Raw genomic sequence first — 43,478 nt, forward strand, 5'->3', positions numbered from 1 at the left:
AAGCCATCAACGGACTCATCGAACTCCACCGCCGCGTCGCCCGCGGCTTCCGCAACTACGACAACTACCGGCTACGCATGCTGCTCATCGGCGGAGGACTCGACACCCTCATCCCCACCTGAAGTACGAAGAGCCCGTTTGATCCGCTACCCGGGAGGACCCCGACATGTCACACGAGATCGAGACCCACGGCACGCAGACCGCAGCCGTCTTCGCCCGCAAGGACGCCTCGCTCACTTCCTGTTCGGGACCGGCGTGCGGATCAGTGAAGCCCTTCACTGCACGTCGTGGGCAGACGTGGACCTGGACGCGGCAACCGTGCGGGTGCGTGGCACCAAGACGGCACAGGCAGACAGGACCCTCGGACTGAGCGCCGATCTGGTCGAGCGCCTGCGCAAGCGCGCCGAGCTGCACGGCACGACCGGGCTCGTGTTCGGGGTCACCTACTTCACGACCAAGCTCGGACAGCCTCGCGACCGGAACAACGTGAGCAAGGCTCTCCGTCGCGTGTTCGCTGCGACGGGAGTCGAGTGGGCAGGTACGCACACCTTCCGGCGCACGGTTGCCACGTGGATGGATGAGGCAGGGCACTCGCTCGCGAGCATCGCCAATCAGCTCGGTCACGCGGACATCAACGTCACGGCGAAGTACCTCGGTCGCCAGGACACGGCGACCCACGCGGCTGCCGTCATGGTCATTCCGGCCAAGCCGTCGAAGCCTGCGAAGGGGTCGAAGAAGCACCTTCACGCGGTGTGACTTGTGAATACCTTGTGAATGGGCCGAAATGCCAACAGGGCCTGACTTGCGTTTCCGCAGGTCAGGCCCTGTTTTTTGTAGCGGGGGCAGGATTTGAACCTGCGACCTCTGGGTTATGAGCCCAGCGAGCTACCGAGCTGCTCCACCCCGCGTCGGTGAACCCCACGTTACACAGGGCCCACCGACGCGGCCAAATCGGGGTCTACCGCAGCGCGAGCGCCTGCTCGATCAGCTGCTGCGCCCGCTCGACGTTCTCCTGGTACGACGCCAGGTCGCCCTCGGCCAGGGCCTCGTCGGCCGCGGTGAACGCCGCCTCGGCGCGGGTGAGCAGCTGCTGGATCTGCTCGGCGGCCGAACCCTCCAGCGGCGGGTCGGTCTCCTCGGGCTGGTCGGGCTCGCCCGGGTCGACCTCGCCCTCGTCCGGCTCCGGCTCGGGCTCGGGGTCGCCGCCGCCCGCGTTGGTGAGCAGGTCCTGCAGCGAGAGCCGCAGGGTGGAGCCGATGCCGATGTCGTCGCCGTACTTGGTGAGCACGAAGCGCAGGATCGGGAAGCTGGCGTCGGAGAGCTGGCGGGCGGCGTACACGGGCTGGACGTACATCAGCCCGTCGTCGACCGGCAGCGTCAGCAGGTTGCCGTAGACCGGCCGGGCGCCCGAGCGGTCGAACTGGGCCAGCTCGAAGGCGACCTCCTCGTCCGAGGCGAACTGGTTGGCCACCAGGTTCGGGCCCGGGGTCTGCTCGTTGGGCAGCTCCAGCACCCGCATCGTGCCGTAGTCCTCCGACGTGGCGTCGGAGTCGACGGAGACGAAGGAGGCCAGGTTCTCGCGGCGGAACGGCGTGTAGACCGAGGTCAGCGAGAAGGTCTCCTCCTCGCCGGGCACCGTCGGGCCGTCCACGAAGAGGCGGTACGGCGGCTGGAAGGTGCGCTGCGCGTACGGGTCCTCGGGGACCTCCCAGCGGTTGTTCGACTGGTACCAGTCACTGGGGTCGGTCACGTGGTAGCGCGCCAGCTGGAAGCGCTGCACCTTGAACAGGTCCTCGGGGTAGCGCAGGTGCTCGCGCAGCTCGTCGGGGATCTCCTCGATCGGCTGCACCACGCCCGGGAAGGCCGACATCCACGCCTTCAGCAGGGGGTCCTCGGTGTCCCACTCGTAGATCACGACCTCGCCGGTGTAGGCGTCCACGGTCGCCTTCACGGCGTTGCGCATGTAGTTGATCTGATCGGTGGGGATCGTCTGCAGACCCGTCGTGGCGTCGGCCAGCGCGTCGTCGATCATGTCGGAGTAGGAGTCCTTCTCCGCGCCCGGGAACCGGTCCGTGGTGGTGTAGCCGTCGAGGATCCACTGGATCCGGCCGTCCACGATCGCCGGGTAGGGGTCGGAGTCCACGGTCAGCCACGGGGCGACCTTCTGCAGCCGCTCGGTGGGGTCGCGGTCGAAGAGCACCCGGGAGTTCTCGTTGACCCGGTCCGAGAGCAGGAAGTTGGTCTCGCCGAACTTGATGGCGAACATCAGCTTGTTCCAGGTCGAGCCCACCGGGGCGTCGCCCTCACCCTCGAACGTCGTCGAGGCGCCGACCTCCGATCCCTGCAGCGGCAGGTTCAGCTCGTAGTCCTCGGCGTCCGGGCTCGGCTTGCCGACGATGGAGTACTCCGGGCTGTTCTCGCCGTAGTAGACCCGGTCCTCGTAGCCGCCGGTGGCCTCCTGCAGGTCGTTCTCGTTGGCCTGCGTGCCCTGCGCCCACTCCAGGCCCGCGGCGGTGTCGCCGGCCGACTCGGTGTCGAGCTGGCTGCGGTCGTCGCGCCCGCGCTGGTTGGCGTACGCCGCGATGATGCCGTTGCCGTGGGTGAAGACGGTGTGCAGGTTGGTCCAGTTCTGGTCCGAGATGCCGTCCTGGTTGAGCTCACGGACCCCGAGGACGAGCGCCCGGTCGGTGCCGTCGATCTCGTAGCGGCCCACGTCGAGCACCGGCGCGACGGAGTAGTAGCCGCGCACCTGCTGGGTCTGCTCGAACGCGGCCCGCACGACCTGGGGGTCGACCAGCGGCGTGGACTTGGTCTGCCCGTCGAGCGAGGCCAGCGTGGCCCCGATCGACGCCTCCGGCGTGTAGGGCTCGATCTGGACGTCGGTGAGGTCGTAGGCCGCCCGGGTCGCCTCGATGTTGCGTCCGATGTACTCGCTCTCGCGGTCCAGCTCGGAGGGCCGGACCTGGAACTGCTGGACGATGCCAGGCCAGATCAGCCCGAGCAGGATCGCCGAGAGCGCGAGCAGCGCGACGCCCATCGAGGGCAGCATCCAGGTGCGGCGCCACACGTTGAGGAAGAACAAGATCGCGCAGATGACCGAGATGCCGATGAGGATGTTGCGCGCCGGCAGCACCGCGTTGTCGTCGGTGTAGGTGATGCCGGTGATGAGGCTCCCGGTCTCGCTGGGCAGGTCGAAGCGGTCCAGCCAGTAGTCCACGCCCTTGGCCAGCACGAACAGGCCGACCAGCAGCGAGAGCTGGGCCTGCGCGGCACCGCTCATCCGCTCCCCGGCCGAGGCCTGCAGGGAGATGCCCCCGTAGAGGTAGTGGGTCAGCGCCGCGGCGATCACCGAGAGCACGAGGACGGCCATCGCCAGGTCGACGACGAAGTGGTACCAGGGCAGGTCGAAGACGAAGAAGCCGATGTCGCGGCCGAAGTAGAGGTCCTCGCTGCCGAACTCGCCGCCGTTGCGCCACAGCAGGAAGGTCCGCCACTGGCCGGCGCCGGAGGTGCCGGTGAAGACCAGCAGCACCGCGCCGATGCCGAGCACCACCCAGCGGCGGATCGGGGTGATGGCGTCGCGGTAGCGGCCCATGCCGTTGGGGTCGCCCATGCCGACGAAGATCGGGCGCAGCCGGAAGGCCAGCACGATGTTGAGGCACACCACCAGCGCCATCACCAGGCCGGTCGCGACGAAGAGCCCGACCCGGGTCCACAGCAGGGTGGAGAACACCTCGCCGTAGCCGCCGGAGACGTACCACAGCCGGTCGGTGTAGAAGCCGGAGAAGGTCGTGAGGCCGAAGAAGGCGACGACCAGCACCACGCCGGTGATGACCAGCGCCCGCGAGCGCGGGTTGCGGGTCGGGGGCGGGGGGAGGTCGGGGGTCTCCGCAGTGCTGCTCACGGTCGATCGTGCTCCTCGTCGGTCGGGTCGGTCTCGGCCAGCGTCGCCGCCAGCAGCTCGAGCAGGGCGGGCACCAGGTCGGTCCCGCCCACCACCTTGGTGTCGTCGTCGTGGCTGCGGAAGCGCATCGCGCAGTACGTCGCGCCGGCGCGCGTCGCACCGGCCACCAAGCGCAGCTCCTGGCGGTGCGGGTGGGAGGCGGCGTACGACGCGGCCTCCGCGGGATCCTCGGGGATCTCGGCGTCGGCCTCGGGCGGCAGCACCGTGCGCTCGACCACGGCCGCGCAGCCGGTGACGTCCGCCGGCCACGTGATGGTCTCCAGCGAGCGCTCCAGCGCCGTCCGCGGGTCGAGGCCGTCCTGCTCGACTGCCGTCAGCGAACCCTGTTCAGCGGCGTCGTCGAGGCCCATCGCGGCGGCCAGCGCGGGCTCGCGCTGCACCAGCTGCGCGGTGTCGACCAGCGCGAAGAGCTTCGCCGGCTGGTCCCAGCCCAGGGTGCTGGCGTGCTGCTCGATCTCCAGCACCGCCGAGGCCAGGGCCGGGTCGACGTCGAGGTCCCCCACGCGCGGGGTCTCGGGGTCCAGGGGCTCGCTCACGCGTCCTCCTCGCAGGTCGGCAGCTCGGCGTCGGGGTCCTCGGCCCAGGCCTGGACCGAGGACAGGGCGTCCTCGAAGGTCTCGACCCGCACGAGGCGCGGGGACCCGTCGTCGACCTGCGCGGCGTCGGCGCAGTTGTCGGCCGGCACGAGGAACAGCTCGGCACCGTCGCGCTCGGCACCGGCGATCTTCTGCTGGATGCCGCCGATCGGGCCGACGGCACCGTCGAGGTCGATGGTGCCCGTGCCGGCCACCACTCCCCCGCCGGTCAGCGAGCCCTCGGTGAGGGTGTCGTAGATGCCGAGGGCGAAGATCATGCCCGCCGAGGGGCCGCCGATGTCGGGGTCGATGTTCACCGACACCGGGAACGGGTAGCGGAACCCCTGACCGGGCGTGAAGCCCACCCGGACCACACCGTCCTCCTCCTCGCGCGGCGTGACCGAGACCGTGCGACGCTCCCCGTCGCGCTCGAGCAGGAACGTGACCTGCTCGCCCGGCTCGGTGCCCTGGATGGTGCGCACCAGCTCCTCGGCGTCGGTGATCTCCTCGCCGTTGACCCGCAGCAGCACGTCGCGCACCTCCAGGGCGCCGTCGGCGGGCGAGTCCGGCACCACGAAGGCGACCTGGAGCGTCGGCTCGACCTCGTAGTCCAGGGCCCGCAGCGCGTTGGCGATCGCGACGTCCTGGCTGGTGACCATCGACACCGCGCCCTGGCGCTCGTCCTCCTCGGGGGTGACGTCCTCGGGGTGCACGTAGTCGTAGGGGTAGACCGCGCGGTCGCCCGACCACCACGCCGACATCAGCTCCGGCAGGCTCAGCTGCTCCCCGACCGGGCTCACGCTCACCGTCGTCAGGCGCAGCTGGCCGTTGTCGCGGTAGGTCTTCGTCCCGCGGACCGCGATCGTCTCCGATCCGTTGGGCTGGTCGAGGACGTCGACGGTCGGGCCGGGGGCGTAGGTCGCGTACGGCAGCTCGGTGAAGGCGGCCGCCACGAGCATCGCCAGCACCAGGGGCACCGCGAGGAGCGCGGCCAGGGTGCGCTGGGACATGAGGTCACCCTCTCATCCGGCGCCAACCGGGCGCGCCCGGTCCTGCCGAGTCCTCAGCAGACCCTCAGACGGGCCCGGCGGGGCCCCCGACCAGGTCGTCAGTCGCCACGGCCGCGCGAGCGCCGCACCGCGATGCCGGTGCTGCGGTCGCGCTCGGGCCGCGCGGCGGCGTACCGCACCGGCGGGCCGGAGGAGAGGCCCTTCTCCAGGCGGCGCAGCAGGACCTCCCGGTCGGGCTCGGGCCGCTCGCGACCGACCCAGCCGACCCAGCACATCGCCACCACCGTCACCAGGGCGGCCGGCAGCAGCCAGAGCAGGATCTCCACGACTCGCAGGCTAGGCGAGAGCGGGTACGTCGTCGCGGAGGCGTGCCGCGGCCACCCGGGACCCGTCGGTCGGGCTCAGGGGGTCCCGACCCACTCCTCCTCGCCGTCGGCGAAGCGCTGGTGCTTCCAGATCGGCACCTCGGCCTTGAGGGTGTCGATCAGGTCGCGGCTGGCGTCGAAGGCCTGGCCGCGGTGGGCGGCCGAGGTCGCGACGACGACCGCGACGTCCCCGATCGCCAGCGCGCCGACGCGGTGGACCGCGGCCACGGCGCGCACCTCGTGCCGGGCCGCCACCTGCTCGCAGACGTCCTGCAGCCGCGCGAGCGCGGTCGGGTGGGCGGAGTAGTCGAGCGACAACACGCCGCGGCCGCCGTCGTGGTCGCGCACGCGCCCGACGAAGAGCGTCTCCCCGCCGGCGTGCTCGTCGGCGATCGCGGCCAGCACCTCCGCCGCGTCCAGCGGCGTGTCGCGCACGTCCACCAGGCGCACGCGGGACGACGGGTCCGGGGTCGCGCCCACGGGCTGGTCCTGGGGCTGGGAATCGGTCACCGGCACACCGTAGCGAGTTGCCGCCCGGCGTACCGTGGACCCATGAGCAGTGGCGACGACGGCACGGGCGAGCACGAGGGCCGCGGCGAGGACGAGCAGCCCAACCCCTTCAAGGGCACGCCGTTCGAGCAGCTCTTCGGCGGCATGGCCGGCGGCGGGCTCGGCGGTGGCCTGGGCGGCGCCTTCGGCAAGGACTTCCAGCAGCAGTTCCAGGCCTTCGGCCAGCAGCTGGGCGGCGCGGGCGGGCAGATGCCCGACCTCGGCCAGCTCTTCGGCCAGATCCAGGCGATGCTCCAGCCCTACGACGGCCCCCTGAACTGGGAGCTGGCCCTCGACACCGCGCGACGGGTCGTCGCCCAGCAGCCCGACCCCAGCCCCACCCAGAAGCAGAAGGACGCCGTCGCCGACGCCGTCCGGCTGGCCGACCACTGGCTCGACGACGCCACGGACCTGCCCTCCGGCATCACCAGCACCACCGCCTGGTCCCGGGCCGAGTGGGTCGTGGAGACCGCCGCGGTCTGGCGCCACCTCGTCGAGCCGATCGCTGCACGCTCGGTCGACGCGCTGTCCGACGCGCTGCCCGAGGAGGCCCGTGCCATGTCCGGGCCGCTGCTCGGCATGCTCGGCAAGGTCATCGGCGGCATGCTCGCCTCGCAGGTCGGCTCGGGCCTGGGCACCCTGGCCCAGGAGGTGCTGAGCGTCTCCGACGTCGGCGTCCCGCTGGCCCCGGCCGGCCGGGCCGCGCTGGTGCCGGCCAACGTCGCGGCGTTCGCCGAGGGCCTCGACGTCAGCGACGACGACGTGCTGCTCTACCTCGCGCTGCGCGAGGCCGCCCACCAGCGGCTCTTCGCCGGCGTCCCGTGGCTGCGCGACCACGTGGTCGAGGCGGTGACCGACTACGCCAGCGGCATCCAGATCGACACCGACGCCATCCAGGAGCGGGTCGAGGAGCAGCTGCGCGGCATCGACCCGACCGACCCCGCCGCCATGCAGCGCCTGGTCGAGGGCGGGATGTTCGACATCCCCAAGTCGCCGGTGCAGCAGGCCGCCCTCCAGCGGCTCGAGGTGGTCCTCGCGCTCGTCGAGGGCTGGGTCGACGAGGTCGTCGGCCAGGCCACCGCGCAGCGGATGCCGTCGGCCACCAAGCTCCAGGAGGCCGTACGCCGCCGCCGCGCCGCCGGTGGTCCCGCCGAGGACACCTTCGCCGCGCTGGTCGGGCTCGAGCTGCGGCCGCGCCGCCTGCGCGACGCCTCCACCCTGTGGGGCTCGCTGCGCACCCGGCAGGGCGTCGAGGGCCGCGACGGCGTCTGGATGCACCCGCACCTGCTGCCCACCGCCGCCGACCTCGACGACCCGCTCGGCTTCCGCGCGGACGCCACGGCTCCGGACTCGCTGTCCGAGGAGGACTTCGACGCCGAGCTGCGCAAGCTCCTCGACGGCCCCGACGCGAGCGAGGGCGGGAGCGACGGAGCCGGCGACGGCTCCCCGACCGCGTGAGCCCGCACGCGGCCGCCCTGCACGCCGACGCACTGCGCACCCTCGACTGCTGGACGGCACCGGACGCCGCCCAGGAGGCCCTGCGCACCCGGTTCGTGATGCACCTGCGCGCCCACGAGGACGGGGTGGAGCGGTCCTGCTTCCCCGACCACCTCACCGCCGGGGTCCTGGTCGTCGACCGCACCGGTGAGCACGTGCTGCTCAACCTGCACCGCAAGGCACGACGGTGGTTCCACTTCGGTGGCCACCTCGAGCCCGGTGACGCCACCCTCCTGGCCGCGGCGCGGCGCGAGGGCCTGGAGGAGTCGGGGCTGGCCGAGCTGAGCGTGGACCCGGAGCCCGCGCAGCTCAGCGAGCACACGGTCGAGTTCTGCGACCCCCGCGGCCCGGTCCAGCACCTCGACGTCCGCTACGTCGCCCGGGCGCCGCTCGCGGCACGGCCGGAGACCAGCGAGGAGTCGCTGGACGTGCGGTGGTTCCACCTCTCGGCGCTGCCGGAGCTCGAGGACGAGATGCACGCGCTCATCGCGCTGGCGCGCTCGAGGGCGGCCACCGCCTGACCCCGAGGCGTCAGTCGACGTGTCCCTCGGGCAGGTCCTCCAGCTTGGCCGCCGCCGACCAGCCCATGAGGTAGCCCTTGGCCCGCTCGGCCTGGGGGTAGCGGTCCACCCAGGCCCAGAAGCTGTCGTTGTGGTGGGTCTCGATGAGGTGCGCCAGCTCGTGCACGAGCACGTAGTCGATGACCCAGGTCGGCATGCCCTGCAGCCGGGTGGAGAGCCGGATGGTGCGGTCACCCGGTGTGCACGAGCCCCAGCGGCTCGACTGGTTGTCGACCCAGCGCACCGACTCGGGCACGGCGATCCCGCCGAGGTAGCGGTCCGACAGCGACAGCGCGCGCTCCATCAGCGCGTCGTCGCTCGGCCGGCGCCGTGCCTCGGCCCGCTCGATCCGCGCCACCATCGTGTCGACCCACTCGGCCTCCTCGGCCTGGGTCAGGGTGGCCGGCACGAGCACGACGATCCGGTCGCCCTCGCGGTAGGCCGAGACCGTGCGACGGCGGCGCTTGGACCTGCGCACCTCGACCGCCGTCATGGCCCGACAGTAGCCCGGCGGCCGGCTCGAGCCGGGGACCTCGCCGCACACCCGCGCCGACCAGGCCTCAGACCGCGGCCCACTCCAGGAGCCGGTCCTTCGGCCAGGTCGTGACGATCCGGTCGGGCTCGATGCCCGCGGCCGCGGCACGCTCGGCGCCGTACGCCAGGAAGTCCAGCTGGCCCGGGGCGTGTGCGTCGGTGTCGATGGCGAACAGGCAGCCGAGGTCGCGGGCCAGCTCCAGCAGACGGGTGGGCGGGTCGCGGCGCTCGGGGCGGGAGTTGATCTCGACGGCGGTGCCGGTCTCCGCGCACGCCTCGAAGACCGCGCGGGCGTCGAACTCCGACTCGGGGCGCTTGCCGCGCCCGCCGGTGACCAGGCGGCCGGTGCAGTGACCGAGGACGTTGACGAAAGGGTTCTGCACCGCCGCGACCATCCGCCGGGTCATGGCCGGGGCGTCCATCCGCAGCTTGGAGTGGACGCTGGCCACCCGCACGTCCAGCCGCGCGAGCAGCTCGTCGGTCTGGTCCAGCGACCCGTCGTCCAGGATGTCGACCTCGATCCCCTTGAGCAGGGTGAAGCCCTCCCCCGCCCCGGTGGCGTCGAGGTGGTCGTTGACGGCGTCGACGACGTCGAGCTGGCGGGCCAGCCGCTCGGCGGAGAGCCCGCGCGCGACCTTGAGGCGCGGCGAGTGGTCGGTGAGCAGCTGGTACTCGCGGCCCAGCTCCATCGCGGTGAAGGCCATCTCCTCGATCGGTGACCCGCCGTCGGACCAGTCGGAGTGGGAGTGCAGGTCCCCGCGCAGCTGCGCGAGCAGCTCGCCTCCGCCCTCGGCCAGCGGTCCGCCGTGCTCGTCCTCGAGGCGCGCCAGCCGGTCGGGCAGGACGCCGCGCACCGCGTCGGCGACGACCGCGGCCGAGCTCGCGCCGATCCCGGGGATCGAGGACAGCGTCCCGGCCTCGACGTGGGCCGCGACGTCGTCGGGGTCCAGGGGCAGCAGCGCGGCCGCGGCACCGCGGAAGGCCTTGACCTTGTAGGTGTCCTCCCGGCCGCGCTCGAGCAGGAACGCGACCCGGCGCAGGGCGGCGATCGGACCGTCGGCGTACTCCTGCGGTCTGGTCATGGCCCCCATCCTCTTCCCTCCACACCCCGTGGAGGAACGTCCGCCCAGGTCAGGTGCCGCGACGGGCACCGCGGCCGGTTGCTCCTCCACAGGTCCCGCCCACAGGCTCGCGGTGCTCCTCCACCGGCTCCGGGCGTGTCTCCACAGCGTCGTCCACACCTTCCTCCACAGGGTGGGGAGCCGAATCGCCGCGACGCGTTGACCACGCTCGCCGCCGCCCCCTAGCGTCCCGCGCAGACGGGCCCCCGGGTCCGGCTCCGGAGGTCCGCAAGGGGAAGGCAGGCCTACGGTGCCGGCCGGGGGCCCGCACCAGCTCTCGGGCGACGACGAGCCCGCTCAGACGCCGCGGAAGCGCGGCGCGCGCTTCTCCTGCGCCGCCGCGATGCCCTCCTGCAGGTCCGCGGTCGCGAGCGTGACGGGCTGCGCGAGCGCCTCCCACTGCAGCGCCGCCTCGAAGTCGGCGTGCCCGCCGTCGAGCAGCGCCAGCTTGGTCAGCCGGCTCGCGATGGGCGCGGTCGCCGCGATCCCTCGGGCGGTCTCGAGGACCTCCTCGAGGAAGGTCTCGGCCGGGAGCACCCGGGAGACCAGGCCGAGCCGGACCGCCTCCTCGTCGCGCACCAGGCGCCCGGTGAGCAGCAGGTCCCGAGCCGCAGCCACCCCGACCGCCTCGGGGAGCAGGTGGGTGCCGGCCATGCCGGGGTGCAGCCCCAGCCGCACGAACGGGACGCCCATGCGCGCGCCCTCCGCGGCGTACCGGATGTCGCAGGCCAGCGCCAGGCACAGCCCGGCCCCGATCGCCGGGCCGTTGATCGCCGCGATCGTCGGCACCTCGAGTCGTCGGATGGTCAGCCAGGCGCGGTAGAAGGGCAGCATCCGCGAGCGGAGCCGGTCGACCCCGGCCTCGGGTTCGCTGGCGATCCAGGCGGTGTCGCCGCCGGAGGAGAAGGCGCTGCCCTCTCCAGTCACGACCACCACGCGCACGGTCGGGTCGTCGGCGAGCGCCTCGACCGCAGCCACCCACGAGGAGGTCATCTCCTCCGACATGGCGTTGCGCATGCCGGGGTTGTCCAGGACCAGGACCGCGACCCCCTCGGAGGGCCGCTCGAGGCGCAGGTGGGACAGGGCGGGGACCGGTGCCGGCCCGGGCGTCGAGGTGCTCATGGCACCCCATCCAACCAGCGCCCGGCTCCCCCGCGCCGACACGCTCGGCGCACCGCAGGGGGGCGCCTGTCGCACGCCTGGCTGAGCGTGCCGTAGGGTCGTCTCGGCCGGCGGCAGACCGCCTGGCCCCGGCGGGCTTCCCCTCACTCTCCCCGCCGCGACGACCGAAGTGAGAATAGGCAAGGAGGCCGTCATGGCGGAGACCTGGAGCGGCGAGTTCTACTGCGTGAAGTGCAAGGAGAAGCGCGAGGCAGAGGGCGAGGTCAAGGTGAACGACAAGGGCACCCGCATGGCCAAGGCCGTGTGCCCCGTCTGCTCGACCAACCTCAACCGGATCCTCGGCAAGGCCTGAGCCTCACCGGAGAACCACCCAGGACCGGCACGCGCCTCACGGCGGGTGCCGGTCCTGCGCTTTCCCGCTCCGCGAACGGGCCTGTGGAGGAGCGCCGGCCCCGACGGCGCGGACCGGGTAGACCACGGTCATGACCTCAGCCCCCGCACCGGCTGGCCCGCTCCCCGAGCAGCCGCGACTGCTGCCCGGCACCGCCGTGGCCCGGCGCGACGCCCAGCACGTCCAGGTCGGACTCGACGCACGGGCCGCCGTCCTGCCCGACACCCCCGAGGTACGCCGGGTGCTCGGCGCCCTGCAGGAGGGCTCACCGCTCGCGGCCGACGTGCGCGACGCCCCCGGGGCAGCCCTGGCGCTGGACCGGCTGCACACCGCCGGACTGCTCGTCGACGGTCCCACCCTGCGCACCAGCCTGGCGTCGTACGCCGCCGGGCCGGTCGAGCGCGCTGCCCTCGCCGCCACCTGGTGCGCGGACCCGGCCGGCGCCGCGGCGCGCTGGGCCGTACGCCGCCAGGCGGTCGTGGCCGTGGACGGCCCCTCACCGGACCGGGTCACCGTGGAACGGCTGCTGGCCACCGCCGGCGTCCCGACCTGCACCGGCCCGCCCGACGTGGTGCTGGTGCTGCGGGAGGGGCAGCCGGACCGCTGCGAGCTCGACGCCCTCACGCAGCAGGACCGCCCGCACCTGCTGGTGCACGGCGAGCTCGACCACGTCGTGCTCGGGCCGTTCGTCGCGCCGGGCCGCACCGCGTGCCTGCGCTGCCTCGATGCGCACCTCGCCGACGTCGACCCGCGCCGGCCGCTGGTGCTCGAGCAGCAGGCGGACGTGACCGCGCCCGCCCCGCTGGACCCCGTGCTGTGGCAGCTGGCGCTGGCCTGGGCGGTCCGCGACGTGCTGCGCTGGGTCGACGGGGAGCGGCCGAGCACCTGGTCGGCGACGGTGCGGCTGGGCCCGGACCCCTCACCACAGCGGCGGGAGTGGCTGCGGCACCCGCGCTGCGGCTGCGGCTGGGCCGAGCTGGCCGCTCACCAGTGCTCGGGAGCCAGCTTGCCCTCCATCGAGCGCAGGTGCTCGCGCGAGCAGGTCTCGCAGTAGCGACGCCGTCGCCCGTCGTCGACCGCGGTGCTCCAGCGCAGGGTGGCGGCCTCGTCGTCCTCGCGCCGACCGCAGAAGTCGCAGGTGACCATGCTGGAGCCTAGAACGCCGAGAAGCCGGGGCCCCGACGGACTCTCCGTCGTTGCCCCGGCTCCCGGGTGGCACCCGCGATCAGGTGCCGGTGGTGTCGTGCCTGCAGCCCGTCCCCGTCAGAGGGCGCGGGCGAGGGCGAGCCTCGCCTGCTGAGCGGCGACCTCGGCCTTGCGGCCGAAGCGCTTGGCACGGGCCAGCTGGTGGCCCCGTCGCAGCTCGTGCGCCTCTCCCAGGCGCGCGGACATTTGCGCGCGGGCCAGGTTCTCGTTCATGAGTTCCATGGTGGTGCTCCGGATCGTGTCGTTGTGCATGTCAGGTGGTCTCTTCTTCGTGGTGCGGTGCTGCGCTCAGAGCGCTCGGGCGAGGGCGAGTCGAGCCTGCACGGCGGCGTGCTCGGCGCGTCGGCTGAAGCGGTGGGCTCGAGCGAGCTCGTGGCCCTGGCGCCGGCGCTGCGCCTCTCCCAGGCGGGCGCTGATCTGCGCGCGAGCCAGGGTCTCGGTCTGCGGGAACATCTCGTGGTCTCTCTCTCGGATGGTGCGGTGGGTGGTGCTCGGCGGGTGGTGCGGTGCTGCTGGTGCGGCTCAGGCGGCCACGGGGTTCTTCCGCGGACGGCCACGGGGTCGCTTGCGCGGGATGACGACTCCCTGCAGGAAGAGCTCTCCTCCCCAGACCCCCCACGGCTCGCGGCGCTCCAGGGCGCCGGCGAGGCAGAGGCTGCGGACGGGGCACTCCACGCAGAGCGCCTTGGCACGCTCGACGTCGGCCGGGGTCTCGGCGAACCACAGCTCGGGGTTGTTGACCCGGCAGGGCATGGTCTCGTCGTCGACCTTGGCGAGCTCGTCGTGCAGCTCGAGGACACTGACAGTCATCGGTTCGATCACCTCCTCTCGTGGGACTGGTCGCAGCTCGACTGGTCCGGGAAACACGAAGGCCGCGGATCCCGGTGTCGGGTTCCGCGGCCTGGAGGTGCCGGTGACTGTTGGTCTCAACAGGTCGGTGGCCTCCAGGCGTTGTCACCCGGGGTGTAGATGGCGAAGACGCCGGCCTTGGCGCCGCGATCACGCACGACGGCCGGCACGGCAGCACCCTCGAGGAGGGAGCCCTGGACCTGGGTCCAGCGGTGGCCGCATGCGGGCATGCCGAAGCGCGACGGGGTCTGAGCCGTCGTCTGGCGCGTGATGTTCTCCATGGGGTCCACCTCCTCAGGTGCGTAGGGCGCCGGCTGTGTCAGGGCCGTGGTGCGCGGGTGTTCAGGACGTGATCAGGAAGGTAGTGCCTGGGCGATGTAAGGAGCAAACCATTTTTTGACTATTTCTTGATTTTCTCCTGGCAACCTCCGGCCACGGGCCACGAGGGGGCAGCTCGCACCCGGTCGCGGGCGTGCTCAGGCGAGCAGGCCGAGCACGTCCTCGCCGTACTTCTCCAGCTTCGAGCGGCCGATCCCGCTGATCTTGAGCAGCTCCCGCTCGGTGGTGGGCCGCACCTCGGCGATGAGCTGCAACGTGGCGTCGTTGAAGACCACGAAGGCCGGCACCTTCTCCTCGTCGGCGCGGCCCTTGCGCCACTCGCGGAGGCGCTCGAAGAGCTCTTCGTCGTAGGAGGCGGGGCAGTCCTCGCAGCGCGCCCGCTTCTTCTCCGCCGGCGTGGTCAGAGGACGCCCGCACTCGCGGCAGGTCATCGCACCGCGGCGCCGCGCGCTCGGCTCCGCCGGACGGGCCGAGTCCGGGAGCACCGGGTCGAGGAAGCGCGAGGGCTTGCGGTTGCCGCGGCCGCCAGGGTTGCGCGCCGCGGACCACGACAGCCGTAGCGTGCGTCGCGCACGGGTGATGCCGACGTAGAGCAGCCGACGCTCCTCCTCGACCGCTGCGGGGGTGTCGGCGTAGGTGATCGGCAGGGTGCCGTCCTGCAGGCCGACGCAGAACACGACGTCCCACTCCAGACCCTTGGCGGCGTGGAAGGTGGCCAGCGTGACGCCTTCGGCGACCGGGGCGTGCTGCTCGGCGGCCCGGCGGTCGAGCTCGTCGACGAAGGCGTTGAGCGGGTCCTCCTGCGCGGTGCCCTCGCCGGCGGCGTACTCCTCGGCCTGGTCGACCAGCGCCTGCCAGGACTCCCACCGGTCCCGGGTCTGGCCACGGGCGCGCGGCGGCTCCGGCGTCCAGCCCATGCCGGCCAGGGTCGAGCGCACGGTCTCGACCAGGTCCTCCCCCGGCGCGCTGCGGGCCGCCCCACGGATGCGGGTCACCGCCTCGCGCACCTCGGGCCGCTCGAAGAAGCGGCCGGCGCCCCGGATGACGTAGGGCAGGGAGCGCGCCGAGAGCGCCTCCTCGAAGGCCTCGGACTGGGCGTTGATCCGGAAGAGCACCGCCATCTCCGACAGCGGCACGCCCTCGTCGCGCAGCGCCAGGACCCGCGCGGCCGTGGCCTCGGCCTCGGCCACCTCGTCGGGCTGGGGGGCGAACTCCACCGCCGCGCCCGCCGGCTGCTCCGAGCGCAAGGCCACGCCCTGGCTCGGGGTGCCGGCCAGCAGCGTCGTCGCGGTGCGGACGATCTCCGGGGTCGAGCGGTAGTTGCGCACCAGCTCCACCGAGGTGGTGCCGGGGAACTTGCGCGGGAAGTCACGGAGGTAGTCGGCGTTGGCGCCGGCGAAGGAGTAGATCGTCTGGGCGGGGTCGCCCACCACGCAGATCTCGTCGCGGCCACCGAGCCAGAGGTCCAGCAGCGCGGACTGCAGCGGTGAAACGTCCTGGAACTCGTCGACGACGAACCACTTGTACTGCCGACGGACCTGGGCGGCGACCCGCTCGTCCTCGGCCAGCAGACCGGCGGTGAGCAGCAGGACGTCCTCCATGTCCATCCGGCCCTCGGCGCGCTTGACGTCCTCGTAGGCGCCGAAGACCCGGCCCACCGTGTCGGCATCGAGCCCGGTCACCTCGCGGCCGCGGGCCGTGGCGATCCGGGCGTAGTCGTCGGGGCCGACGTTGGAGACCTTGGCCCACTCGACCTCGGAGGCGAGGTCGCGCAGCTGGGCCTGGTCGGCGCGCAGCCGCTGGCGCCGGCAGGCACCGGCGAGCAGCCCGATCTTGGACTCGGTGAGCACCGGCAGGTCGACCCCGTGCACGTGCGGCCAGAAGTACCGCAGCTGGCGCAGCGCGGCGGAGTGGAAGGTGCGCGCCTGCACCCCGCCGGCCCCGAGCGTGCGCAGCCGGGAGCGCATCTCCCCGGCGGCTCGGGTCGTGAAGGTCACCGCCAGGACCTCGGTCGGCGCGTAGGTGCCGGTCGCGACGCCGTGGGCGATGCGGTGGGTGATCGCCCGGGTCTTGCCGGTGCCGGCACCGGCCAGCACCCGCACCGGACCGCGCAGCGCCTCGGCCACCGCCCGCTGCTCGGGGTCCAGCGCGTCCAGCAGCGCCTCGGCACGGGTGGGGGCGGGGGGCATCGGCGGGAACAACTCCGGGTCGTGTGAGGTTGCGGGTGGGAACGGCCACCAGCCTAGATCGAGGAGGGGACAGCCCCGATGAGCGCGTCCACAGCCAGCGTGACGATGTACAGCACCCCGTGGTGCGGCTACTGCCACCGCCTGAAGAGCCAGATGGACCGCGAGGGCATCGCCTACTCCGTCGTCGACATCGAGCAGGACCCCGACGCGGCGCTGATCGTCGAGCAAGTCAACGGCGGCAACCAGACGGTGCCGACGCTGGTGTACTCCGACGGCACCGCGCAGACCAATCCCTCGCTCGCGCAGGTCAAGGAGAAGCTGGCCGCGCTGGCCTGAACGCAGCCGCGCCAGCGGGCGCGATCACCACTGACCCGGCAGGGCTCCGCCGTACCAGTGCTCAACCAGCGAGCGGCTGATCGAGACCCCGCCGGGCAGCACCAGCGTGCCTGCCTCCGCCTGCTCGCGCATCTCGGCGCGGGTGAACCACCGGGCGTCCTCGAGCTCGTCGTGGTCGACCTCGATCTCGGTGCTGGTCGCGCGCCCGACGAAGCCGAGCATCAGGCTGGCCGGCAGCGGCCACGGCTGGTTGCCGAAGTACTCCACGTCCCCGACGCGGACCCCGGTCTCCTCGAGCACCTCGCGCCGCACCGCGTCCTCGAGGGTCTCCCCCGGCTCGCAGAACCCGGCCAGGGTGGAGAAGCGGCCCTCGGGCCAGATCGCCTGGCGGCCCAGCAGGCAGCGCTCGTCTTCGCTGCCCGGCTCCCCGGAGGCCACGACCATGATCACGGCGGGGTCGGTGCGCGGGAACTGCGGCTTCCCGCACTGCGTGCACACCAGCTCGTGCCCGGATCGGCGTGGCTCCAGCGCCCCGGCACAGCGTGGGCAGAAGCGGGTCGCGAAGAGCCACTCGGCCAGGCCGAGAGCGTGAAAGACCAGCGGGGCATAGGCCAGCGCGTCGTCGGCCAGCGCCGGCAGCAGGCCCCGCAACGGCACCCACCCCTGCCCTTGCTTCGACACCGCGGCGTCGGTGACCACGGCGAACCAGGCCCGGTCCTGCCACTCCCCCAGCAGCACGCGCAGGCCGTCGGGAGCCTGGGCCGGGGAGATCCAGTCGACCCGGCCGTCGACGGGACGGATCCGGGTCCCGGAGACGACCAGCACCCGGGTCGCGGGGTCGGCCCACCGTGCCTCGAGCCAGGCGTCGTCGGCGCGGCGCAGGGCCGCCCGGTCGTGCGCGTCGGCCGCCATCCTCAGGTGCGCGTACGACGGTGCAGTGCCGCTCACGGGTGGCTGACCTCCGCCTGCCAGGCCGCCTCGTCCTGGCGGGTGGCGGCCAGGATCGCGGCCGCGACGCTGTCGGGGCTGAACGTCCCCTCCTTCGCCAGGGCACCGCGCACGGTGACCGAGACCGCGCGCATGCCCTCCGCCTGGAGGGTGCGGTCGAGGGAGAGCACGAGGTTGCGCAGACCGGCCTTCTGCACGCCGAGCGAGGCGGCGACGTGGTTCGGCTCGTCGGCGGCCATCGATCCCGTGGCACTCACCCGCGCTCCCGGGCCCATCCACGGGTGGGCCGCCTGGACGGCCGTCAGCAGCACACCGACCCCCAGCCGCACGTCGACCAACAGGTCCTCGACCGTCAGGTGCAGCGGGTCGGCCTCGCGGTAGGCACTGGGGTTGACGTGCAGCACGTCGACCCGGCCCAGCCGCTCGGCGACGTCGGCCACGGCCTGCCGACCTGCAACGGGGTCGGAGACGTCGGCGACCCGGCGCTCGACCTGGACGCCGACGAGCGTGGCGGCGAGGTCGGCCAGCACCGCCTCGTCGTTGCCGACCAGGCCCACCGACCAGCCCTCCGCGGCGTACAGCCGGGCCAGCGAGCCGCTGACCCCCGGTCCTGCCCCGACGACCACCACAGCGCTCATGGCCCGAGACTAGACCGCGCCTACGAGGGCCCCAGGAGCGCCTCGAGGGCCGCGCGCCCGGGCAGGTCGGCGGGCTCCTCGACGCTCCCGGTGCGCACGTAGTAGAACGCCGCGCGGACCTGGTCGGGGTCGAGGTCGTGCAGCTCGGCCCAGGCCAGGCGGTAGAGCGCGAGCTGCAGCGGGTCGGCGTCGGCCCGGCGGTTGGTCTTCCAGTCGACCAGGAGGTAGCCGCCGTCCGGCTCGCGGTAGACCGCGTCGATCCGCCCCCGCACCACCTGCCCGGCCAGCACCAGCGAGAAGGGCGCCTCGACCCGGTGCGGCACCCGCGCACCGAACGGGCCGGTCTCGAAGGCCGTCACCAGCTCCTGCAGGTCCGACTCGTCGTCAATACCGGCGTCGCCGCGACCGGGGAGCTCGTCGGGGTCGAAGAGGTCCTGCTGGCCGAAGCGCGCCTCGACCCAGGCGTGGAACCGGGTGCCGAACCGCGCGGCGGACGACGGCGGGCGGGGCATCGGGCGCGCCAGCTCCCGGGCGAACGCCTCGGGGTCGTCGCGCAGCCGGGACATCGCGGTCGCCGACAGGCTCGCCGGCAGCCGCACCCGGGTGAGAGCGGCCCGGTCGCGCCGCGCCTCGGCCAGCAGCCGGTCGAGCTCGACGTCCCACTCGGCCACCCGCGCGGCCTCGATCATGTCCAGCCCCTCGTCCTGCGCGGCAGGCTCGGCGGCGCGCACCCGGCGGGCGGCCTCGCGGCGCAGCAGCGCCTCCCGGCCGGCCGTGGTGACCGGCCAGGGCCGGGAGGAGTCGACGGCGGAGTAGGGGTTGGGGTCGCCCTTCTGGGGCTTCTCCCGCCAGGTGCCCGGCGGGGTCCCCCACTCCTCGAGCTGCTCCTTGAGCACCCGCTGGTAGGCCGAGGGGCCGAAGGGCGTGGCGCGCTCGGACCAGCAGTACGACGTGACGCAGAGCCGGTGGGCGGCGCGGGTGACCGCGACGTACCCCAGGCGCAGCTCCTCCTCGGCGTCGTGGTCGCGGGTCGCCTGGCGGTAGGCGTCGAGCGCGGCCTTGTCGTGGCCGAGCAGCTGCGGCTGGTCGGCGGCGTCGCCACGCAGGGGCGCGGGGAGCACGGCCGGTGAGGAGGTCCACAGGGTGCGCGAGCGGTTGCTGGGGAAGCGGCCCTCGCAGGTGCCGACCAGGAAGACGGTGTCCCACTCCAGACCCTTGGAGCGGTGGACCGTGAGCAGCTTGACGGAGTCGGCGAGCGTCGGCGTGGCCAGGTCCAGCCCGTTGCCCTGGTCGTCCTCGGCGGTGAGGTAGGCCAGCAGGGCCGGCAGGGTCACCGCGCCGTCGACGGCCTGGAAGTCCGCGACCGCCCGCACGAAGAGGTCGAGGTTGTCGCGGCGGGCCTCGGCCGCGGGGCTGACCGCGGAGGCGAGCTCGACGTCGGCACCGGTGACGTCGAGGATCCGGCGCACCACGTCGAGCAGGGGTTCGCCCACCACCGAGCGCAGCAGCCGCAGCTCGGCGGCCAGCAGGGCGAACCGCTCGCGCGCCTCCTCGGAGTAGGGCCGGTCGCCGGGGTCGGCCAGCGCGTCGTCGAGCGAGGGCACCTCGGCGGGATCGACCCCGTCGGCGATGGCGACCAGCTCCTCCAGCGCCGAGGCGTGCCGGGTGCGGGCCGAGAAGCCCGCCAGCTCACGGGCGCGCTCGGCCAGCAGCCGCAGGTCGCGCGGGCCGACCGCCCACCGCGGCCCGGAGAGCAGGGTGAGCAGGGCGTCGTTGGCCGTGACGTCGTGCAGCAGGGTCAGGCAGGCCACGACCTCGGCGACCTCGGGCAGCCGCAGCAGCCCCGACAGGCCGACGATCTCGACCGGGACCCCGGCGGCGGTGAGGGCGTCGAAAACCTCCGCGGCGTGCTGGTTGTCGCGGGTCAGCACCCCGACGTCGGCCCAGCGACCGCCTCGATCGTGGACGGCCACGACCTCCTGCGCCAGCCAGGCCAGCTCGTCGGCGTGCGTCTCGTGCACCGCGACCTCGACGGTCCCGTCGTCGGCGTCGGGCTTGGGCTCCAGCGGCTCGACCTGCTGGTAGGCCTCGAGCAGCGGGCCGGCGAGCCGGTTGGCGACCTCGAGGATGCGCCGGTCCGAGCGCCGGTTGACGGTCAGGGGGTACGTCGGGACCGGCCCGCCGTCGGCGGACGGGAAGGTCTCGCCGAAGCCGAGGATGTTGGAGACCGAGGCGCCGCGCCAGCCGTAGATCGCCTGGTTGGGGTCGCCGACGGCGGTCACCGCGTGCCCGCGGCCGTGCTCGGGGTCGGGCCCGGAGAAGAGGTGGCCGAGCATCACCGCCTGCGCGACGGAGGTGTCCTGGTACTCGTCGAGGAGGACGACCTTGAAGCGGGCCCGCTCCGCGGCTCCCACGCCCGGCTGCTGCCGGGCCAGCCGCGCGGCCAGCTCGATCTGGTCGGAGAAGTCCATGAGGCCGAGGTCGGCCTTGAGCCGGCGGTAGCCGCCGACCAGGCCGAGCAGCTCCGCGCGGCGGTCGAGGGCGTGGATCGCCTTCTCGGCCGCCTCGCGCCAGGTCTTGCGGCCCTTGCCGGCCGCCTCCTCCTCGATCGCGCGCAGGAACCCGCGGCGAGCCTCCTCGTCGGTGCGCCGCACGTCGTCGGGGCCGACCAGGTGCTCGCTCATCGCGCTGTCGAGGGCCAGCAGGTTCTGGATGACGGTGGGCGGGTGGTCCGACAGCGCGCGGACGTCGCCGGTCCAGCCGTCGACCACCCGGGCGCCCAGCTGGTAGCGCGCGGCGTCGGTGATGACGCGGGTGTCGGGCTCGTGGCCGATGAGCAGCCCGTGCTCGGAGAGCAGCTGGGCGGCGTAGGCGTGGTAGGTCAGCACGGTCGGCTCGAGGGTGTCGTCGGGCGCCTCGTCGCCCAGCGGGACCTCGGTGTCGGCGTCGAGGACGCCTGCGGCGCGCAGCGCCTCGCGCACCCGCTGGCGCAGCTCGCTGGCGGCCTTGGTGGTGAACGTCAGGCCGAGCACCTCGTCGGGACGCACCTGGCCGGTGAGCACCAGGTGCACCACGCGGGCGGCCATCAGGGTGGTCTTGCCCGAGCCGGCGCCGGCCACGACGACCGCCGGGGCCAGCGGCGCCGAGATCGCCCGCCACTGCTGGGGGCTCGGCGCGTAGTGGGTGCCCATCGCGCGCTGGAGGTCCTCGGGCGTGCGGATCTGCAGCGGCCCGTCGGCGAGCAGGCTCACGGCGCCCCCACCACCGGTCCGGCGGACTTGATCGGGCACAGCGGCACGAAGGGGCAGTCGCGGCAGTGCGCGCCGGCCACGGCCGGGAAGCTCTCCTGGCGCAGCATCACCGCGGCGTGCTGGAGCCGGCGCAGCAGCTCCTCGCGGGCCGTCCCACCGTCGGGCTGGACGTCCTGCAGCTGCACGGTCGCGGTCTCGGAGCCGTCCTCGAGGCCGAGCTGCACCAGCTCGGCACCGCCCGCCACGCCCGGCGCACCGGTGTGGGGGGCGAGCACCTCGTCGACGGCGCCGCGGTCCACGGCGTACTGGTAGAGGCCGAGCTGGAGGTGCTGCTGCACGGCCGGGCCCGTGGGCGCCGAGCGCCCGGTCTTGAGGTCGACCACCACGACCCGGCCGTCGTGGTCGAGCTCGACCCGGTCGGCGTACCCGATCAGCCGGACCCGCTCGCCGTCGGGCAGGTCGACCTCGGTGGTGAAGCGGGACTCCGTGCCGACCAGGGCGCGGGGGTTGGCGTGGTGCCAGCGCAGGAAGCGGGTGAGCGCGACCCGGATGCGCTCGTGCTCGCGGGCCCGGGACCACGGCGTGCGGAACTCCAGCCGACCCCACACCGCGTCGACCTGCTCCATCAGTAGCGCCAGGCCCTCCTCGTCGGGCGCCGCGGCGAGCTCGCCGGTGGAGACCCTCTCGGCGAGGGCGTGCACCATCTGGCCGAGGTTGGCCGACTGGTGGGAGCGCACCACGCCGCCCGCCTCGTCGGCCAGGAACCAGCGGGTCGGGCAGAGGCCGAGCGCCTCCAGGACCGACGCCGAGACCGGGACGGGTTGCTCGGGGTCGCGCACCGGCTGCGGCGACAACGAGGCCGCGCGGGTGCCCCACCAGGTGCCGGGGTCGGCCTGTGGGACCAGCGGCCGCACGCGGTCGCCGCTGCCCACGTGCTCCCCCGCCAGCCGGCGCAGCCGCCGGGCCGCCGCCTCGCGCAGCGGCTCGCTGGTGCCGGGGTCGGCCAGGGTGCGGCGCAGCTCGGCCACCAACCCGTCCATCGACAGCGGCCGGCGGGGGCGGCCGACGACCGGCTCCACGCTCACCCCGAGCTCCTCGAGGAAGCGGGAGGGCTGCTCGCCCTCGTCGTCGGGCGAGGCCACCGCGGTCACGACCAGCCGCTCGCGGGCTCGGGTGCAGGCGACGTAGAAGAGCCGGCGCTCCTCCAGCAGCAGCTCGCGTCGGCTCACCGGCGGCACCAGCTCGCCCGCACCGATCCGGTCGGCCTGCAGCAGCGTCGAGCGTCGGCGCAGGTCGGGCCAGGCGTCCTGCTGGACGTGGGCGACGACGACCAGCCGCCACTCCAGGCCCTTCGAGCGGTGGGCGGTGAGCAGCCGCACCGCCGAGCCGCGCGAGCCGCGCTCGGCCAGGGTGTCGGCCGGGATCTCCTGCGCGACCAGCGTCTCCAGGAAGGTGCGCACCCCGAGGTGGTCACGCTGCTCCTCGGCCCGGGCGGCCACCTCGAACAGCGCGCAGACCGCGTCGAGGTCGCGGTGGGCCCGGCGCGCGGCGCCACCGCCGCTCTCGACGGCCCGGCGCAGCCGCTCCGGCCACGGGGTGCCGGACCACAGCCGCCACAGCAGGTGCTCCGCGGACTCGCCCTCCTCCAGCGCGGCCCGGGTGCTCGCGAGCAGGTCGGTCACCGCGCGCACCCGGTCGACCTCGGGGGCCTCGGGGCCGTGGGGCAGTCCGGCGAGGACGTTGGGGTCGAGGACGCACGCGCGCAGCAGCTCGCGGGAGGGTCGGGGGGTGCGCTCCTCGCGGTGGGCGCGCTCCTTCTCGCGGGTGCGCAGGCGTCGCGCCAGGCGGCGTACGTCGCCGGCGTCCAGGCCGCCGAGCGGGCCGGTCAGCAGCGCCTCGGCCCGGGCCGGCCCGACGTGGTCGGGGTGCGCGGGGTCCTCCTCGTGCAGGTGGACCACCGCGCGGAGCGCGTCGAGCAGCGGGAGCACGGCGGGGTCGCGGACCAGCGGGAGCTCGTCGCTGGCGACCTCGACCGGCACACCGGCCGCGGCCAGCGCCCGCCGCAACGGAGGGATGGTGCTGCGGCCGGAGCGCACCAGCACCGCCATGTCGTCCCAGTCGACCCCGTCCTCGAGGTGCGCGCGGCGCAGCAGGTCGGCGAGGTGCTCGGCCTCGGCGCGCTCGGTGTCGAAGGTGCGCACCGTGACCCGGCCCTCGACGCCTGCCTCCGAGCGCGGCATGAGGAACGCCTCGCGGGCGGCCTGGTCGATCGTGCCGGGCAGGCCCAGCCGGCCCGCCACGCGCTGGGCGGCGACGAGCAGACGCGGCCCGAAGCGGCGGGTGGTGCGCAGCGCGACCACCGGCGCCGGGCGCCCGTCGGCGGTCGGGAAGGCCGTGGGGAACTCCAGGATCCCGCGCACCTCGGCCCCGCGGAAGGCGTAGATCGACTGGTGCGGGTCGCCCACGGCCACGAGGTCGCGGCCGTCGCCGGCCAGCGCCCGCAGCAGGGCGACCTGTCCGGGGTCGGTGTCCTGGTACTCGTCGACGAAGACGTGCCGCAGCCGCGCCCGGAGCTGGTCGCGGTGGACCTCGGCCTCGAGGGTCGCCCGGCGGATCAGGTCGGGGTGGTCGGTGGCGCCCTGGGCGTCGAGGTTGGTGAGGTAGGCGTCGAGGAACAGGCCCGCGGCCACCAGCTCGGGGGCGCCGTGCTCGCGGCCGAGGCGCGCGAGGTCGGGCCCCTCCAGTCCCTTCTCACGCGCGCGGGAGAGCACGGCGTGCACCTCCTTGGCGAAGCCACGGGTGCCGAGCGCGTGCTCGAGCGCCTGCGGCCAGCGCACCGACTCCGGGGTCTGCGCGAGCAGCTCGCGCAGCACCACGTCGCTCTCGGGCGCCGAGAGCAGCCGCAGCGGCGACTCGTAGAGCTCGGCCGGCGCGAGCTCGCGGATCAGGCCGTAGGCGAAGGAGTGGAAGGTCGAGGCCAGCGGGGTGCTCATCGTGCGCCCGAGGCGGGCGGTGACCCGGTCGCGCAGCTGCTCGGCGGCCTTGCGGGAGAAGGTCAGTGCGAGCACCTGCTCGGGCCGGGCGCCGTCCTCGATGCGGCGGGCGATCGCCTCCACGAGGGTGGTCGTCTTGCCGGTGCCCGGCCCGGCCAGCACCAGCAGCGGCCCGCCCGCGTGGTCGACCACGCGCTGCTGGTCGGCGTCGAGCCGCGGTCGCTCGCTCGCCGCCGGCGCGCGCTCCAGGACGTACGCCGGCCCGGTGGCGCTCATGCGGTCGACGGGGGGCACCGGGCCATCAGACCATCCGCCTCCGACACTCCCGCCCCGGACCCGACCAGACCAGCGGTCGAAAGCCTGCGCGAGGCGGCCGGGCCGCCCTAGCGTCTCCCCCGTGCAGACACAGGTCCTCTACAGCCCCGCCTACGCCACCGCCAAGCTCACCCTCGCCGCCGGCGAGACGGTCCGGGCCGAGTCCGGGGCCATGCTGGCCATGTCCCCCGGCATCGCCATGGAGACCTCCACCCAGGGTGGCGTCCTGAAGGGGCTCAAGCGCGCGGTTCTGGGCGGGGAGTCGTTCTTCATGAACACCTTCACCGCCCAGGTCGACGGGGCCGAGATGTACGTCGCTCCCTCGTTGCCCGGCGACGTGGTGGCCTGGCCGCTCAACGGCCAGCTCTTCGTCACCTCCGGGTCCTACCTCGCCTCCTCGGCCGGCATCGAGGTCGACACCCAGTGGGGCGGCGGCAAGACGTTCTTCTCCAGCGAGGGCCTGTTCATGCTGCGCGTGGCCGGCCAGGGCGAGATCGTGCTGTCGTCGTACGGCGCGATCCACCACATCGACCTCGCGCCGGGTCAGACCTACACCGTCGACACCGGCCACATGGTGGCGTGGACCGACGGCGTGCAGTACGCCGTGCGCAAGGTCGGGGGCTGGAAGTCGACCCTCTTCTCCGGCGAGGGCCTGGTCTGCGACCTGACCGGCCCGGGCCGCATCTACCTCCAGACCCGCTCGCAGGACGCGTTCCTGTCCTGGCTGATCCCCCAGCTGCCGACCCCGTCGAGCACCTGAGCGACCCGGTGGGCGTCAGGCGTCGGGGGCCCGCTCGTTGTAGCCCGGCGCCCGCTCCTGCCCGGTCAGCGCGGCGATCGCGTCCATCACCTCGTCGGTGAGCTCGCGGCGGGCCCGGCCGAGCGGCACGCCCTCGAAGCGGCCGGCCACCTGGATCGGCGCGCCGAACCGCACGTCGACGCGCACCAGCCGCGGCACCCGCGCACCCACCGGCTGCAGCTGCTCGGTGCCCACCAGGCCCACCGGCACGACGGGGACCCCGGCGGTCAGCGCGAGGTGGGCGACGCCGGTGCGCCCGCGGTAGAGGCGGCCGTCGCGCGAACGCGTGCCCTCGGGGTAGAGCCCGAAGGCCTCCCCCCGACCCAGCACCTCCAGGGCCGTGTCGAGCGACCCGAGCGCGGCGCGCGGGTCGTCGCGGTCCACCGGCAGCATCCCGAGCCCCTCGAACCACGCCCGCGACAGCGCGCCCCGCACACCCGTGCCGGTGAAGTAGTCGGACTTCGCCAGGAAGACCACCTTGCGCGGCACCACGACGGGGATTACCACAGAGTCCACGAAGGAGAGGTGGTTGCTGGCCAGCACCACCCCGCCGGTCGCCGGCACGTGCTCCAGGCCGGTCACCCGGGGTCTCCAGACCGCCTTCGCCACGGGCGGGACGACCGCGTGCAGGGCCCGGTAGAGACTCACCCGGCCAGCATCGTGGTTACCGCCGGGTCCGCCGAACCGGCGCGCGTCAGTCGAGCAGCCCGGCCTTGCGGCCGAGCTTCTCGGCGACCTCGGCAGGGGTGAGCTCGCCCCTGAGCAGGCGAGCGGTCGTCCAGGAGGAGGTGTCGATGCCGGAGAGCCGCGTGAACAGCGGCAGGTCCTCGGCGTACGCCGCCAGCAGCACCTCGACGTCCTCGGCCGTCGGCGCGGCGGCCTCGAAGCCGGTCTGCGAGGCCGAGCGGGCCTGCGGCTCCACCGGCTTCTGGTAGGGCTCCAGCCCCAGCCGCGCGACGAGCCGCTCCGCCGTGGCGTGCTGGTCGCGCACGAACTCGTGGAAGTCGACCAGCAGCAGCTGCTCGTCGGGGAACAGGGTCTGCGCGTGAACCAGCTGGGCGCCGTACAGGCCGCGACCGACCACCGACCGGGTCCGCAGGTCCTTGTCGCTCCAGCCAGCAGGGCGTCGACCGATCCAGGCGGGGTCGTAGCCGATGCGCACCGTCTCGGCGAAGGAGAGCCGCTCCTCGGGTGCCAGGCGGCGCGTGTGGTTCATGACCCAGTGGGAGAACGCGCGGTCCACCGGGTCGCGGAAGCACAGCACCACGGGCACGTCCGGGTTCCAGGCACGGATCCGCTCCAGGGCGCCGGGCCAGAAGAGGTAGGACGGGCTGGCGTCGACCGACATCGTGGCGCGGGCGCGGGGGCCTCGGCGGGCGACCTCGTAGCCGGTGAAGTCCGGGTCGTCCCAGTCCCGCGACTCGTCGTCGAAGAAGTGCCACTCCTTCTGCGGCGCACGGGCGATCGACTGGTGCGCGACGAGCACGCGGTAGAGCGTGCTCGTGCCGGCCTTCTGCACCCCGGCCACGACCACCCCGATGGGCAGCGTGCCGTGCGGTGCGTCCAGGGGGTCGCCGTCGGGACGGGGAGAGATGGTGTCCTCCAGCGGTCGGAGCGTCGGGGCGGGCGTCGGGCGGGTCGGGCCGGCGCCGTCGTGCGGGCGAGAGACTAGCCGACCGCCGGCGTCCGGCGGGCCTGCCGGGCGCTCACGGGCAGGCACGCACCGCCAGCAGCACCTGGTCGTCGTCGTGGGTGCGCGCCTGCTCCAGCAGGACGGCACACAGCGCCTCCGGACCAGCGCCCGCGTGGGCGCGCACGGTCTCCACCAGCCAGTCCAATCCCTCGTCGATGCCGGCGTCGCGCCGCTCGACCAGCCCGTCGGTGTAGAGCAGCAGCAGGTCGCCGGGGGCCAGCAGCACCTCGTGGTCGAGCCGGTGGGCCGAGGGGTCCAGCCCCAGCAGCAGACCGGGCTGGGGGTCGAGGAGCTGCACCGCACCGTCGGCGGTGCGCAGCAGGGGCGGCGGGTGGCCGGCGCTGGCCCAGTGGACCAGCTGCCCCTGGGGACCTAGGTCCTCGAGGACGGCGACCACGGCGGTCGCCACCTCCTCCATGCCCAGCCCGTGCATCGCCAGGTCGAGGTCCTGCAGCACCTGGGAGGGCCGCCAGACGTCGGCGGAGTAGGTGACGCCGCGGGCGAGGTTGCGCAGCTGCCCCATCGCCGCGGCCGCGGTCTGGTCGTGACCGGCCACGTCGCCGACCATCATCGCCACGGCGCCGTCGGGCAGGGGGTAGCAGTCGTACCAGTCACCGCCGACCTGGGCCAGCTCCGAGGCGGGCTCGTAGCGCACCGCCACCTCGAGCGCGGGACCGGTGATGGGCTGGGTCAGCAGGCTGCGCTGGAGGGCCTCGGAGATCGCCCGCTCCGAGGCCGCGGCCGCCGTGCTGTCGAAGGCCGAGCCGAACGCGGCGGCGACCGCGCGGACGAACTCGGTGTAGCCCGCGTCCAGCGGCAGCCGAGGACTGAGTCGCGCCGCCAGGTGGCGGGGCCGTGCACGGGGGTGGCGCTGCAGGACCTGCACCCGGCAGGGCGTGCCCTGCACACGGTCGGTGACGGGGTCGACGGTGAGCCCGGCCCCCGGGGCGGCGCCCGCGGTGACCCGGACCTCGAGCAGGTCCGGGCTGGTGGCGAGGACCACCTCGGTGCGCTCCACCACCTCGCGGTCGCTCTCGGCGTCCTGCAGCGCGGAGACCAGGCGTGCGACGAGCTCGCTGCGCCGCCGTGCCAGCACCAGGGGCGTCGTCTCGACGGCGATGTCGAGGACCCCCTCGATGCTGTCGTCGGCGCCGCGCACCGGCGAGTAGGACCAGGTGAACCAGCAGTCCTCGACGAAGCCCGCACGACTCAGCGGCAGCAGGACGTCCTGGCTCCAGGTCGCTTCGCCGCTCCCGCTGACCCGGTCCAGCAGCGGACCGATGTCAGCCATCGCCTCGGGGAAGACCTCGACGCACGGCCGCCCGAGCGCGCCGGGGTGCTTGTCGCGGATCATCTCGGCGTAGGGCTCGTTGTAGAGCAGCACGTGCTCGTCGCCCCAGAGCAGGGTGGCCGGGAAGCGGGTGCCGTTGACGACGCCCAGCGCGGCCCGCAGCGCCGGCGTCCAGCCCGACACCGGACCCAGCGGGGTCGCGGACCAGTCGGTGGCGTCGTACTGCGCGCGCAGCGCTCCGGCGCCCGCGAAGAGGCCGCTCTGGACGTCCGGTGTCACCCCGGCATCGTCGCAGGTCAGCGCCACACCCGGAGGGCTACCGCGACATCGAGCCGCACGCGGGGGTCACTGCTCACGGGGCCGACGAGCCGCTCGATCTTGGCCAGCCGGTAGCGCATGGTGTTGTAGTGGAAGAACTGGGCGCGCGCCGCCTCGGCCACGTTGAAGTTGCAGTCGAGCAGGGCCTGCAGGGTCTCGCGCAGTCCCTCGGCCTCCGGGTCGTCCGCGGCCAGCGGCCCCAGCACGTCGCGGGCCACCTCGCGCAGCACCCGCGGGTCGGGCACCGCAGCGAGCAGCCGGTCCAGGCCGAGGTCGTCGAAGAAGGTCGTGGCGCCGCCGCCGTGCCGCTCGCGGCCCAGCTCGGCGGCCCGTCGCGCCTGGTCGTACGCCGTGGCCAGGCCCGCCCCGTCGGGCGCCGCGCGGCTGACCCCGCAGGTGAAGCCGGAGGCACCCTGCAGGTCCCCGGCGACGGTGGCCACGACCCGGTGCACGAGGTCCTCCCCGGCCCGGCGGGCGCCGGGGGCGGCCGTGACCGGCAGCACCGCGACGACCTCGGTGCCGAGGTCGGCGCTGGGCAGCCCGGACCCGTGGTCGCGGCAGGCGGCCTGCCAGGAGCGGGCGAAACGCCCCTGCTCGACCCAGCGCCGCTCCCCCGGGGCGTCGAGGCTCGCGACGAGCACGACGCTGGGGCCCTCGTGCTGCCAGCCGAGCTCGGCCAGCAGCGGCAGCGGGTCACGACCGCTGAGCAGGTCGCGCAGGACGTGACCGAGGTAGCCGTCCCGCTCCAGGCGGTCGCTGTGGTCACCCGAGATCTGCCGTCGCACGATGCCCTCCTCGCCGGCCGCGTCGCAGACCACGAGCCTAGGCGATGGCCCCGACAGGCCCCCGGGAGGCGGCGCCGAGGAGGGGCCAGGGGCGGGAGGGGCCCGGGCTCAGGGGGTCAGAGCAGCCCGCCCAGGCTCCCCGGGCCCGGCAGCGCCGGGAGCCCGCCCAGGGCCGGCAGGGCCGGGGCGAAGGGCTCGGTGCCCAGGGCCAGCCTCAGTCCCGGGATGCCGGAGTGCTGCTGGGCGAAGGCCAGCTCGCGGGAGAGGTCGCCGGTGTTGTTCGACAGCGGCAGCGGGGCCAGACCCAGGGTCGACAGGGTGCCGATCGCCTTGCCCTCGGCGTCGACGAAGGCCGAGCCGGAGTCGCCGGGGACGCCCGGGGTGAGGGTGTAGAGCTGGTGCGTCCAACCGTCGCCGCTGGTGCCGAGCGAGACGCCGTACTTCGGGGAGAGCAGCTCGATGCCCGCGCGCAGCGAGGAGTTGCCGTAGCTGAAGAGCTGGTCGCCCGCGACGGTGCCGTCGGTGTCGATGCCGGTGGGGCCGCCGAAGACGGGGATGCTCGGGTTGACCTTGCCGACGTCGGCGGCGGAGACCTTCACCAGCGCGAAGTCGTTGTAGTCGCAGGTGTTCGGGTCGGTGGTGCCGAGCCGGTTCATGGTCTCCCAGCTGCTGTAGACCAGGGTCCCCGTGCCGAGCACGGTGCCGGCGGAGAGCTGGCTGCCGCCGCGCTCGAAGGTGACGCGGGTGCCCAGCGGCACCGACTGCTGGCCGCAGCCGCTGGTGTCGGTGGCCTCGCCCAGGCCGGCGCAGTGCGCGGAGTAGCCGACGTACACCCCGCCCTCGCGGTCGGTGAAGACGAAGTTGGCGGTGCACTGGCTGCCCTCGGTGTACATCTGCACGCCCGGGGTGATGGTGGCGGTGGCGGCCGGCGCCCAGCTGACGGAGCGCTTCTTCTTGCGGGCCGCCTCGGCGGAGGTGGCGAGGGTCGCGACCATCGCGAGGGCGACGGCGAGGACCAGCAGCAGGACCGGGAGGGCACGCGGACGCAGCATCGTCATGCCCTGGAGAACGAGGCAGGGCCCCGACCGGCTACGCGGTCGGGACCCTGTCTCACGTGCTGAGAAGTGGGGCTGCCCCTGGCTCAGAGACCCGGGGAGAAGGGCTCGGTGCCCTGCGCCAGCTCCAGGCCCTCGATGCCGGAGAACTGCTGGGCGTAGGCCAACTCGCTGGCCAGGTCGCCGACGCCGTTCGAGGCGGGCAGCGGGGCCAGGGCGAGGGTGGACAGGGTGCCCAGGGCCTGGCCGTCGGCGTTGAGGAAGGCCGAGCCGGAGTCACCGGGGACGCCCGGGGTCAGGGTGTAGACCGGGTGGCTCCAGCCGTCGCCGGTGGTGCCGAGGCTGATCCCGAACTTCGGCGAGAGCTGCTCGATGCCGAAGCGCAGCGAGGAGTTGCCGTAGGAGTAGACCTGCTCACCGGCGCCGACGCCGTCGGTGTCGATGCCGGTGGGGCCACCGAAGAACGGGATGCTCGGGTTGACGCTGTCGGCGTCGGCCGCGTCGATCTTCACCAGGGCGAAGTCGTTGAAGGCGCAGGTGTTGGCGTCGGTCTCGCCGCGCTCCTGCATGGTCAGCCAGGAGCTGTAGGCCAGGGTGCCGCCGCCGACGCGGTCGCCCGCGCCGATGAGCGAGCCACCGCGGACGAAGTCGACCGCGGTGCCCAGCGGCTGCGAGCCGGCCAGGCAGCCGTCGGTGTCCGTGGCCGCACCCAGACCGGCGCAGTGGGCGGCGTAGCCGAGGTAGACGTTGTCGGCGGCGTCGGTGAACACGAAGTTGGTCGTGCACTGACCGCCCTCGGTGTAGGCCTGGACGCCGGGGGTCAGGACGGCCTCGTCGGCCGGAGCCCAGGTCGGCGCGGCCGAGGCGGGGGCCACGGTCGCGGTGGCAGCGGCCAGGACGGTGGCGCTGGCGAGGGCGGCGAGCCCGGCGAAGCGGGCGAGGGGGCGGGACGTACGCATGGGTGGTCTTCCTCCAGGGAGCACTGGGCCGGACCCGAGATGGTCGGCACGGACAAGGCCGACCTACCCCGTGTGGCGTGGACTACACCCGATGGAACACGTTTTTACCGACAAGTAGCAACGGTCGTGCACTGAGAGGGCTCTCAGGTGCACGACCGTTGCACGGGCCGGGCTCACCGGCCGACTGGGCTCAGTACGACGGCTGGCTGGGGTCGATCTGGTTCACCCAGGCGACCACGCCGCCGCCGACGTGCACGGCGTCGTCGTACCCCGCGCCCTTGAGGACCGCGAGCGCCTCCGCCGAGCGGACGCCGGACTTGCAGTGCAGGACGACCTGCGTGCCGGAGTCGACCGAGGGCAGCTGCTCGAGGGCGTTGCCGTTGAGGAACTCGCCCTTGGGGATCAGCACCGAGCCCGGGATCTTGTTGATCTCGTACTCGTTGGGCTCGCGGACGTCGACGAGGACGAAGTCGCGGGTGCCCTCCTCGCGCTCCTTGAGCATGTGCTCGAGCTGGGTGACGGCGATCGTGGAGCCGGCCGCGGCGTCGGCGGCCTCCTCGGAGATCGCACCGCAGAACGCGTCGTAGTCGATCAGGCCGGTGACGTCGGGGTTCTCCCCGCACAGACGGCAGTTCGGGTCCTTGCGGACCTTGAGCTTGCGCCAGCTCAGCTCGAGCGCGTCGTAGATGACCAGCGAGCCGATCGCGGGGTCGCCGGCGCCCGTGATGACCTTGATCGCCTCGTTGACCTGGATCGACCCGATCGAGGCGCACAGCACGCCCAGCACGCCGCCCTCGGCGCACGAGGGGACCATGCCCGGCGGCGGCGGCTCGGGGTAGAGGCAGCGGTAGCAGGGCGCGCCCTCGACCAGGGTCGGGGCGAAGACCGAGGCCTGGCCGTCGAAGCGGTAGATCGAGCCCCAGACGTAGGGGATCCCGAGGAAGTACGCCGCGTCGTTGACCATGTAGCGCGTGGCGAAGTTGTCGGTGCCGTCGACGATCAGGTCGTAGCCGCGGAAGACGTCCATGACGTTGTCGTTGTCGAGGCGCTGCTCGTGCAGCACGACCTCGACGTAGGGGTTCGCCTCGTTGATGGACTCCTTGGCCGAGAGGGCCTTGGACTTCCCGATGTCGGACTGGGTGTGGATGATCTGGCGCTGCAGGTTCGACTCGTCGACCTCGTCGAACTCCGCGATGCCGATCGTGCCGACACCCGCCGCGGCGAGGTAGAGCAGCGCAGGGCTGCCGAGGCCACCGGCACCGATCACCAGCACCTTGGCGTTCTTCAGCCGCTTCTGACCGGTCATCCCCACGTCCGGGATGATCAGGTGGCGGCTGTAGCGGCGTACCTCGTCGACGGTCAGCTCTGCTGCCGGCTCCACGAGCGGCTCGATGCTCACGGGTTCTCCTCGCCTTCGGGGGCTGGGGTCCAGGGTCTGCGGGTGAACGCCCGCGGACCCTCCCATTGTTCCCCCAGTCCTCGCCCGGCGACCGCCTCCACCCGCAGCCTGGACATGGCGTTAGGCTCCTGCCCCGCCGGATGTGACCGGCAGGTAGCGAGGAGAGCGCAGTGACGGCAGGACAGCAGGACGTCGGCGGCAGCCGCACCCGCGGGGCACGCATGCCGCGGCGCGAGCGCCGGGCGCAGCTGCTCGAGTCGGCCCTCGAGGTCTTCGTCGCCCAGGGCTACCACGCCGCCGCGATGGACGACATCGCCGAGCGCGCCGGCGTCTCCAAGCCGGTGCTCTACCAGCACTTCCCCGGCAAGCTCGAGCTCTACCTCGCGCTGCTGGACCGCTCCTGCGACCAGATCATCGACAACTGCCGCGCCGCCCTGGAGTCGACCGACGACAACAAGCTGCGGGTGGGCGCGACGATGGACGTCTTCTACGAGTACGTCGCCCACGACACGGGCGCGTTCCGCCTGGTCTTCGAGTCCGACCTCACCAACGAGCCGGCCGTGCGCGAGCAGGTCGACCGGGTCACCACCGAGTGCGCGGCCCTCATCGCCGGCGTCATCCAGCAGGACACCGGCTTCTCCGACGAGGCCTCCCGGCTGCTGGCGGTCTCGCTGGTCGGCATGGCCCAGGTCAGCGCCCGCTTCTGGCTCACCGAGGCCGGCGGCCTGGCCCGCGACGAGGCCGCCGCGCTGGTGGCCGGCCTGGCGTGGCGCGGCATCGGCGGCTACCCCCGCACGGACTAGGCGGGGCGCACTAGGGTTGGTGCCGTGGACGTGAAGATCGGTATCCAGATGGCAGCCCGCGAGATCACTCTCGAGACCGACGAGACCGCCGAGAGCATCGCGGCGAAGGTCGCCGAGGCCGTCACCTCCGACGGCCTGCTCACCCTGGGCGACACCAAGGGCCGCACCGTCGTGGTGCCGGGCTCGAAGATCGCCTACGTCGAGTGCGGCTCCACCCAGGTGGGCACGGTCGGCTTCCGCAGCTGACCTCGCACGACCTCCCGCCCCGGACCGACCCATGACCGTCTCCGTCACCGTCTCCGCCCTCCTCTGGGCGCTGGTCGGAGGGGCCGTGGTCGGCCTGCTCGGCAAGTGGGTCGGGCCCGGGGACCACGAGGAGGTCCCGCTGTGGCTGACGGTGCTCGGCGGGATCGCCGGCGTGCTCGTCGGCACCGTGCTCCACGCCAACTTCTTCACCAGCAACCCGGTCGGCACCGACTGGTGGCGCCACGTGTGGCAGATCGTCACGGCCGTCCTGTTCGTGGGCGCCCTCGCCGCGGTGGCCGGGCGGCCGCACCACCGCGCCTCCCGCGACCGCTCCGGGGCGCGGTCGCGGCGCGGGGCCTGAGCCCGCTCCGACGTACGACGCGGGGCGAGGGCCCCGGGGTCCGGCGGTCCGGGGTCAGGCTTCGAGGCCGAGCTCGGCCATCCGCTCGGTGTGCCGCTCGGTGAGCCGGGCGAACATCCGCCCGATCGCGGCGAGGTCCAGCCCGGGCCGGTCCGTGCCGCCCGCGAGCAGCGCCGACAGCGCGTCACGCTCGGCCGCGACCCGCTGGGCCTGGATGAGGGCCTCCCCCATGAGGCGGCGGCCCCACAGCGCCAGGCGTCCACCGAGGCGGTGGTCGGCGGCGATGCCCGCGCGGACCCGGTCGACCACGAACGCCGCGTGCCCGGAGTCCTCGAGGGTCCGCACCACCAGGTCGCGGGTCTCGTCGTCGAGGTAGGCGGCGATCTCGCGGAAGAAGTCGTCGGCCAGCCCGTCGCCGACGTAGGCCTTGATCAACCCCTCGTACCAGTCGGCCGGCGCGGTGTGCTCGTGGAACCGCTCGATGGCGTCGCTGAAGGGCGCCATCGCCGCGAAGGGATCCGCCCCCAGGGCCTCGAGCCGCCGGTGCAGCGCCGCGACCTTGGAGAACTCCCCCGCCGCCATCGTGGCGATGGCGACCCGGTCCTCCAGGGTGGGGGCCAGCTTCGCGTCCTCGGCGAGACGCTCGAAGGCGCTGATCTCGCCGTACGCCACGACCCCCAGCAGGTCCACGACCGCCTCCCGGTAGGCCGGGTCCTCCAGCGCCAGGGGTGTCGACGGCTCGGACCCGGTCTCGACGCGGGATTCAGTCATGCGCGCACCCTACCGATACAGTCGTGCCACGTATGTGCGCGGTTGACCGCCCGGGTCGGCCGCACCGCCTTGACCCGCACGACCTATCCGCTCCCCCGGAGCGACGCACAGAACCCCACCGCGACCCTCGTCGCCCTGATCCGCTGCTGCGGGTCCACCGGGACACCCGCGCAGCGATGAAAGCAGCACACGTGACCACCACCTTCCGCGAGCTCGGGGTCCACCCCGAGATCTGCGACGCCCTCGAGCGCGCCGGCATCAGCACCCCCTTCGCCATCCAGGAGATGACGCTGTCGGTGGCCCTCATGGGCACCGACCTGATCGGCCAGGCCCGCACGGGTACCGGCAAGACCCTGGCCTTCGGCATCCCCGTGCTCCAGCGCAGCGTCTCGCCCAAGGACCCCGACTACCCCGAGATCCCGCAGGGCAAGCCGCAGGCACTGGTCGTGGCCCCGACCCGCGAGCTGGCCCTCCAGGTCTCCAGCGACCTGACCCTCGCCAGCGCCGACCGCGGCCTGCGGGTCCTGACGGTGTACGGCGGCGTGGGCTACGAGCCGCAGCTCGAGGCCCTCGAGTCGGGCGTCGACATCGTCGTCGGCACGCCCGGTCGGCTCATCGACCTGGCCAACCGCAAGTCCCTGGACCTCTCGCACGTCCACGCCGTGGTCCTCGACGAGGCCGACGAGATGCTCGACCTCGGCTTCCTGCCCGACGTCGAGAAGCTGATGCGGATGACCCCGGAGACCCGGCAGACGATGCTGTTCTCCGCCACGATGCCCTCCGCGATCGTGGCCCTGGCCCGCACCTACATGCGCCACCCGATGAACATCCGGGCGGAGTCGTCCTACGAGAACGCCACCGTCCCCGCCACCGCGCAGTTCATCTACCAGTGCCACGACCTGGACAAGCCGGAGATCATCGGCCGGCTGCTGCAGGCCGAGGACGCCGACAAGTTCATCGTCTTCACCCGCACCAAGCGCCAGGCGCAGCGCGTGGCCGACGACCTGGCCGAGCGTGGCTTCGCCGCCTCCCCCCTGCACGGCGACATGGCCCAGGTGGCGCGCGAGAAGGCGCTGGCGAAGTTCCGCGAGGACAAGGTCCGGGTCCTGGTCGCCACCGACGTCGCCGCCCGCGGCATCGACGTCCGCGGCGTCTCGCACGTCATCAACTACACCTGCCCCGAGGACGACAAGACCTACGTCCACCGCATCGGCCGCACCGGCCGCGCGGGGGCGACGGGCATCGCGATCACCCTGGTCGACTGGGCCGACCTGCACCGCTGGAAGCTCATCAACAAGGCGCTCGACCTGCCCTTCGAGGAGCCGCTGGAGACCTACTCCACCTCCGAGCACCTCTTCCACGACCAGGGCATCCCGCCGGGCACCAAGGGTCGGATCGTCGACCCCGCCCCCGTCGAGAAGCGCGAGCGCTCGGGATCGGACAGGGGCTCGGACAGGGGCGAGCGCCCCGCGCGCAACCGCAACCGCACGCGCACCCGCTCGCGCGCCGGTGAGGTCGTCGCGGCCGAGGGCCAGACCGACGGCTCCCCCGCCCAGGGTGCGGCCGGCGGCAGCACCGACGGCGACCGTCCGGCCGGCTCGTCGTCGGGCGGCGCCAGCCGCAACCGTCGCCGCCGTCGCTCGCGCGGTGGCAGCGGCGGTGGTGGCGCAGCCGGAGGCGACGCCGGGGCGGCTAGCGCGTCGAGCGAGTGACCAGGTTGGCCGCGACCTCGCGGTAGGCCTGGGCGCCCTTGCTGGAGCGGCTGGTCGCCAGGATGGAGCGACCGGCCGCCGGGGCCTCGGCGAACTTGATCGTCTTGGGGATCGGCGGCTCGACGACCTCGAGCTCGTAGGTCTCCGCGATCGTCTCGAGCACGGTGCGCGAGTGGTTGGTGCGCCCGTCGTACAGCGTGGGCAGCACGCCCCAGACCTCGAGCTTGCGGTTGGTGAACTTCCGCACGTCGTGGACGGTGTCGAGCAGCTGGCCGACCCCGCGGTGCGACAGCGTCTCGCACTGCAGCGGTACCAGGACGCCGCGGGCGGCGGTCAGGGCGGCCACGGTGAGCACGCCGAGGGAGGGCGGGCAGTCCAGCAGCACCCAGTCGTAGTCGTCCTCGAGGTCCTCGACGACCATCTTGACCACGTGCTCGCGGCCGGTGCGGGTGAGCAGGTCGGCCTCCGCGCGGGCGAGCTCGATGGTCGCCGGCAGCAGGTCGACGCCGTCCTCGGTCGTGAGGATGACCTCGGTCGGGTCGGTGCCCTTGGTCAGCACGTGGTGCACCGAGAGCTCGAGGTCCTCGGGGTCGATGCCGAGGGAGAAGGTCAGGCACGCCTGCGGGTCGAGGTCGACGAGGAGCACGCGGTGCCCCAGCTCGGCCAGGGCCGCGCCGATCGAGGCGACCGAGGTGGTCTTGGCGACGCCACCCTTCTGGTTGGCGATCGCGAGTGTCGTGGTCATCAGGGGTCATCATGCCGGACGCACCCTCCCCGGCACCCCCTCGACCTGTTCTACTCCTCCCATGTCTCGCTCCCTGGTCACCGGACCGACCGCCGGCATCGGTCTCGCCTTCGCCCAGCAGCTCGCCGCCCGCGGTGACGACCTGGTCCTCGTGGCTCGCGACGTCGCCCGCCTCGAGTCACTGGCCGGCGAGCTGCGCACCGCACACGGGGTGGAGGTGGAGGTGCTCCGGGCCGACCTCGCGGACCGTGCGCAGCTGCGCACCGTCGAGGAGCGGCTCGGCGACCTCCAGAGCCCGGTCGACCTGCTGGTCAACAACGCCGGCTTCGGCCTCAAGGGGCGCTTCCTCGACAACGACGTGGACGCCGAGACCGAGATGCTCGACGTCCTGGTGACCGCCGTGATGCGGCTGACCCACGCCGCGCTGCGGCCGATGGTGGCGCGCGGTTCCGGCGGGGTCATCAACGTCTCGAGCGTCGCCTCGTTCCTGCCCCGCGGCTCCTACTCGGCCGCCAAGGCCTACGTGAACCGGCTCGGCGAGTGGGCGGCCGCGGAGTACGGCCCGCAGGGCGTCACCGTCACCACGCTGTGCCCGGGGTTCGTGCGCACCGAGTTCCACGCCCGGATGGACGTGTCCCAGGACTCCGCCCCGGACTGGCTGTGGCTGGACGCCGACGACCTGGTGCGCCAGGCGCTGGCCGACCACGCCCGCGGCCGCGCGCTGTCGATCCCGAGCGTGCGTTACAAGGCGATCGCCGGGGCGGCGCGCCTGGTCCCGACTCCGGTGCTGCAGCGCTTCCAGTCGCTCGGCCGCAAGTAGCGCGCCCTACAGCCCGAGCGGCTGCGGGGCGTCCCGCCCCGCGGCGCGCCGGGCGTGGGCAGCCAGGGCCAGGAGCCGCTCGAGCTCCTCGGGGTCGGTGGTGTTGCAGGCCAGGTCGTGGCCGACCTTGCCGGTGCCGTGGTGGTCGCTGGACCCGGTGACCACCAGGCCGAGGTCGCGCGCGATGCCGCGCAGCTCGGCCCGGGCGTGCTCGTCGTGGTCCTGGTGGTCGACCTCGAGGCCGGCCAGGCCGAGGTCGGCGAGCTCGGCGATCGCCTCGGCGTCGGGGATGCGGGCGGTGCGTCGGCCCCACGCGTGCGCGACGACGGTGACGCCACCGGCGGCGGTGACCACCTCGATGGTCTCGCGCAGCGGTGCCGCGTAGCGGTCGACGTACCCCGGCATCCCGGGGTTGAGCAGCCGGGCGAAGGCCTCGTCGCGGTCGCGGACCACACCGCGGGCCACCAGCGCGTCGGCGATGTGGGGGCGGCCGCTGGCCGCGGCGTCGCCGGAGACCCGGGCGACGTCCTCCTCGGTCAGGTCGATGCCCACGGCCCGCAGCCGCTCCAGCACCGCCGGCACCCGGTCGTTGCGGCCCTCGAGCACCTTGTCCAGCAGCGCGACGAGGGGCGGGTACGTCGGGTCGGGGAGGTAGGCGAGCAGGTGGACGCCGCGACCGTCGAGCCGCGTGCTGATCTCCATCCCCCGCACCAGCGCGATCCCGGCCGCGTCGGCGGCGCGCTCGGCCGCGGCCCACCCGTCGGCGGTGTCGTGGTCGGTCAGTCCCAGGACGTCGAGCCCGGCGGCTGCCGCAGCCTCGACCAGCTCCTCCGGGGACTGGGTGCCGTCGCTGGCGCGGGTGTGGGTGTGCAGGTCGACCCTCACCGTGCGCCCTCCCGGCGGCTCACCACGGCGGCGCGGGCTCGGCGAAGGGCAGCTCGACCAGCGGCGGGCCCAGGCCGGAGACGTCGCGCAGGATCCAGTCGTCGCGCAGCAGCAGCACCGCCGAGGCGGGCCGCACCACGATCCACAGCCACCGGCCGAGCGCCTCGCCGGCGACGACCGAGCGGTCCCACTCCCCCGAGCTCCCGCTGGTCGAGACCGACCACAGCGGCACCTGCTTCTGGTCCAGCCGCACCCGCACCAGCGGGGGGCCGTCGGGCAGGTCCGGGCCGGGATCGTCGTGCACGGAGCCCGCGAGCCGGGCACCCAGCCCGGTGCCGGTCTCCTCGGTCACGACCACCACGTCGACCGGGCCGTCGAGCTCGCTGGTGCCCGAGCAGCACGTCATCGTCGCGCGGGTCCCGGCCTCGGAGCCCACGGCCGCGAAGTCGGTCACCGCCCAGCCGGGGCTCAACGGCCACGGCAGGTAGGTCGGGAAGTCGAGGGTGCGGCCGAGGTGCTCGGTGAACGCGGCGTACGACGCCGACGCAGGGCGCCACAGCCCGTCGGTGGGGCCGTGGTCGGGGCACGACCACGCCCTGCCTCCGTCGTCGGGGGCGACGGGGGCCGAGCAGCGGGGACAGGCCGGTGACATCGCTCGCACTCTATCGCCGCTCTCCCTCGGACCGGGCTCAGTCCGCCGCGAGGACGACGACGCGGTCCTCGGGGTGCAGGACGTGGCGGACCGATTTCGGCAGGTTCAGCCGCACCCCGAAGGCACGACCGTCCTCGGCGAGGGTCGCCGACTTCAGCCCCAGCGCGGTCTCGCCACGCGCGGAGACCGCCGCCACGACACTGGCCCAGGTCAGCTCGGCCCCGGTGGCGACGTACGCCTCGGCGGGACGCAGGTAGACCTCACTGCCCTCGGCGCCGAGGAGCTCGGCGAAGACCTCCTGCAGGCGCGGGTCCTCGGACAGCTGCGCGACGAGCAGGGAGACGATCTCGCCGCTGACGACGACGTCGTCGATGTCGGAGACCTGGGCCAGCGCTCGGTTGCGGTCGTCGAGCATCTCGCTGACCACGGGGGTGGTGTCGCCGAGCGCCCCGAGCAGGTCGCGCACGTGCAGCAGGGTGACCAGGGAGCGGGCGTCGGCGGCCTGGACACCCAGGTCGTCGGAGTAGGCCAGCACGAGGACGTGGTCGAGACCCGCGACGACGTGCTGTTCGAGCACCCGCCGGTCGGTGGTCGAGGCCTCCACGACCTCGATCTCGATGTTCTCCAGCCGCGGCAGCCGCGGCGTCCCCACCGAGGTGAGGAGGGTCAGGCGGGATCCCGGCTCGGAGAAGGAGTCCAGCTCGCTCAGCACCACCGGCGTGCGGTGGTTCCAGCCCAGCACGAGGGACGTCGAGGGCCTGCGTGCTGGGAGGTCGAGCGTCGAGCGGACCGCCGGGTCCGGCTGCGTGGTCGAGCGCACGGGGTCGACCAGCACGCCGTCGTCGGCGGCGACGACGACCAGCCGCGCCGCCCCGACCGGGGTGCTCGGCGGCGGGTTGAGGCGTACGCCGTCGACGTCGGCGACCCCGATGACGGTGACGTCCTCCAGCGCCAGCTGCGCGGCGGCGTAGTCGAGCTCGCCGAGCCCGTGGGCGGCGCTGTCGAGGAAGTAGATCTCGTCGCCGTCGAAGTCGAACAGCTCGGCGTACACCGCGCCCGCACCCGACTGGCGCGAGGTCTGCACGAGCAGCCGGGCGATGGTGTCGTCGACGTGCAGCAGCGCCGCGTCCTGACCGACGACCAGCCGGGCCGCACCGAGGTTGGCCTGCTCCCGGATCTCGGCCACCACGCGCGGGGTGCGGCCCTCCATGTGCGACAGCGCCAGGAGGGTCTTGATGACCTCGGCGTCCGGGTCGTCGGTCTCGGGTGCCAGGACGATGATCGACCGCGCGGCTGCGGGGTGGGTGACGGCCAGCTCGTCGACGTCCATCGGGGAGCCGCTGCGGCACACCAGGCGGGTGCCGCGCAGGTCCGGGACCTTGGCCCTGAGGTCCTCCTCCATCGCCACGCTGTCGCGGTCGGCCATCACGACCACGGCCGGGCGCCGCCGGCTCTCGTTGGCGATGCAGAGCTCGCCGATGATGGTGTAGATCGACTCCGACCAGCCCAGCACCACCGTGTGGTCGGTCTCCAGCACCCGCGACCGGCCCCGCCGCAGCTCGGCCAGCCGGGCATCGATGCCCGCCGACACGACGCCGATCAGAGCGCTCACGATGAGCAGCCCGGCGAGGGTGAGGACGAGCATCGTCAGCAGGAAGGTCCAGCTGCCGGTGTCCCCGGCGACGGTGCCCGGGTCCAGCGCGTGCATGAGTGCTTGGAAGAGCTCGTAGCCGAAGCCCTGCTCGCCGTCGCGCAGGCCGAGGAGGGCGGTGAGCACGGCGAAGACGAGCACGAGCGCCGAGGTGGCGATCACCAGCCACCCGATGAGCGCGGGGGTGCCGCGCGTCATCGTGGTGTCGAAGAAGTACCGGAAGCGGGCACCCCAGGAGGGAGCCGCGGTCGCACGAGCCATGAGCGGATCGTGCCGGACCCGGGCCCTCCCGGGACCCGAATGGGTCAGTCGGCCTGCGGTCCGGGCCAGTTCTTGTCCGGCTGCGGGACCGGGCGACCGGGCTGCTCACCGCCGCGGGCCTCGAGGTAGCTGTTCTTGGGCACCATCACCTTGCGGCGGAAGATGCACACGACCTTGCCGTCCTGGTTGTAGCCGATGGTCTCCACGTGGACGACGCCGCGGTCGTCCTTGCTCTTGCTCTCCCACTTGTCGAGCACGGTCGTCTCGCCGTACAGCGTGTCCCCGTGGAAGGTCGGCGCGACGTGGCGCAGCGACTCGATCTCCAGGTTGGCGATCGCCTTGCCGGAGATGTCGGGGACCGACATGCCGAGCAGGATGGAGTAGACGTAGTTGCCGACCACGACGTTCTTGCCGAACTGGGTGGTCTCCTCCGCGTAGTTGGTGTCGAGGTGGAGCGGGTGATGGTTCATCGTGAGCAGGCAGAACATGTGGTCGTCGAACTCGGTGACCGTCTTGCCGGGCCAGTGCTTGTAGGTCGCGCCGACCTCGAACTCCTCGTAGCTGCGACCGAACTGCACGTCAGGCTCCTCTGCGTCTCATCGTCCCCACCGGAGGTGGTGACCCACGGGTAACAAGCGCTGGTCATCCTGCCACGCGGAACCCCTCCGGACGGGCTAGCGTCTCAGCACCATGAGCATGCTCCGCGTCACCTCCCGCACCCTGGCCGCCGTCGCCTCGGGGGCGCTTGCGCTCGCACTGGCGGGCTGCGCAGGCGGCGACGACGTGGCTCGCGACGAACCGACGCCTGCTGGCTCCCCCTCGTCGGAACCGGCTCCGCTGGACGAGCCCGACGACGGCGGGTTCGCACCCACCACCTACTCCTACACGCTGCGGATCTCCTGCTACTGCCCGTACGCCGCCGTGCCGGTGCGCGTGAGCGTCGAGGGCGACAGCGTGGTGGACGCGGTCTTCGAGCGCGGCGGTGGCCGCGGCGGCGCCACCCGCGGGGAGCAGGCACCCGAGCTGCTGCGGCTCTCTGTCGAGGACGTGCTCGCCGCAGCCGAGGAGGCCGAGGCCGCCGGCGCCCACGAGGTCACCGTCGAGTGGCCCGAGGGCAGCGAGCACCCGACCGAGGTCTACATCGACCGCAACGAGATGGCGATCGACGAGGAGGTCGGCTACACGATCTCCGACCTGGAGGTCGTCGCCTAGCTGCTCTGCTCCGGCATCGTCACGACTGCCCCAGGCTGGACGGTCGAGCAGCGAGCGCCAGCGAGCGTCGTCGAGACCGGGTACGCCGTTCGCCCTGCCGTCTCCTGTGGTTGCTCCCCGGGTCGCCGTTGGTGGGTCGTGGCGGGTTCGCGCGGCAGCAGGTCCTCATTGACGGAGAAGCGTGGTCGCCGTGGGTGCCAGCTGGGCTTCTTGGTTGCGCTTGCCTCGACGGTCGCCCTGCGCTGGGGTGCTCGCTTCGGTCGGGCTTCGATCGACGCCCGCGATCTCGCCGAAAAGTGGTTTTGACC

At 73.4% G+C, this 43,478-nt stretch carries 44 protein-coding genes and 1 tRNA gene; 13 read left to right on the forward strand and 32 right to left on the reverse strand.

Annotated features, from left to right (window positions below):
- Positions 1–255: 255 nt before the first annotated feature.
- Complete coding sequence (locus Q1V71_RS01040) at positions 256–756, forward strand: site-specific integrase (RefSeq protein ID WP_300639496.1); 501 nt, start codon at positions 256–258, stop codon at positions 754–756.
- Between the two features lie 78 nt (positions 757–834).
- Here Q1V71_RS01040 and Q1V71_RS01045 read toward each other — a convergent pair.
- The 6 genes from Q1V71_RS01045 to Q1V71_RS01070 form a co-directional block, all read right to left on the reverse strand.
- Positions 835–908: transfer RNA gene (locus tag Q1V71_RS01045), tRNA-Met, on the reverse strand.
- 50 nt (positions 909–958) lie between these two features.
- Positions 959–3,904, reverse strand: a complete 2,946-nt coding sequence (locus Q1V71_RS01050) for a UPF0182 family protein (RefSeq protein WP_300639499.1) — start codon at positions 3,902–3,904, stop codon at positions 959–961.
- The gene (locus tag Q1V71_RS01055) at positions 3,901–4,500 is read right to left on the reverse strand and encodes a PPA1309 family protein (protein WP_300639502.1); all 600 of its coding nucleotides are present in this window, start codon (positions 4,498–4,500) and stop codon (positions 3,901–3,903) included. Before Q1V71_RS01055 ends, Q1V71_RS01050 begins: the two co-directional genes overlap by 4 nt.
- On the reverse strand, positions 4,497–5,549 hold the full coding sequence (locus Q1V71_RS01060) for a PDZ domain-containing protein (protein WP_300639505.1): 1,053 nt from the start codon (positions 5,547–5,549) through the stop codon (positions 4,497–4,499). The genes Q1V71_RS01055 and Q1V71_RS01060 overlap by 4 nt, the downstream gene beginning before the upstream one ends.
- A gap of 98 nt (positions 5,550–5,647) precedes the next feature.
- Positions 5,648–5,875, reverse strand: coding sequence for a hypothetical protein (locus Q1V71_RS01065; protein WP_300639509.1), 228 nt, complete (start codon positions 5,873–5,875; stop codon positions 5,648–5,650).
- 75 nt (positions 5,876–5,950) lie between these two features.
- The gene (locus Q1V71_RS01070; RefSeq protein WP_300639512.1) at positions 5,951–6,424 is read right to left on the reverse strand and encodes a molybdenum cofactor biosynthesis protein MoaE; all 474 of its coding nucleotides are present in this window, start codon (positions 6,422–6,424) and stop codon (positions 5,951–5,953) included.
- Between the two features lie 42 nt (positions 6,425–6,466).
- On the opposite strand from Q1V71_RS01070, the gene Q1V71_RS01075 reads away from it, so the two are divergent.
- Together Q1V71_RS01075 and Q1V71_RS01080 are read left to right on the forward strand one after the other, a co-directional pair.
- Complete coding sequence (locus Q1V71_RS01075; protein WP_300639515.1) at positions 6,467–7,921, forward strand: zinc-dependent metalloprotease; 1,455 nt, start codon at positions 6,467–6,469, stop codon at positions 7,919–7,921.
- The gene (locus Q1V71_RS01080; RefSeq protein ID WP_300639518.1) at positions 7,918–8,481 is read left to right on the forward strand and encodes an NUDIX domain-containing protein; all 564 of its coding nucleotides are present in this window, start codon (positions 7,918–7,920) and stop codon (positions 8,479–8,481) included. The genes Q1V71_RS01075 and Q1V71_RS01080 overlap by 4 nt, the downstream gene beginning before the upstream one ends.
- A 10-nt stretch (positions 8,482–8,491) precedes the next feature.
- Here Q1V71_RS01080 and Q1V71_RS01085 read toward each other — a convergent pair whose 3' ends face one another.
- The 3 genes from Q1V71_RS01085 to Q1V71_RS01095 form a co-directional block, all read right to left on the reverse strand.
- Positions 8,492–9,013, reverse strand: a complete 522-nt coding sequence (locus Q1V71_RS01085; RefSeq protein WP_300639521.1) for a M48 family metallopeptidase — start codon at positions 9,011–9,013, stop codon at positions 8,492–8,494.
- A 67-nt stretch (positions 9,014–9,080) separates the two neighbouring features.
- Positions 9,081–10,136: a PHP domain-containing protein gene (locus Q1V71_RS01090; RefSeq protein WP_300639524.1), complete on the reverse strand. Its 1,056-nt coding sequence runs from the start codon at positions 10,134–10,136 to the stop codon at positions 9,081–9,083.
- Between the two features lie 336 nt (positions 10,137–10,472).
- Complete coding sequence (locus Q1V71_RS01095) at positions 10,473–11,297, reverse strand: enoyl-CoA hydratase-related protein (RefSeq protein ID WP_300639527.1); 825 nt, start codon at positions 11,295–11,297, stop codon at positions 10,473–10,475.
- Positions 11,298–11,490: 193 nt separating this feature from the next.
- Between Q1V71_RS01095 and Q1V71_RS01100 the strand changes: the two genes are divergently transcribed.
- Entirely contained in the window at positions 11,491–11,649 is a 159-nt protein-coding gene (locus Q1V71_RS01100; RefSeq protein WP_091115022.1) for a DUF5679 domain-containing protein, read from the forward strand.
- 130 nt (positions 11,650–11,779) lie between these two features.
- Positions 11,780–12,742: a TOMM precursor leader peptide-binding protein gene (locus Q1V71_RS01105; RefSeq protein WP_300639531.1), complete on the forward strand. Its 963-nt coding sequence runs from the start codon at positions 11,780–11,782 to the stop codon at positions 12,740–12,742.
- On the opposite strand, the gene Q1V71_RS01110 is transcribed toward Q1V71_RS01105, so the two are convergent.
- From Q1V71_RS01110 to Q1V71_RS01135, 6 genes are all read right to left on the reverse strand, one after another.
- The gene (locus Q1V71_RS01110; RefSeq protein ID WP_300639534.1) at positions 12,673–12,834 is read right to left on the reverse strand and encodes a hypothetical protein; all 162 of its coding nucleotides are present in this window, start codon (positions 12,832–12,834) and stop codon (positions 12,673–12,675) included. The genes Q1V71_RS01105 and Q1V71_RS01110 overlap by 70 nt on opposite strands.
- Before the next feature lie 117 nt (positions 12,835–12,951).
- Positions 12,952–13,107: a hypothetical protein gene (locus Q1V71_RS01115; protein ID WP_300639537.1), complete on the reverse strand. Its 156-nt coding sequence runs from the start codon at positions 13,105–13,107 to the stop codon at positions 12,952–12,954.
- Positions 13,108–13,182: 75 nt separating this feature from the next.
- Entirely contained in the window at positions 13,183–13,347 is a 165-nt protein-coding gene (locus Q1V71_RS01120) for a hypothetical protein (protein WP_300639540.1), read from the reverse strand.
- Positions 13,348–13,416: 69 nt separating this feature from the next.
- A complete protein-coding gene (locus Q1V71_RS01125) occupies positions 13,417–13,704 on the reverse strand; it encodes a WhiB family transcriptional regulator (protein ID WP_300639542.1) in 288 nt (95 codons plus the stop codon).
- A gap of 116 nt (positions 13,705–13,820) precedes the next feature.
- Entirely contained in the window at positions 13,821–14,024 is a 204-nt protein-coding gene (locus Q1V71_RS01130; protein WP_300639546.1) for a hypothetical protein, read from the reverse strand.
- A gap of 195 nt (positions 14,025–14,219) precedes the next feature.
- Positions 14,220–16,271 carry a UvrD-helicase domain-containing protein gene (locus Q1V71_RS01135; protein ID WP_300639549.1) on the reverse strand — a complete coding sequence of 684 codons (2,052 nt, stop codon included), beginning with the start codon at positions 16,269–16,271 and terminating at the stop codon, positions 14,220–14,222.
- A 78-nt stretch (positions 16,272–16,349) separates the two neighbouring features.
- Between Q1V71_RS01135 and Q1V71_RS01140 the strand changes: the two genes are divergently transcribed.
- Positions 16,350–16,607: a mycoredoxin gene (locus Q1V71_RS01140; protein WP_300639553.1), complete on the forward strand. Its 258-nt coding sequence runs from the start codon at positions 16,350–16,352 to the stop codon at positions 16,605–16,607.
- A 24-nt stretch (positions 16,608–16,631) separates the two neighbouring features.
- Here the strand turns inward: Q1V71_RS01140 and nudC are convergent, their stop codons facing one another.
- From nudC to Q1V71_RS01160, 4 genes are read right to left on the reverse strand one after another with little or no spacing between them, the layout of a single operon-like run.
- Positions 16,632–17,555: an NAD(+) diphosphatase gene (gene nudC, locus Q1V71_RS01145; protein ID WP_300639555.1), complete on the reverse strand. Its 924-nt coding sequence runs from the start codon at positions 17,553–17,555 to the stop codon at positions 16,632–16,634.
- Positions 17,552–18,193, reverse strand: coding sequence for an SDR family oxidoreductase (locus Q1V71_RS01150; RefSeq protein WP_300639558.1), 642 nt, complete (start codon positions 18,191–18,193; stop codon positions 17,552–17,554). Before Q1V71_RS01150 ends, nudC begins: the two co-directional genes overlap by 4 nt.
- 20 nt (positions 18,194–18,213) lie before the next feature.
- A complete protein-coding gene (locus Q1V71_RS01155; RefSeq protein ID WP_300639561.1) occupies positions 18,214–21,444 on the reverse strand; it encodes an ATP-dependent DNA helicase in 3,231 nt (1,076 codons plus the stop codon).
- Positions 21,441–24,713 (reverse strand): ATP-dependent DNA helicase, encoded by a 3,273-nt coding sequence (locus Q1V71_RS01160; RefSeq protein ID WP_300639564.1) that lies wholly within the window; start codon positions 24,711–24,713, stop codon positions 21,441–21,443. Before Q1V71_RS01160 ends, Q1V71_RS01155 begins: the two co-directional genes overlap by 4 nt.
- 121 nt (positions 24,714–24,834) lie before the next feature.
- Between Q1V71_RS01160 and Q1V71_RS01165 the strand changes: the two genes are divergently transcribed.
- Positions 24,835–25,512, forward strand: coding sequence for a TIGR00266 family protein (locus Q1V71_RS01165; RefSeq protein ID WP_300639567.1), 678 nt, complete (start codon positions 24,835–24,837; stop codon positions 25,510–25,512).
- Between the two features lie 15 nt (positions 25,513–25,527).
- On the opposite strand, the gene Q1V71_RS01170 is transcribed toward Q1V71_RS01165, so the two are convergent.
- From Q1V71_RS01170 to moeZ, 7 genes are all read right to left on the reverse strand, one after another.
- Positions 25,528–26,199: a 1-acyl-sn-glycerol-3-phosphate acyltransferase gene (locus Q1V71_RS01170; protein WP_300639570.1), complete on the reverse strand. Its 672-nt coding sequence runs from the start codon at positions 26,197–26,199 to the stop codon at positions 25,528–25,530.
- Between the two features lie 46 nt (positions 26,200–26,245).
- A complete protein-coding gene (locus Q1V71_RS01175) occupies positions 26,246–27,271 on the reverse strand; it encodes a sulfotransferase (protein WP_300639572.1) in 1,026 nt (341 codons plus the stop codon).
- On the reverse strand, positions 27,258–28,814 hold the full coding sequence (locus Q1V71_RS01180; protein ID WP_300639575.1) for a SpoIIE family protein phosphatase: 1,557 nt from the start codon (positions 28,812–28,814) through the stop codon (positions 27,258–27,260). The genes Q1V71_RS01175 and Q1V71_RS01180 overlap by 14 nt, the downstream gene beginning before the upstream one ends.
- Positions 28,815–28,831: 17 nt before the next feature.
- Entirely contained in the window at positions 28,832–29,638 is an 807-nt protein-coding gene (locus Q1V71_RS01185) for a helix-turn-helix domain-containing protein (protein ID WP_300639578.1), read from the reverse strand.
- Positions 29,639–29,754: 116 nt separating this feature from the next.
- The gene (locus Q1V71_RS01190) at positions 29,755–30,690 is read right to left on the reverse strand and encodes a hypothetical protein (protein ID WP_300639581.1); all 936 of its coding nucleotides are present in this window, start codon (positions 30,688–30,690) and stop codon (positions 29,755–29,757) included.
- Positions 30,691–30,779: 89 nt separating this feature from the next.
- A complete protein-coding gene (locus tag Q1V71_RS01195; protein WP_300639584.1) occupies positions 30,780–31,652 on the reverse strand; it encodes a hypothetical protein in 873 nt (290 codons plus the stop codon).
- Positions 31,653–31,842: 190 nt separating this feature from the next.
- The gene (gene moeZ, locus Q1V71_RS01200; protein ID WP_300639587.1) at positions 31,843–33,051 is read right to left on the reverse strand and encodes an adenylyltransferase/sulfurtransferase MoeZ; all 1,209 of its coding nucleotides are present in this window, start codon (positions 33,049–33,051) and stop codon (positions 31,843–31,845) included.
- A gap of 170 nt (positions 33,052–33,221) precedes the next feature.
- On the opposite strand from moeZ, the gene Q1V71_RS01205 reads away from it, so the two are divergent.
- Genes Q1V71_RS01205 through Q1V71_RS01215 form a run of 3 tightly spaced genes read left to right on the forward strand, consistent with a single transcriptional unit; the run spans position 33,222 to position 34,461 of the window.
- Positions 33,222–33,854 (forward strand): TetR/AcrR family transcriptional regulator, encoded by a 633-nt coding sequence (locus Q1V71_RS01205; RefSeq protein WP_300639590.1) that lies wholly within the window; start codon positions 33,222–33,224, stop codon positions 33,852–33,854.
- 24 nt (positions 33,855–33,878) lie between these two features.
- Entirely contained in the window at positions 33,879–34,100 is a 222-nt protein-coding gene (locus tag Q1V71_RS01210) for a DUF3107 domain-containing protein (protein ID WP_300639592.1), read from the forward strand.
- A gap of 31 nt (positions 34,101–34,131) precedes the next feature.
- Complete coding sequence (locus tag Q1V71_RS01215) at positions 34,132–34,461, forward strand: hypothetical protein (protein ID WP_300639595.1); 330 nt, start codon at positions 34,132–34,134, stop codon at positions 34,459–34,461.
- 54 nt (positions 34,462–34,515) lie between these two features.
- Here the strand turns inward: Q1V71_RS01215 and Q1V71_RS01220 are convergent, their stop codons facing one another.
- On the reverse strand, positions 34,516–35,232 hold the full coding sequence (locus Q1V71_RS01220) for a ferritin-like fold-containing protein (RefSeq protein WP_300639598.1): 717 nt from the start codon (positions 35,230–35,232) through the stop codon (positions 34,516–34,518).
- Between the two features lie 191 nt (positions 35,233–35,423).
- Here Q1V71_RS01220 and Q1V71_RS01225 point away from each other — a divergent pair, with 191 nt between their 5' ends.
- Positions 35,424–36,944 (forward strand): DEAD/DEAH box helicase, encoded by a 1,521-nt coding sequence (locus Q1V71_RS01225; protein WP_300639601.1) that lies wholly within the window; start codon positions 35,424–35,426, stop codon positions 36,942–36,944.
- Here Q1V71_RS01225 and Q1V71_RS01230 read toward each other — a convergent pair.
- Positions 36,925–37,689 (reverse strand): ParA family protein, encoded by a 765-nt coding sequence (locus tag Q1V71_RS01230; RefSeq protein WP_300639604.1) that lies wholly within the window; start codon positions 37,687–37,689, stop codon positions 36,925–36,927. The genes Q1V71_RS01225 and Q1V71_RS01230 overlap by 20 nt on opposite strands.
- Before the next feature lie 61 nt (positions 37,690–37,750).
- Between Q1V71_RS01230 and Q1V71_RS01235 the strand changes: the two genes are divergently transcribed.
- Positions 37,751–38,509, forward strand: coding sequence for an SDR family oxidoreductase (locus Q1V71_RS01235; RefSeq protein WP_300639607.1), 759 nt, complete (start codon positions 37,751–37,753; stop codon positions 38,507–38,509).
- Between the two features lie 6 nt (positions 38,510–38,515).
- Here the strand turns inward: Q1V71_RS01235 and Q1V71_RS01240 are convergent, their stop codons facing one another.
- Genes Q1V71_RS01240 through Q1V71_RS01255 form a run of 4 tightly spaced genes read right to left on the reverse strand, consistent with a single transcriptional unit; the run spans position 38,516 to position 42,536 of the window.
- The gene (locus Q1V71_RS01240) at positions 38,516–39,394 is read right to left on the reverse strand and encodes a PHP domain-containing protein (protein WP_300639610.1); all 879 of its coding nucleotides are present in this window, start codon (positions 39,392–39,394) and stop codon (positions 38,516–38,518) included.
- 19 nt (positions 39,395–39,413) lie between these two features.
- A complete protein-coding gene (locus Q1V71_RS01245) occupies positions 39,414–40,046 on the reverse strand; it encodes a DUF6758 family protein (RefSeq protein WP_300639613.1) in 633 nt (210 codons plus the stop codon).
- Between the two features lie 37 nt (positions 40,047–40,083).
- Positions 40,084–41,958 carry a hypothetical protein gene (locus Q1V71_RS01250; protein WP_300639616.1) on the reverse strand — a complete coding sequence of 625 codons (1,875 nt, stop codon included), beginning with the start codon at positions 41,956–41,958 and terminating at the stop codon, positions 40,084–40,086.
- A 44-nt stretch (positions 41,959–42,002) separates the two neighbouring features.
- Positions 42,003–42,536 carry a MaoC family dehydratase gene (locus tag Q1V71_RS01255; RefSeq protein WP_300639619.1) on the reverse strand — a complete coding sequence of 178 codons (534 nt, stop codon included), beginning with the start codon at positions 42,534–42,536 and terminating at the stop codon, positions 42,003–42,005.
- A gap of 112 nt (positions 42,537–42,648) precedes the next feature.
- Here Q1V71_RS01255 and Q1V71_RS01260 point away from each other — a divergent pair, with 112 nt between their 5' ends.
- Positions 42,649–43,170, forward strand: a complete 522-nt coding sequence (locus Q1V71_RS01260) for a DUF6174 domain-containing protein (protein WP_300639622.1) — start codon at positions 42,649–42,651, stop codon at positions 43,168–43,170.
- The last annotated feature ends 308 nt before the right edge of the window (positions 43,171–43,478 follow it).

It is taken from the genome of Nocardioides sp., assembly GCF_030149505.1.
Taxonomy (GTDB): domain Bacteria; phylum Actinomycetota; class Actinomycetes; order Propionibacteriales; family Nocardioidaceae; genus Nocardioides.

Bases quoted from the DNA above. Each gene is read 5' to 3' on its own strand.
- Q1V71_RS01060 (WP_300639505.1), bottom strand. From the start codon at position 5,549: ATGTCCCAGCGCACCCTGGCCGCGCTCCTCGCGGTGCCCCTGGTGCTG.
- Q1V71_RS01075 (WP_300639515.1), top strand. From the start codon at position 6,467: ATGAGCAGTGGCGACGACGGCACGGGCGAGCACGAGGGCCGCGGCGAG.
- Q1V71_RS01085 (WP_300639521.1), bottom strand. From the start codon at position 9,013: ATGACGGCGGTCGAGGTGCGCAGGTCCAAGCGCCGCCGTCGCACGGTC.
- Q1V71_RS01090 (WP_300639524.1), bottom strand. From the start codon at position 10,136: ATGACCAGACCGCAGGAGTACGCCGACGGTCCGATCGCCGCCCTGCGC.
- Q1V71_RS01095 (WP_300639527.1), bottom strand. From the start codon at position 11,297: ATGAGCACCTCGACGCCCGGGCCGGCACCGGTCCCCGCCCTGTCCCAC.
- Q1V71_RS01100 (WP_091115022.1), top strand. From the start codon at position 11,491: ATGGCGGAGACCTGGAGCGGCGAGTTCTACTGCGTGAAGTGCAAGGAG.
- Q1V71_RS01105 (WP_300639531.1), top strand. From the start codon at position 11,780: ATGACCTCAGCCCCCGCACCGGCTGGCCCGCTCCCCGAGCAGCCGCGA.
- Q1V71_RS01110 (WP_300639534.1), bottom strand. From the start codon at position 12,834: ATGGTCACCTGCGACTTCTGCGGTCGGCGCGAGGACGACGAGGCCGCC.
- Q1V71_RS01115 (WP_300639537.1), bottom strand. From the start codon at position 13,107: ATGAACGAGAACCTGGCCCGCGCGCAAATGTCCGCGCGCCTGGGAGAG.
- Q1V71_RS01120 (WP_300639540.1), bottom strand. From the start codon at position 13,347: ATGTTCCCGCAGACCGAGACCCTGGCTCGCGCGCAGATCAGCGCCCGC.
- Q1V71_RS01125 (WP_300639542.1), bottom strand. From the start codon at position 13,704: ATGACTGTCAGTGTCCTCGAGCTGCACGACGAGCTCGCCAAGGTCGAC.
- Q1V71_RS01130 (WP_300639546.1), bottom strand. From the start codon at position 14,024: ATGGAGAACATCACGCGCCAGACGACGGCTCAGACCCCGTCGCGCTTC.
- Q1V71_RS01135 (WP_300639549.1), bottom strand. From the start codon at position 16,271: ATGCCCCCCGCCCCCACCCGTGCCGAGGCGCTGCTGGACGCGCTGGAC.
- Q1V71_RS01140 (WP_300639553.1), top strand. From the start codon at position 16,350: ATGAGCGCGTCCACAGCCAGCGTGACGATGTACAGCACCCCGTGGTGC.
- Q1V71_RS01150 (WP_300639558.1), bottom strand. From the start codon at position 18,193: ATGAGCGCTGTGGTGGTCGTCGGGGCAGGACCGGGGGTCAGCGGCTCG.
- Q1V71_RS01160 (WP_300639564.1), bottom strand. From the start codon at position 24,713: ATGAGCGCCACCGGGCCGGCGTACGTCCTGGAGCGCGCGCCGGCGGCG.
- Q1V71_RS01190 (WP_300639581.1), bottom strand. From the start codon at position 30,690: ATGCTGCGTCCGCGTGCCCTCCCGGTCCTGCTGCTGGTCCTCGCCGTC.
- Q1V71_RS01195 (WP_300639584.1), bottom strand. From the start codon at position 31,652: ATGCGTACGTCCCGCCCCCTCGCCCGCTTCGCCGGGCTCGCCGCCCTC.
- Q1V71_RS01215 (WP_300639595.1), top strand. From the start codon at position 34,132: ATGACCGTCTCCGTCACCGTCTCCGCCCTCCTCTGGGCGCTGGTCGGA.
- Q1V71_RS01220 (WP_300639598.1), bottom strand. From the start codon at position 35,232: ATGACTGAATCCCGCGTCGAGACCGGGTCCGAGCCGTCGACACCCCTG.
- Q1V71_RS01230 (WP_300639604.1), bottom strand. From the start codon at position 37,689: ATGACCACGACACTCGCGATCGCCAACCAGAAGGGTGGCGTCGCCAAG.
- Q1V71_RS01235 (WP_300639607.1), top strand. From the start codon at position 37,751: ATGTCTCGCTCCCTGGTCACCGGACCGACCGCCGGCATCGGTCTCGCC.
- Q1V71_RS01245 (WP_300639613.1), bottom strand. From the start codon at position 40,046: ATGTCACCGGCCTGTCCCCGCTGCTCGGCCCCCGTCGCCCCCGACGAC.
- Q1V71_RS01250 (WP_300639616.1), bottom strand. From the start codon at position 41,958: ATGGCTCGTGCGACCGCGGCTCCCTCCTGGGGTGCCCGCTTCCGGTAC.
- Q1V71_RS01260 (WP_300639622.1), top strand. From the start codon at position 42,649: ATGAGCATGCTCCGCGTCACCTCCCGCACCCTGGCCGCCGTCGCCTCG.